This is a genomic window from Streptomyces sp. NPDC058246 (assembly GCF_042881985.1).
Classification (GTDB): Bacteria; Actinomycetota; Actinomycetes; order Streptomycetales; family Streptomycetaceae; genus Streptomyces.
On the sequence record NZ_JBHVWZ010000010.1, the window covers coordinates 166,334 to 224,004 of the forward strand.

44 protein-coding genes, 1 tRNA gene and 1 pseudogene (1 of these 46 cut by a window edge) are annotated in these 57,671 nt (G+C 69.2%); 20 read left to right on the plus strand and 26 right to left on the minus strand.

Annotation, left to right across the window (positions count from 1 at the left end; genetic code table 11):
* Window positions 1-149: 149 nt before the first annotated feature.
* The 3 genes from ACFVXA_RS17605 to bldG all read right to left on the minus strand — a co-directional run bounded on the left by ACFVXA_RS17605 (window position 150) and on the right by bldG (window position 3,801).
* Window positions 150-2,555 carry a sodium-translocating pyrophosphatase gene (locus ACFVXA_RS17605; protein WP_362026982.1) on the minus strand — a complete coding sequence of 802 codons (2,406 nt, stop codon included), beginning with the start codon at window positions 2,553-2,555 and terminating at the stop codon, window positions 150-152.
* A 356-nt stretch (window positions 2,556-2,911) separates the two neighbouring features.
* Window positions 2,912-3,349 (minus strand): ATP-binding protein, encoded by a 438-nt coding sequence (locus tag ACFVXA_RS17610; protein WP_362026985.1) that lies wholly within the window; start codon window positions 3,347-3,349, stop codon window positions 2,912-2,914.
* Window positions 3,350-3,447: 98 nt separating this feature from the next.
* Window positions 3,448-3,801, minus strand: a complete 354-nt coding sequence (gene bldG / locus ACFVXA_RS17615; protein WP_362026988.1) for an anti-sigma factor antagonist BldG — start codon at window positions 3,799-3,801, stop codon at window positions 3,448-3,450.
* A gap of 154 nt (window positions 3,802-3,955) precedes the next feature.
* On the opposite strand from bldG, the gene ACFVXA_RS17620 reads away from it, so the two are divergent.
* Window positions 3,956-6,334 carry a DEAD/DEAH box helicase gene (locus tag ACFVXA_RS17620; protein ID WP_383907684.1) on the plus strand — a complete coding sequence of 793 codons (2,379 nt, stop codon included), beginning with the start codon at window positions 3,956-3,958 and terminating at the stop codon, window positions 6,332-6,334.
* Window positions 6,335-6,586: 252 nt separating this feature from the next.
* Here the strand turns inward: ACFVXA_RS17620 and ACFVXA_RS17625 are convergent.
* The 7 genes and pseudogenes from ACFVXA_RS17625 to ssd all read right to left on the minus strand — a co-directional run.
* Window positions 6,587-6,910 (minus strand): annotated as a pseudogene (locus ACFVXA_RS17625) (Rv3654c family TadE-like protein); the annotation flags it as partial.
* Between the two features lie 209 nt (window positions 6,911-7,119).
* Window positions 7,120-7,527, minus strand: a complete 408-nt coding sequence (locus ACFVXA_RS17630) for a TadE family type IV pilus minor pilin (protein ID WP_389749686.1) — start codon at window positions 7,525-7,527, stop codon at window positions 7,120-7,122.
* Window positions 7,514-7,738, minus strand: coding sequence for a DUF4244 domain-containing protein (locus ACFVXA_RS17635; protein WP_390025474.1), 225 nt, complete (start codon window positions 7,736-7,738; stop codon window positions 7,514-7,516). The genes ACFVXA_RS17630 and ACFVXA_RS17635 overlap by 14 nt, the downstream gene beginning before the upstream one ends.
* A 103-nt stretch (window positions 7,739-7,841) precedes the next feature.
* Window positions 7,842-8,630, minus strand: coding sequence for a type II secretion system F family protein (locus ACFVXA_RS17640; protein ID WP_390025476.1), 789 nt, complete (start codon window positions 8,628-8,630; stop codon window positions 7,842-7,844).
* Entirely contained in the window at window positions 8,627-9,460 is an 834-nt protein-coding gene (locus ACFVXA_RS17645; RefSeq protein ID WP_383907790.1) for a type II secretion system F family protein, read from the minus strand. The genes ACFVXA_RS17640 and ACFVXA_RS17645 overlap by 4 nt, the downstream gene beginning before the upstream one ends.
* A 32-nt stretch (window positions 9,461-9,492) precedes the next feature.
* Window positions 9,493-10,692 (minus strand): TadA family conjugal transfer-associated ATPase, encoded by a 1,200-nt coding sequence (locus tag ACFVXA_RS17650; protein ID WP_362027003.1) that lies wholly within the window; start codon window positions 10,690-10,692, stop codon window positions 9,493-9,495.
* A gap of 224 nt (window positions 10,693-10,916) precedes the next feature.
* A complete protein-coding gene (gene ssd, locus ACFVXA_RS17655; protein WP_362027006.1) occupies window positions 10,917-12,011 on the minus strand; it encodes a septum site-determining protein Ssd in 1,095 nt (364 codons plus the stop codon).
* 596 nt (window positions 12,012-12,607) lie between these two features.
* On the opposite strand from ssd, the gene ACFVXA_RS17660 reads away from it, so the two are divergent.
* Window positions 12,608-13,441: an HAD family hydrolase gene (locus tag ACFVXA_RS17660; protein WP_384026335.1), complete on the plus strand. Its 834-nt coding sequence runs from the start codon at window positions 12,608-12,610 to the stop codon at window positions 13,439-13,441.
* Between the two features lie 356 nt (window positions 13,442-13,797).
* On the opposite strand, the gene ACFVXA_RS17665 is transcribed toward ACFVXA_RS17660, so the two are convergent.
* Window positions 13,798-14,622: an oxidoreductase gene (locus tag ACFVXA_RS17665; RefSeq protein WP_390025478.1), complete on the minus strand. Its 825-nt coding sequence runs from the start codon at window positions 14,620-14,622 to the stop codon at window positions 13,798-13,800.
* A 101-nt stretch (window positions 14,623-14,723) separates the two neighbouring features.
* Here ACFVXA_RS17665 and ACFVXA_RS17670 point away from each other — a divergent pair, with 101 nt between their 5' ends.
* Entirely contained in the window at window positions 14,724-15,704 is a 981-nt protein-coding gene (locus tag ACFVXA_RS17670) for an ATP-binding protein (protein WP_362027014.1), read from the plus strand.
* A gap of 87 nt (window positions 15,705-15,791) precedes the next feature.
* Here the strand turns inward: ACFVXA_RS17670 and ACFVXA_RS17675 are convergent, their stop codons facing one another.
* Window positions 15,792-17,063 carry a hypothetical protein gene (locus tag ACFVXA_RS17675; protein WP_362027017.1) on the minus strand — a complete coding sequence of 424 codons (1,272 nt, stop codon included), beginning with the start codon at window positions 17,061-17,063 and terminating at the stop codon, window positions 15,792-15,794.
* Between the two features lie 337 nt (window positions 17,064-17,400).
* Between ACFVXA_RS17675 and ACFVXA_RS17680 the strand changes: the two genes are divergently transcribed.
* From ACFVXA_RS17680 to ACFVXA_RS17705, 6 genes are all read left to right on the plus strand, one after another.
* Window positions 17,401-19,761 carry a SulP family inorganic anion transporter gene (locus ACFVXA_RS17680; protein ID WP_390025480.1) on the plus strand — a complete coding sequence of 787 codons (2,361 nt, stop codon included), beginning with the start codon at window positions 17,401-17,403 and terminating at the stop codon, window positions 19,759-19,761.
* Window positions 19,762-20,481: 720 nt separating this feature from the next.
* The gene (gene acs / locus ACFVXA_RS17685) at window positions 20,482-22,482 is read left to right on the plus strand and encodes an acetate--CoA ligase (protein ID WP_390025483.1); all 2,001 of its coding nucleotides are present in this window, start codon (window positions 20,482-20,484) and stop codon (window positions 22,480-22,482) included.
* Window positions 22,483-22,941: 459 nt separating this feature from the next.
* The gene (gene nhaA / locus ACFVXA_RS17690) at window positions 22,942-24,345 is read left to right on the plus strand and encodes a Na+/H+ antiporter NhaA (RefSeq protein ID WP_390025559.1); all 1,404 of its coding nucleotides are present in this window, start codon (window positions 22,942-22,944) and stop codon (window positions 24,343-24,345) included.
* 43 nt (window positions 24,346-24,388) lie between these two features.
* On the plus strand, window positions 24,389-24,865 hold the full coding sequence (locus ACFVXA_RS17695) for a phage holin family protein (protein WP_383907696.1): 477 nt from the start codon (window positions 24,389-24,391) through the stop codon (window positions 24,863-24,865).
* Window positions 24,862-25,800 carry an alpha/beta fold hydrolase gene (locus ACFVXA_RS17700; protein WP_390025485.1) on the plus strand — a complete coding sequence of 313 codons (939 nt, stop codon included), beginning with the start codon at window positions 24,862-24,864 and terminating at the stop codon, window positions 25,798-25,800. The genes ACFVXA_RS17695 and ACFVXA_RS17700 overlap by 4 nt, the downstream gene beginning before the upstream one ends.
* 161 nt (window positions 25,801-25,961) lie before the next feature.
* Window positions 25,962-26,141, plus strand: a complete 180-nt coding sequence (locus ACFVXA_RS17705; protein WP_362027032.1) for a hypothetical protein — start codon at window positions 25,962-25,964, stop codon at window positions 26,139-26,141.
* Between the two features lie 45 nt (window positions 26,142-26,186).
* On the opposite strand, the gene ACFVXA_RS17710 is transcribed toward ACFVXA_RS17705, so the two are convergent.
* From ACFVXA_RS17710 to nth, 3 genes are all read right to left on the minus strand, one after another.
* Entirely contained in the window at window positions 26,187-27,386 is a 1,200-nt protein-coding gene (locus tag ACFVXA_RS17710; RefSeq protein WP_390025487.1) for a MarP family serine protease, read from the minus strand.
* Between the two features lie 96 nt (window positions 27,387-27,482).
* Entirely contained in the window at window positions 27,483-28,145 is a 663-nt protein-coding gene (locus tag ACFVXA_RS17715; protein ID WP_383743793.1) for an NUDIX hydrolase, read from the minus strand.
* A 403-nt stretch (window positions 28,146-28,548) separates the two neighbouring features.
* Window positions 28,549-29,628, minus strand: a complete 1,080-nt coding sequence (nth, locus tag ACFVXA_RS17720) for an endonuclease III (protein ID WP_390025489.1) — start codon at window positions 29,626-29,628, stop codon at window positions 28,549-28,551.
* Between the two features lie 274 nt (window positions 29,629-29,902).
* On the opposite strand from nth, the gene ACFVXA_RS17725 reads away from it, so the two are divergent.
* Entirely contained in the window at window positions 29,903-30,577 is a 675-nt protein-coding gene (locus ACFVXA_RS17725) for a Crp/Fnr family transcriptional regulator (RefSeq protein WP_016642758.1), read from the plus strand.
* A gap of 264 nt (window positions 30,578-30,841) precedes the next feature.
* Window positions 30,842-31,660 carry a nucleotidyltransferase gene (locus ACFVXA_RS17730; RefSeq protein WP_390025491.1) on the plus strand — a complete coding sequence of 273 codons (819 nt, stop codon included), beginning with the start codon at window positions 30,842-30,844 and terminating at the stop codon, window positions 31,658-31,660.
* A 32-nt stretch (window positions 31,661-31,692) separates the two neighbouring features.
* Here ACFVXA_RS17730 and ACFVXA_RS17735 read toward each other — a convergent pair whose 3' ends face one another.
* The 4 genes from ACFVXA_RS17735 to ACFVXA_RS17750 form a co-directional block, all read right to left on the minus strand.
* A complete protein-coding gene (locus tag ACFVXA_RS17735) occupies window positions 31,693-32,523 on the minus strand; it encodes an MBL fold metallo-hydrolase (RefSeq protein WP_383743630.1) in 831 nt (276 codons plus the stop codon).
* Window positions 32,520-33,389, minus strand: a complete 870-nt coding sequence (locus ACFVXA_RS17740) for an NUDIX hydrolase (RefSeq protein WP_383743633.1) — start codon at window positions 33,387-33,389, stop codon at window positions 32,520-32,522. The genes ACFVXA_RS17735 and ACFVXA_RS17740 overlap by 4 nt, the downstream gene beginning before the upstream one ends.
* Window positions 33,390-33,629: 240 nt before the next feature.
* On the minus strand, window positions 33,630-34,100 hold the full coding sequence (locus ACFVXA_RS17745) for a RidA family protein (protein ID WP_362027050.1): 471 nt from the start codon (window positions 34,098-34,100) through the stop codon (window positions 33,630-33,632).
* The gene (locus ACFVXA_RS17750) at window positions 34,097-34,258 is read right to left on the minus strand and encodes a DUF4177 domain-containing protein (protein ID WP_075033571.1); all 162 of its coding nucleotides are present in this window, start codon (window positions 34,256-34,258) and stop codon (window positions 34,097-34,099) included. The genes ACFVXA_RS17745 and ACFVXA_RS17750 overlap by 4 nt, the downstream gene beginning before the upstream one ends.
* 94 nt (window positions 34,259-34,352) lie before the next feature.
* On the opposite strand from ACFVXA_RS17750, the gene ACFVXA_RS17755 reads away from it, so the two are divergent.
* Window positions 34,353-35,330, plus strand: coding sequence for an ArsA-related P-loop ATPase (locus tag ACFVXA_RS17755; protein ID WP_362027053.1), 978 nt, complete (start codon window positions 34,353-34,355; stop codon window positions 35,328-35,330).
* Window positions 35,327-36,805: an ArsA family ATPase gene (locus ACFVXA_RS17760; RefSeq protein WP_390025493.1), complete on the plus strand. Its 1,479-nt coding sequence runs from the start codon at window positions 35,327-35,329 to the stop codon at window positions 36,803-36,805. Before ACFVXA_RS17755 ends, ACFVXA_RS17760 begins: the two co-directional genes overlap by 4 nt.
* A 75-nt stretch (window positions 36,806-36,880) precedes the next feature.
* On the opposite strand, the gene wblA is transcribed toward ACFVXA_RS17760, so the two are convergent.
* Window positions 36,881-37,219 (minus strand): transcriptional regulator WblA, encoded by a 339-nt coding sequence (wblA, locus tag ACFVXA_RS17765; RefSeq protein WP_028799159.1) that lies wholly within the window; start codon window positions 37,217-37,219, stop codon window positions 36,881-36,883.
* A gap of 419 nt (window positions 37,220-37,638) precedes the next feature.
* Here wblA and ACFVXA_RS17770 point away from each other — a divergent pair, with 419 nt between their 5' ends.
* Window positions 37,639-39,930, plus strand: coding sequence for a transglycosylase domain-containing protein (locus ACFVXA_RS17770; protein ID WP_362027059.1), 2,292 nt, complete (start codon window positions 37,639-37,641; stop codon window positions 39,928-39,930).
* A gap of 486 nt (window positions 39,931-40,416) precedes the next feature.
* Here the strand turns inward: ACFVXA_RS17770 and ACFVXA_RS17775 are convergent, their stop codons facing one another.
* A complete protein-coding gene (locus ACFVXA_RS17775) occupies window positions 40,417-40,881 on the minus strand; it encodes a GatB/YqeY domain-containing protein (RefSeq protein WP_389749716.1) in 465 nt (154 codons plus the stop codon).
* 254 nt (window positions 40,882-41,135) lie between these two features.
* Here ACFVXA_RS17775 and ACFVXA_RS17780 point away from each other — a divergent pair, with 254 nt between their 5' ends.
* The 3 genes from ACFVXA_RS17780 (at window position 41,136) to ACFVXA_RS17790 (ending at window position 43,203) form a co-directional block, all read left to right on the plus strand.
* Window positions 41,136-42,062 carry a metallophosphoesterase gene (locus ACFVXA_RS17780; RefSeq protein WP_362027064.1) on the plus strand — a complete coding sequence of 309 codons (927 nt, stop codon included), beginning with the start codon at window positions 41,136-41,138 and terminating at the stop codon, window positions 42,060-42,062.
* A 237-nt stretch (window positions 42,063-42,299) separates the two neighbouring features.
* Window positions 42,300-43,100 carry a Pr6Pr family membrane protein gene (locus ACFVXA_RS17785; protein ID WP_390025495.1) on the plus strand — a complete coding sequence of 267 codons (801 nt, stop codon included), beginning with the start codon at window positions 42,300-42,302 and terminating at the stop codon, window positions 43,098-43,100.
* Window positions 43,101-43,129: 29 nt separating this feature from the next.
* Window positions 43,130-43,203, plus strand: a tRNA-Pro gene (locus tag ACFVXA_RS17790).
* Window positions 43,204-43,928: 725 nt separating this feature from the next.
* Here ACFVXA_RS17790 and ACFVXA_RS17795 read toward each other — a convergent pair.
* From ACFVXA_RS17795 to ACFVXA_RS17810, 4 genes are all read right to left on the minus strand, one after another.
* Window positions 43,929-44,087: a hypothetical protein gene (locus ACFVXA_RS17795; RefSeq protein ID WP_390025497.1), complete on the minus strand. Its 159-nt coding sequence runs from the start codon at window positions 44,085-44,087 to the stop codon at window positions 43,929-43,931.
* A 28-nt stretch (window positions 44,088-44,115) separates the two neighbouring features.
* Window positions 44,116-44,577, minus strand: coding sequence for a hypothetical protein (locus ACFVXA_RS17800; RefSeq protein ID WP_390025499.1), 462 nt, complete (start codon window positions 44,575-44,577; stop codon window positions 44,116-44,118).
* A gap of 409 nt (window positions 44,578-44,986) precedes the next feature.
* Window positions 44,987-45,628, minus strand: a complete 642-nt coding sequence (locus tag ACFVXA_RS17805) for a restriction endonuclease (RefSeq protein ID WP_390025501.1) — start codon at window positions 45,626-45,628, stop codon at window positions 44,987-44,989.
* Window positions 45,629-46,379: 751 nt separating this feature from the next.
* Window positions 46,380-47,720, minus strand: coding sequence for a helix-turn-helix domain-containing protein (locus ACFVXA_RS17810; RefSeq protein WP_390025503.1), 1,341 nt, complete (start codon window positions 47,718-47,720; stop codon window positions 46,380-46,382).
* Window positions 47,721-47,893: 173 nt separating this feature from the next.
* Here ACFVXA_RS17810 and ACFVXA_RS17815 point away from each other — a divergent pair, with 173 nt between their 5' ends.
* From ACFVXA_RS17815 to ACFVXA_RS17825, 3 genes are read left to right on the plus strand one after another with little or no spacing between them, the layout of a single operon-like run.
* On the plus strand, window positions 47,894-51,346 hold the full coding sequence (locus ACFVXA_RS17815; RefSeq protein WP_390025505.1) for a helicase-related protein: 3,453 nt from the start codon (window positions 47,894-47,896) through the stop codon (window positions 51,344-51,346).
* A complete protein-coding gene (locus ACFVXA_RS17820; RefSeq protein WP_390025507.1) occupies window positions 51,343-54,027 on the plus strand; it encodes a DUF1156 domain-containing protein in 2,685 nt (894 codons plus the stop codon). The genes ACFVXA_RS17815 and ACFVXA_RS17820 overlap by 4 nt, the downstream gene beginning before the upstream one ends.
* A gap of 44 nt (window positions 54,028-54,071) precedes the next feature.
* On the plus strand, window positions 54,072-56,867 hold the full coding sequence (locus ACFVXA_RS17825) for an ATP-binding protein (RefSeq protein WP_390025509.1): 2,796 nt from the start codon (window positions 54,072-54,074) through the stop codon (window positions 56,865-56,867).
* Window positions 56,868-57,319: 452 nt separating this feature from the next.
* On the opposite strand, the gene ACFVXA_RS17830 is transcribed toward ACFVXA_RS17825, so the two are convergent.
* Window positions 57,320-57,671: the 3' portion of a Kelch repeat-containing protein gene (locus ACFVXA_RS17830; protein WP_390025511.1), read on the minus strand. The gene runs 641 nt beyond the window's last position; only the last 352 of its 993 coding nucleotides appear in the window; its start codon lies off the right edge, out of view — the gene reads right to left on this strand; the stop codon is at window positions 57,320-57,322.

Here is a 57,671-nt window from a genome sequence, read left to right on the forward strand (position 1 = left end):
TTCCTGCTGTTCTTTTGTTTTTCTCTTCCCGTGGTCTACACCCCCCCGGGGGGGGCGGCCCCCCCCCCCAACCCCCCCCCCCCCCCCGCCCGTTGACCCGCATCCGACCAGGCACGGGGTCCGTGCCTCGCCGGACGGAGGCCTTGCGGCTACGAAACCACCGCAGGGTCAGGTGACTTGGTCACCCTTTCCGCGTTGCCTTCGTCACCCACGGCGATCCCGCGCCGCTTGGAGATGTACACCGCGCCCACGATCACCACAAGCGCGAGGACGGCGATGAGAACCCGTACGGCCACGTTCTTGTCGTCGCCGTACGAGAACTTGACGACCGCGGGCGCGATGAGCAGCGCCACCAGGTTCATCACCTTCAGCAGCGGGTTGATCGCGGGTCCCGCGGTGTCCTTGAACGGGTCGCCGACCGTGTCGCCGATCACCGTCGCGGCGTGCGCCTCGCTGCCCTTGCCGCCGTGGTGACCGTCCTCGACGAGCTTCTTCGCGTTGTCCCACGCACCGCCGGAGTTGGCGAGGAAGACCGCCATCAGCGTGCCGGTGCCGATCGCGCCCGCGAGGAACGAACCGAGCGCGCCGACCCCGAGCGTGAAGCCGATCGCGATCGGGGTGAGGACGGCGAGCAGCCCGGGCGTGGCGAGTTCACGCAACGCGTCCTTGGTGCAGATGTCGACGACGCGCCCGTACTCGGGCTTCTCGGTGTAGTCCATGATCCCGGGGTGCTCGCGGAACTGCCGCCGCACCTCGTAGACCACGGCCCCGGCGGACCGCGAGACCGCGTTGATCGCCAGCCCCGAGAAGAGGAAGACGACCGCGGCGCCCGCGATGAGACCCACCAGGTTGTTGGGCTGGGAGATGTCCATCATCAGGTTCATCGGCGCGCCCGCGCCGGAGACCTTCTCGCCCACGTCGCTCGCGGCCGTGGTGATCGCGTCCCGGTACGAGCCGAACAGCGCGGAAGCCGCGAGGACGGCGGTCGCGATGGCGATGCCCTTGGTGATGGCCTTGGTGGTGTTGCCGACGGCGTCCAGGTCGGTGAGCACCTGCGCGCCCGCACCCGTGACGTCGCCGGACATCTCGGCGATGCCCTGCGCGTTGTCGGAGACCGGTCCGAAGGTGTCCATGGCGACGATGACGCCGACCGTGGTGAGCAGTCCGGTTCCGGCGAGGGCCACCGCGAAGAGCGCCAGCATGATCGACGTACCACCGAGCAGGAACGCCCCGTACACGCCGAGCCCGATCAACAGGGCGGTGTAGACGGCCGATTCGAGACCCACCGAGATACCGGCGAGGACGACGGTGGCCGCGCCGGTGAGCGAGGTCTTGCCGATGTCCCGTACGGGACGGCGGGTGGTCTCGGTGAAGTAGCCGGTCAGCTGCTGGATCAGCGCGGCCAGCACGATGCCGATCGCGACCGCGACCAGCGCGAGGATCCGCGGATCGCCGCTCTTGGCCTTGATCGCCGCGTCCGTGACACCGCTCAGATCGGCGTACTTCGCCGGGAGATAGATGTAGACGGCCGTGGCCACCAGCACCAGCGAGATCACCGCGGAGATGAAGAAGCCGCGGTTGATCGCGGACATGCCGCTGCGGTCGGAGCGCCGGGGCGCCACCGCGAAGATGCCGACCATCGCGGTGAGTACGCCGATCGCCGGCACGATCAGCGGGAACGCGAGACCGGAGTCGCCGAACGCCGCCTTGCCGAGGATCAGCGCGGCGACGAGCGTGACGGCGTACGACTCGAAGAGGTCGGCCGCCATGCCCGCGCAGTCGCCGACGTTGTCGCCCACGTTGTCGGCGATGGTCGCGGCATTACGCGGATCGTCCTCCGGAATGCCCTGCTCGACCTTGCCGACCAGGTCGGCGCCGACGTCGGCGGCCTTGGTGAAGATGCCGCCGCCGACACGCATGAACATGGCGATCAGCGCGGCACCGAGCCCGAAGCCCTCCAGGACCTTCGGCGCGTCGGCCGCGTACACCAGCACCACACACGAGGCGCCCAGCAGACCGAGCCCCACCGTGAACATGCCGACTACGCCGCCCGTGCGGAAAGCGATCTTCATGGCTTTGTGCGAGACGGCGGTGAGATCCTTTTCGGGCTCACCCTCCGCCGGGGTCGCTTCCCTTGCCGCGGCGGCCACGCGGACATTGCTCCGTACGGCGAGCCACATACCGATATAGCCGGTGGTCGCCGAGAACGCCGCGCCGATCAGGAAGAAGATCGATCGGCCCGCACGCTGATTCCAGTCGTCCGCGGGCAGCAGCATGAGCAGGAAGAACACCACGACGGCGAATACGCCGAGCGTGCGCATCTGCCGCCCCAGGTAGGCATTCGCGCCCTCCTGGATCGCCGTAGCGATCTTCTTCATGCTGTCGGTGCCCTCGCCCGCCGCGAGCACCTGGCGCACCAGGATCCCGGCGACCGCGAGCGCCGCGAGCGCGACGGCCCCGATGACCATCACGATGAGACGATTGTCGTCGGTCAGTACTGCGGCTGCGAAGGTTGTGGGTTGGTCAAACTGATGAGGGGTAGAAAGCCCCGCCATTCGTCCTCCTTGACGCCTGTGCTGAGCTCAAGATGTGGACGGATTGTAGGTACCGGAACCTGATCAAAACAGTGCTCGGTAAACGGAATTGGCCTACACATGCTCTTCAGCAAATGATCGACGGGCTTCCAAGGAACCCAAAAGAGGTAATGCCCCAAAAGCGTTGACGCTTGATCAAATAATCGCGTGATTGATCGTGAATTAATTCACGAAAAGGCTGAAGCCCAGGCGGCACAGGCGAAGGCGCCCAGGCGGGGCATACACGGGGCATGCAAAAAGGGCCCCGCCGAGCAGGGCCCTTCGTGTGTGTACGGAGATGCAGCCGGGTCTGGGATCCGGCTGCGCTGGGGAGGTGATCAGGGAACGAGCACGGCCGGCGGCGTGGTGGGCCAGCTCATCCTGATCAGTCCGCCGTTCTCCCCGGCGGTGACCTCCACGTCGTCGACGAGGCCGCTGATGACCGCGAGGCCCATCTCGTCCTCCTCGGCGTCCGCGTCCGAGCCACCGGGGGATGCGCCGGGCACCGTCTCACCGGGCGCCGTACGCGGCGCCTCGTCGCCGACCTCGATGGAGAACTGCTTCTCCTCCTCGATCAGCGTCACCCGCACCGGCGCCGAGATGCCGCCGCTCTGGTGAAGTCCGACGGCACGAGAGCAGGCCTCGCCGACGGCGAGCCTGACCTCGTCGAGTACGGCCTCGTCCACTCCGGCCCTGCGCGCCACCGCTGCCGCCACCAGTCGGGCGGTCCTGACGTGCTCGGGCAGCGCGCTGAAGCGGAGTTCAACGGTGGCCATGCATCCCCCTCAGACTACGGGCGTGCTGTCTGGGGACCGGGCCGAGGGCCCAGTCCCCCCACTTGTTCGGACCGGGCCCACGACCCGGGTGACGGTGGTCAGTCGGTGGCGTTGACCGCCTCCTCCACCGAGGTGTGGATCGGGAACACCTTGGTGAGACCGGTAATACGGAAGATCTTCAGAATGCGCTCCTGGTTGCAGACCAGTCGCAGCGAGCCCTCATGGGCCCGCACACGCTTCAGGCCGCCCACCAGCACGCCGAGCCCGGTGGAGTCGAGGAAGTCCACGCCCTCCATGTCGACGACAAGGTGGAAATTGCCGTCGTTCACCAGCTCGACCAGCTGCTCGCGCAGCTTGGGCGCGGTATATACATCGATTTCGCCGCCGACCTCGACGACCGTACGGTCGCCGTTAGGGCCGGACACATTGCGAGTCGACAGAGACAGGTCCACGGATCCTCCAGCACCTTGCTATCGAGCGGTCGCCCCATGGGACACCTCGGCAGAGCCCCCTGGACGGTTCGCCAGCCGCGATGGCATTCAATCACTTACGGCAGGCGTGCACGACGCCTTGGGTCCATTGTCCGTCACGCCAGTGACACACTCGATGCCGATGGCCAAGAATCACCGATCCGATCGATCCTCGACGGACACCGCTTCCCGCCCCTCGCCGGGCACGGTCCTGGACCGGCTCGCCTCGGGGCCGAGCCGGGCTTCGCGCATCACTCATACGGAGCACTTGCCCCCGCGTGCGGGTCGCCATGCCGTCTGGCCGGACCGGATCCGCTCGGAGGTCATCGCCGCGGTCCAGGCCGCGGGCATCGAACACCCCTGGGCCCACCAGGCACGGGCCGCCGAGCACGCCCTGGACGGTGAGTCGGTGATCGTCGCCACGGGCACGGCCTCCGGCAAGTCCCTGGCGTACCTCGCCCCGGTCCTGACAGCCCTCCTGGACGGCTCCGAGGCCCCGAACGGCCGCGGCGCCACCGCCCTGTACCTGGCCCCGACGAAGGCCCTCGCGGCCGATCAGTGCCGATCGGTGAAGGAACTTTCACAACCTTTGGGCCATGCCGTACGCCCAGCCGTGTACGACGGTGACACTCCCTTCGAGGAACGCGAGTGGGTCCGTCAGTACGCCAACTACGTCCTGACCAACCCCGACATGCTGCACCGCGGGATATTGCCCTCCCACCCCCGCTGGTCCTCCTTCCTGCGCGCCCTGAAGTACGTCGTCATCGACGAGTGCCACACCTACCGCGGCGTCTTCGGCTCCCACGTCGCCCAGGTGCTGCGCCGGCTGCGCCGCCTGTGCGCCCGCTACGGCGCCTCCCCCGTCTTCCTGCTGGCCTCCGCCACCGCCGCCGAGCCCTCGGTCGCGGCACGCCGGCTGACCGGCCTCCCCGTCGTCGAGGTCGCCGACGACGCCTCTCCCCGTGGGGAACTGGTGTTCGCCCTCTGGGAGCCCCCGCTCACCGAGCTGCACGGCGAGAAAGGCGCACCCGTACGGCGTACCGCCACCGCCGAGACGGCCGACCTACTGACCGACCTCACCCTCCAGGGCATGCGCTCGATCGCCTTCGTACGGTCCCGGCGCGGCGCCGAGCTGATCTCGGTGATCGCCCAGGAACGCCTCGCCGAGATCGACCGCTCACTGGCCCGGCGCGTCGCCGCCTACCGCGGCGGCTACCTCCCCGAGGAACGCCGCGCCCTCGAGCGCGCCCTGCACTCCGGCGAACTCCTAGGCCTCGCCGCCACCACCGCCCTCGAACTCGGCGTCGACATCTCCGGCCTGGACGCCGTCGTCATCGCCGGCTACCCGGGCACCCGCGCCTCCCTGTGGCAGCAGGCGGGCCGCGCGGGCCGCTCGGGGCAGGGCGCGCTGGCGATCCTCGTCGCCCGCGACGACCCGCTGGACACGTTCCTCGTGCACCACCCCGAGGCGCTGTTCGACCAGCCCGTGGAATCCACCGTCCTCGACCCCGACAACCCTTACGTCCTCGCCCCGCACCTGTGTGCAGCCGCCGCCGAAATACCCCTCACCGACGACGACTTGGAGCTGTTCGGGCCGGCCACCGCCGGCCTGCTGCCGCAGCTGGAGGCCGCGAAGCTGCTCCGCCGCCGGACGAAGGCCTGGCACTGGACGCGCCGGGAGCGGGCCGCCGACCTGACCGACATCCGCGGGGAGGGCGGCAGCCCGGTGCAGGTCGTCGAGGCCGGGACCGGGCGACTGCTCGGCACGGTCGACGCGGGCGCCGCGCACACGGCCGTCCACGAGGGTGCGGTTCACCTGCACCAAGGCCGCACGTACCTGGTGCGCAAGCTGGACCTGGAGGACTCCGTCGCGCTGGTCGAGCAGGCCGACCCGCCGTATTCGACGGTCGCCCGCGACACGACCTCCATCGCCGTCCTGGAGACCGACGTCGAAGTCCCCTGGGGCGACGGCCGGTTGTGCTACGGCTCCGTCGAAGTCACCAACCAAGTCGTCTCCTTCCTACGTCGACGTGTCATCACCGGCGAAGTGCTCGGCGAGACGAAACTCGACCTCCCTCCTCGTACGCTCCGTACCCGCGCCGTCTGGTGGACGGTCACCGAGGACCAGCTCGACGCGGCCCGCATCAACCCGGAGATCCTCGGCGGCGCCCTGCACGCCGCCGAGCACGCGTCGATCGGCATGCTGCCGCTCTTCGCCACATGCGACCGCTGGGACATCGGCGGCGTCTCCATCCCCCTGCACCCGGACACGCTCCTGCCCACCGTCTTCGTGTACGACGGCCACCCGGGCGGCGCGGGGTTCGCCGAGCGTGCCTTCCACACGGCCCGCTCCTGGCTCACCGCCACCCGCCAGGCCATCGCCTCCTGCGAGTGCGACGCCGGCTGCCCCTCCTGCATCCAGTCCCCCAAGTGCGGCAACGGGAACGATCCCCTGCACAAACGGGGGGCCGTACGGCTCCTCACAGAGCTGCTGCGGGCGGCACCGGAGGACTGAGCGCGACTCAGAGCGACTCAGAGCGACTGAGAGCGACTGAGAACGCGTGACGGCTTCGGAGCGAGGCTTGAGCGCCGGGGCGGAGGCGGAGGCGGCTTTGAGCGCGTGGCACCTCCCGCGAACGGGCTCAGTGCGAGATGCGGCGCGGTAGCTCCCGCCGGGCCGGAGTCCACCCGCCCGGGTGTGTCCGGTGTCTCCTGTCGAACCGTGCTCGGCCGGCGCAGTCGGTCCCCCCGCACCAGGTTCGACGAACCCCGCCGGCCCCGCTCTCGACCTGACCTGCGCGGCGAACGGGCCCCGTCCCGACGTCGCCGTCACGTCCGAGGTCTCGCCCTCGACCGCGCACCGGACGAGCCGAGTGCGCTGGGCCCGGGCCACACGATCCGCCTTGGCACAGGCCCCCGTTGAGCCGTCCATCCAGTGGTCCGCCGCGGCGAGTGCCGCCATGTCGGCCGCCCCCGCCGCGCGGTGCCGGGTCACGACTGCCTGTCCCATGGCCAGCACGGCCCCGAACACGACACACAACACGGCGATCGCCCCGACGGCCCAGACGGTCGCCGATCCTCTGTCCGAGTCAAGAGCCCGCCTGCCGCGAAGGGGGCGCGCGTCCCAAAGGAGACGTGCGTCGAGAAGGAGACGCGTGTCCCGACGGGCGCGTGCATCCCGACGGAGGCGTGCGTCGCACAGGGTCCACCTATCCCGAGGCGTCCACGAGTCCCGAAGGGGCTTCTCCCCCGCGCGGGCCCTCATCCCCCGGAGAGTCCGCGCAGCCCAACCACCTCCCCTCATCGGCCCACCACCCCCACCGTCTCCTCCGCCAGAGCCACGGCCTCGTCGCTCAGCTCCACGGAGAGCGCGCCGGGGCCCGGCGTACGCGCGGTGACTCTCACTCGGACCAGGTCGTCCTCCCGGCTCACCGTGACCCGCGCGCCCCGCGGTGCCGCCCGGTGCGCCGTCGCCAGGACCTTGTCGGGCGGGTCCTGGCGGGCCGCCGCGCGGGCGCCCGCCCTCGCCGCGTCCACGCACTGGATCTGCGCGGACGCGGCGAGCAGGGCCCAGACCAGCGCCATTCCGACAAGCACCAGCGAGGGCAGCACCACGGCAGCCTCCGCGGTCACGAATCCACGGTCCCGACAACTGCGCGGACAGCTCCCCGTCGCCGGCGTACGCAGGCCCCGTTCACATCTGGACATTGAGCGCCCGCCCCACGATGCCCTGCAGCTCCCCGCCGACCTGCCCGCTCGTCACCACCTTGTAGAGCACGGCCGCGAACGCCACCGCCGCGATGATTCCCACCGCGTACTCGGAGGTGACCATCCCCGCGTCCCTCCGCACCGCCAGGCCGAGCATCCACGCCCGCACCCGCTCACGTCCCCGAACGACTCCTCGTACCGTCTTGCGCATCTCAACCCCCGTAAGGTTCAACCCTGTTGATCACTAGCCGTGCTCACTTGCCAGTGCGTTCACTTGATCACTTGCCGGTCTCGCCCGTCTGCCGTCACCCCCCTCACCCACCACCACCTCGCAACAACCCCCCGGCCAGCCCGATCACCACGGGCAGTACGCCGATCGCGATGAAGGCGGGCAGAAAGCACAGCCCCACGGGCGCGGTGACCATGACGGCCGCCCGACGTGCTCGGGCCGTCGCCCCGCGCCCCCATTCGGCGCGGGCCTCCGCGGCCAGCCGCCCGACGGGCACCGCCGCGGGCACGCCCGACTCTCCCGCTCGCTCCAAGAGGCGCGCCAACCCCTGAGCACCCGGCATCGACGCCAACGCCCGCCACGCTTCGGCCGGTTCACCGCCGAGCCGGACCTCGGCCGCGCCGCGCGCGAGGCGCTCCCCTACAGGGCCACCCAGGGCCTCGCCCACGGCCTGGGCCGCCACCACGGGGCCCGCCCCGGCGGCGATGCAGGCGGCCACCAGGTCGGCCGCGAGCGGGACTTGCCGGGTGGCCCGCGCCGTGTCGTACGCCTCCGCCTGCCCCGATCCCGGTCCCAACCGCCGCCGCCACCGCCAGACCCCGAGCCCGGCAGCCAGCCCCACCAGCACCCCGGCGAGACCCCCGACCAGCACCCAGCCGGCGCACACCACCCCCGCCACCGGCAGCCATCGCCGCCCCGCGCCCCGCACTTCGAAGCGCCGTCTCGCAGGCGTCTCCGCCAGGGCCAGCAGCGCGGTCAGTCGTCGACGCACCCGCCGTTCGTGCCGCGCCGCCCAGAACGACTGGGCCAGCCACCCGAGCGTCAGCGTCCCGCACATCACCGCCCCCAGCCTGTGGACAACTTCCCCGCTCATGCCTCCTCAGCTCCCCTCACGATGCGCAGCGCCCACCACAGGCCCACGCTCTCCAGCACCCCGCCGACCAGCAGGCAGCCCAGTCCGGCGCCGGTGCGCAGCAATACGTGCAGCGGATCGGCGCCCAGCGCGGTGCCGAGGAGGAGCCCCAGGACCGGCAGACCCGCGAGCATCACGGCCGTCGAGCGGGCTCCGGCCAACTGGGCTCGTAGATCGGCCCTTTGGTCACGCTCGGCGCGCAACGCGCCCTCCAGTCGGTCGAGTCCCGCCGCGAGACCCGCGCCTCGGTCCACCGCCACCCGCCAGCACGCGGACAGTCCCGCCAGCCCGTCCGCACCCGGCTGCCGTGCCGCATCGGTGAGAGCGCCCGGCACATCCCCACCGAACTTCGCCGCCGCCAGCACCACCGACCGTGCCTCGCCGAGGCCGCCCGCATCACGCGCTGCCCGGAGCAGCGCCTCGCCCGGCTGCCGCCCGGCCCGCACCTCCCCGGCGAGGGCACCGCACAGGGCGATCACCGCATCGCCCCGACGCTCCCGCTCCCGCCTCGCCTCCCCGGCCCGCCGTACCCGCCTGAGCAGGGGAACTCCGGCCGCTCCGAGGAGCAGGGGCACCACGGACGCGCCCAACAGCGCGAGCACCAACCCGGCCACCAGCGACCAGCCTTCGGCCCGCAGCCGCCCGCGCACCCGCCGCCATCCGCCGAGCGCCCTCTGCCACGACGGCGGACCGGCCGTCACCACCCCGCCGCCCGCGCACAGCAGCCGCGCCCTGCGCGCACCCGAATCCCAGTCGCCCATCAACCAGGCCGCCGCCCCGGCACACGCCATGGCCGCCCCCACCGACAGCTCACCGACCGCCCTCACCACAGCCCACTCCCTTCACTCCCGTCCCGGAGCAGCCCCCGCAGCCGCTCCCAGCCCCGCTCGTACGCGAACGCCTCCGCGCCCCACCGCAGCGCCGGCACCGTCACCACCAGCCCCGACGAGTCGCGCTCCAGCACATGCACCTCAGCGATCCGCCGCCGCCCCGCCCGGTCGCGTACGAGATGCAGGACCACGGACAGCGCCGCCGCCAACTGGCTGTGCAGGGCCGCCCGGTCGAGCCCCGCGGCCGTACCCAGCGCCTCCAGGCGGGCCGGGACCTGCGCCGCCGCGTTCGCGTGCACCGTGCCGCAGCCGCCCTCATGGCCCGTGTTCAGAGCGGCCAGCAGGGACACGACCTCCGGCCCGCGCACCTCGCCGACCACCAGCCGGTCCGGTCTCATGCGCAAGGCCTGCCGGACCAGGTCCTGCAACGCGACGAGCCCCACGCCCTCCTGGTTGGCGGGACGCCCCTCAAGACGCACCACATGGGGATGGTCGGGACGCAGCTCCGCCGAGTCCTCGGCGAGCACGATCCGCTCCCCGGGTCCGACCAGCCCCAGCAGCGCGCTCAACAGCGTCGTCTTGCCGGAGCCCGTCCCTCCGCTGATCAGGAAGGACAGCCGGGCGTCCAGCAGGGCTCTCAGCACCCGGTCCCCGCCGGGCGGCACCGTCCCCGCGGCCACCAACTCGTCGAGCGTGAACGCCCGCGGCCGTACGACGCGCAGGGACAGACAGGTGGAGCCGACGGCGACCGGTGGCAGCACCGCGTGCAGGCGGGTGCCGTCCGGAAGCCGGGCGTCGACCCAGGGGCGGGCGTCGTCGAGCCGTCGTCCGGCCACGGCCGCGAGGCGCTGCGCGAGGCGTCGTACGGCCGCCGCGTCAGGAAAGGAGACGGCCGTCAGCTCCAGGCCGCCGCCCCGGTCCACCCAGACCCGGTCCGGCGCGGACACCAGCACATCGGTGACGGACGGGTCGGCGAGCAAGGGTTCCAGCGGGCCGCTGCCCACCAGCTCGGAGCGCAATCGCTCGGCCGCGCCCAGGACTTCGGCGTCCCCGAGCACCCTTCCCTGTTCGCGCAGTGCCTGTGCCACGCGCGCGGGGGTCGGCTCGGAGCCGCTCTCGGCAAGCCACTGCCGCACTCCGTCCAGCAGCTCCGTACCCTCATCGGGCAGCGGGCCCGCATGCCCGTACGGCATCCCCTTACGGGCATCGCGCAGTTCAGCACGCCCGCCCAACAAGCCCGCATGCCCATCCCACGCTTCCGTCGGCCCGTTGGGCAAGGCCGCGTGCTCGAACGGCAACCTCCCACGCCCGTCCCGAGGTCCCGCACGCCCCTCCGGCGAGCCCGCAGGCCCCTCCCGCGCCCTCGCACGCCCCTCAAGCCCCGCCCCGCGGTCCATCCTCGTATCGGCGTCCCAGCTCATACGCCCCCGCCTTCCACAGGGAGCCGGTCCCAGAAGGCCGCGCAGAACCGGGCGAGCGGTCCTCGGGCCGCTCCCCCGGGTGGCGGACCTCCGTCCAACGGCGAGGGTTCGGCGGGCACTTCGCCCACCAGGGGCAGTCCGAGCAGCCGGGCCACCTCGCGGTCGTCGAGCCCCGGCGCGTAGGGACCGCGCACCGCGACCCGCAGATCGCGCAGGACCATGCCGACCGTGGACGCCACCCGGCCGGCCGCCGCGATCGAGCGCAAGTCGGCGGGGACCACCAGGAGCCCCAGGTCGAGCTGGGCGAGCGCCTCGGCGACGCCCTCGTCGATACGGCGGGGCAGGTCGACGACCACCGCTCCGCCCCGCCGTCGGGCGGCGGCCAGCACCGCTCGTACGGCTTGCGGGGGGATGGTGACGGAATCGCCGCGATCCCAGCTCAGGACGCGCAGTGCGTGCAGTTCGGGAAGGGATTCCTCCAGAGCGCCGCCGCCGACTCGGCCGCGGGACGCGGCGAACGCCGGCCAGCGCAGACCTTCGGCCGTCTCACCGCCCAGGAGTACGTCGAGTCCGCCGCCCAGCGGATCCGCGTCCACGAGCAGGGTGCGCCGGCCCTCGCGCGCCGAGGTGACGGCGAGCGCGCACGCCAGCGTGGACGCTCCGGCCCCTCCGCGCCCGCCGAGCACGCCGACCGTGAGAGCGGGCCTGCCGACTCCTTCGGCCACGTCGGCGATGCGGTCGACCAGCCATTGCTCGCCATCGGGCAGCATCAGGACATGGTCGGCACCGATCTCGACCGCCCGTCGCCAGACACCGGAATCGTCCTGATCCCGGCCCACCAGCACCACTCCGCGTCTGCGCGCGGCTCCGCGCACCCGGAGCGCGGCGTCGTCGCCGACCAGGACGAGAGGTGCCGCCTCCCAGCTGCCCCTGTGCTCCGGCACACCGTGGTGGACCTCCGGCCTGGCGCCCGCTGCCGCGCACAGGCGCAGCAGGTCGTCGAGCAGGTCGGCGTCCTCCGTGACGATCAGTGGTCCGCCCTGCCGCCCCTCGGCGGCGGGCGGCCGGTCGTGTGTGATGGCTCCTGCCACGATCTCCAGCCCCCTTCGCTGCATCTTGCGCGGGGCCCGCAGGGTCCTCTGCGGACCCGCGATTCCCGCTCGTGTGAAGAACCGGCAAGCGGCCTCCATATGAACTGCCGATACGAACCGGCCAAACGCGCCCGACAAACGGAACCGGCCATGAACTCGCCGGGACGAACTTGCCGCGAGCGGAGCGCGCTGGAATCACGGTGCAGCGATCCAGGAAATCGTGTGGATCTTGGTCGATAACTGTGGACAACTCAGCGGCTGTGAATATCGCCTTCACCCCTACCGGTGACCCCTGTGCAACTTCCGCAGAGCAGCCTCGCGGCTACACACAGTGACGGATCACGCGCACGCGGAGAGGACGGTCACAGCGGTGACAACAGGGCCCCGAGGCCGCGCAAAAGAGGGAGAAAACCCATCCGGACATGCGACGACCCCCGCCGGGGGGGAGAGCGGGGGTCGTCCCCACGGCCGACTCGGGGGGGGAGGAGTCGGACCGGGTTAGCACGGTCGCGAACGATCCGTGACTTCCATGGTGTACCCGAGAGCCCTCTCAGGCAAACCCACGCGCCTCACCTTACGCCGAATGGTGGGCGCCTATGCTCGGCCTCGTGGAAAACCACTCCTTGCCTCGCACAGCAGCCTTCTTTGACCTGGACAAGACGGTCATTGCGAAGTCGAGCACGCTCACGTTCAGCAAGTCGTTCTACCAAGGCGGGCTGATCAACCGCAGGGCCGCGTTGCGCACCGCATATGCCCAGTTCGTGTTCCTGGCGGGCGGCGCCGACCACGACCAGATGGAGCGGATGCGCAAGTACCTCTCGACGCTGTGCCGCGGGTGGAACGTCCAGCAGGTCAAGGAGATCGTCGCCGAGACGCTGCACGACCTGATCGACCCGATCATCTATGACGAGGCCGCGTCCCTCATCGAGCAGCACCACACCGCCGGGCGCGACGTCGTGATCGTCTCCACGTCCGGCGCCGAGGTGGTCGAGCCGATCGGCGAACTGCTCGGCGCGGACCGTGTGGTGGCGACCCGCATGATCGTGGGCGAGGACGGCTGTTTCACCGGCGAGGTGGAGTACTACGCGTACGGGCCGACCAAAGCCGAGGCGATCAAGGAACTGGCCCTCTCCGAGGCGTACGACCTCGCGCGCTGCTACGCCTACAGCGACTCGGCGACGGACCTGCCGATGCTGGAATCGGTCGGCCATCCGCATGCGGTGAATCCCGACCGCGCGCTGCGCCGCGAGGCACTCGCCCGCTCGTGGCCGATTCTCGACTTCCATCGCCCGGTCCGACTGAAGCAGCGGCTGCCCACTCTGTCCGTACCGCCGCGTCCGGCACTCGTCGCGGCGGTAGCCATAGGAGCGGCGGCGGCCACAGCGGGACTCGTCTGGTACGCCAGCCGCCGCCGCGCGACGGCGATGTGATCACCTCACGGCGGCACAGACAGCGCATCATGCCTGGTTAGTGCCCATTTGAACCTAAAAGTAAAGAAGTGCAGCCAGGGCTTCCGCTTGCTGCGGACCAGGAGTACAAAGAAGTTAACGGCCCGCGAGACCAAGGACATCCGAGAGGATCACCTTTAAACGCAACCGAGGCCCCACGGACCGCGCATGAACACCGAGCACCCACGCGACGTCGACCCGTCGATTACGGGCCAGCCGCACCAGGTGACGGGCAACAGTTCCCGGCCTGATGGGCAACATTCGAGGACGCTTGGTAACCCGGTGGACATGCCAGCGGCGGTACGAGACCTCGTACCGCCGCAACCCTGTTGTGGTCCCTACGCCGCCCCGCGCTGAAGCGCCTCGCAGACGGCCGTCGACTCCCTGACCCCCAGCTCAACCGCCTTGCCGCAGTGGGCGATCCAGCCAGCCATGCCCTCCGGGGTGCCTGAGGCGTAGCCGTCCAGAGCCGCCACATAGGCCGCGCGGCCGAGTTCCGCGTGGCCGACCTCCGCCGGGCAGACGGACTTCGGGTCGAGACCGCTGCCGACCAGGACGATGCGCTCGGCCGCGCGCGCGACGAGGCCGTTGTGGGAACCGAAGGGACGCAGGGCGAGCAGTTCGCCGTGGACGACGGCCGCCGTCACCAGCGCGGGGGCCGAACCGCCCGCGATGATCAGCTGCGAGAGGCCCTCCAGACGCCCGGCCACCTCGTGCGCGCCCGGAAGCGGCAGCTCGACGAGCGGCTCGTCGACCGGCTCGCCGTTCTGCCGCGGCCGGCCGACCTCGTCGCCCTTGTCGGCGGCCGCCACCAGGTGCAGTCGGGCCAGCACCCGAAGGGGAGACTGTCGCCAGATGGACAGGAGTTGGCCCGCCTCGGCGGTCAGCCTGAGGGCCGCGCCGACCATACGGGCCTCGTCGTCGGCGCTGAAATCGGTGCGGCGGCGCACCTCTTCGAGCGCCCAGTCGGCACCGGACAGCGCCGCGGAGCCGCGGGCGCCGCGCAGCGCCGCCTCGGACGTGATCTCGTTGCTGCGGCGCCGCATGATCCGGTGGCCGTAGACCCGGTCCACGGCCTTGCGGACGGACTCCACGGATTCGGCCACTCCGGGAAGCGAACCCAGGGCCGCGAGCGGATCGGCGGTCGCACCTGTCGTACTCATGAGTACGACCCTACGCACCCCGGCGGCCACGCCCACGAAGGAGTGGTCTTCTTCACGTACGACGGGCACTCCACGCAGTCACCCGACTACGCTTTGTGAACATGAAAATTGCTTTCGTAGGGAAGGGCGGCAGCGGCAAGACCACCTTGTCCTCGCTCTTCGTCCGCCACCTCGCGGCCTCCGGATCGCCGGTCGTCGCGATGGACGCCGACATCAACCAGCACCTGGGGGCCGCGCTCGGCCTCGACGAGACGGAGGCCGCCGGGCTGCCCGCGATGGGCGACCGGCTTCCGCTGATCAAGGACTACCTGCGCGGCGCCAACCCGCGCATCGCGTCCGCCGAGACGATGATCAAGACGACGCCGCCCGGCGAGGGTTCACGGCTGCTGCGGGTGCTCGAGAACAATCCGGTGTACGACGCCTGCGCGCGGCCGGTGGAACTCGACGGCGGCGCCGTCCGTTTGATGGTTACCGGCCCGTTCACCGAGGCCGACTTGGGAGTGGCTTGCTACCACTCGAAGACCGGTGCAGTGGAGCTCTGCCTGAACCATCTCGTCGACGGCCAGAGCGAGTACGTCGTCGTCGACATGACGGCGGGCTCCGACTCCTTCGCGTCCGGCTTGTTCACCCGCTTCGACATCACGTTCCTCGTCGCCGAGCCGACGCGGAAGGGGGTCTCCGTCTATCGCCAGTACAGGGAGTACGCGCGCGATTTCGGCGTCATCCTGAAGGTCATCGGCAACAAGACGCAGGGTCAGGACGACATCGACTTCCTCCGCGCCGAAGTCGGTGACGACCTCCTCGTCACCGTCGGGCACTCGGACTGGGTGCGCGCCATGGAGAAGGGGCGCCCGCCCCGGTTCGAGTTCCTGGAGGAGGCCAACCGGCACGCCCTTCGCACCCTGCAGACCGCCGCCGACGCCACGTACGAGCTGCGCGACTGGGAGCGTTACACACGGCAGATGGTGCACTTCCACCTGAAGAACGCGAGCAGTTGGGGCAACGCGAAGACCGGTGCCGACCTGGCGGCCCAGGTCGACCCCGGCTTCGTCCTCGGCGAAGACCTGGTGGCCACGGCGTGAGCCGCCGGTCCGCGGGGAAGCGCCACGGCTCGAGCCACCGGCCCGCGGGGAAACGCCACGGCTCGAGCCACCGACCCCGGGTCGCCGCTACGGTTTGACCGCCGGTGCCCCGGGGACGCCCTTCGGGGCAGGGGCGGGACGGCCCGAGAGGAAGGACGTCCAGCCCTGCTTCGGGGCCTCGCCGACATTGAGGCCGCGCAGCTTGTCGAGCGTGGCCGGGTCCTGGGCGTCCAGCCAGTCGGCGAGTTGCCGGAAGGACACGCAGCGCACCTCGGACTTGGTGCAGACGTTCTCGACGACCTGGTCGATGGCACGCATGTAGGTGCCACCGTTCCAGGACTCGAAGTGGTTGCCGATGATCAGCGGCGCGCGGTTGCCGTTGTAGGCGCGGTCGAAGCCCTTGAGCAGACCGTCACGCATCTGGTCGCCCCAGAGCTCCTGCTTGTCGGGGTCTCCCTGGGTCTGGGTGCCCGACTGGTTGACCATGAAGTTGTAGTCCATGGTGAGCTGTTCGTAGGAGTGGCCGGGGAAGGGCACGAGCTGCATCGACAGGTCCCACAGGCCCCGCTTCTTCTTGGGCCAGACCTGGTCGTTGACACCGCTGGTGTCGTAGCGGAAGCCCAGCTGGCTGGCCGCCTTCACGAAGTTCTTCTGTCCCTCCAGGCACGGCGTGCGGCCGCCGATGAGCTCCTTGTCGTAGTCGAAGGGCAGCGGGGGCGCCTTCTTCATCCCCGTGTTGGTCTTCCAGGACTTCACGAACGACTTCGCCTGGGCGATCTCGCTCTTCCACTCCGCGACCGACCACTCACCGACCCCGCCTTCGGTGCCGCAGAAGTGGCCGTTGAAGTGGGTACCGATCTCGTTGCCCTCCAGCCAGGCGTCGCGCAGCTGCTGAACGGTGTCCTTGATGCCCTGGTCGTCGTTGAAGCCGATCTCGGAGCTGCCGGGCGAGTGCTGCGGCGGCCGGTACAGGTCGCGCTTGTACTCCGGCAGCATGTACACGCCGCTCAGGAAGTACGTCATCGTCGCGTTGTTTGCCTTGGAGACCTCACGGAAGTGCGAGAAGAGCTTCTGGCTGTCCTCGCCGGCGCCGTCCCAGGAGAACACCACGAACTGCGGGGGCTTCTGGCCCGGCTTCAGCCGCTCGGGTCTGGGCAGATGCGGCTGCGCGCCGGTGTACGCGGTGGAGCCGTCGCCGATCAGGTGGGCCGCGCTCTTGGGCGCCTGGGCCCCCGCCGCGTCCTTCGCGCCGTGCGCGCCTTGTGTGGATCCGTTCGTATCGCTCGCGCAACCGGCGAGCGCGGTGGAGCAGGCCGCTGCGAGCGCTAGGCCCGCGGCGATCCGCTGAGTGGCGGCCATCTTCCGCCCTCCTTCTTCCCTCGGTCAGGGCAACGCTGGGTGGATGTTCTGTGGCGATATGCAGCGATTTGCCGACAGCGCCGCCAAGGTTGCACGGGACCGAGAAGGAATAAATACGACAAGCCGATGAAATGCTCGGTTCATCCTGGAGGGTGATTTGGTGCCCCATATGCTCCGAAAGTTCGCACTAGACCTTTACTGTCCATTACGATCCGTTTACCGAACGTTGAAAATCCCGCCGCTGCACGCCGTGACCCACGGCCGCGATCCGCCCCCGTCACTTCGGACGGGGGACCACCTGTTCCGCGACCGCGCTGCCCCGGAGGAGACGGGAACCATGTCCGCCTGCGTACCCACCCGCGCCGCCGACTCGACTCGGCCACGCCGCATCCACGAACCCCACAGCCCCCCGCCGACCCCGCCCCGTCGATTCCGTATCGCGGGCGCCGATCTGTCGGCCTCGATCGCGGTCTTCCTGATCGCCCTGCCGCTGTCCCTCGGCATCGCGCTCGCCACCGGCGCGCCACTCCAGGCGGGCCTTGTCGCCGCCGCCGTGGGCGGGCTCGTCGCCGGACGACTCGGCGGTTCACCACTGCAGGTGAGCGGGCCCGCCGCCGGGCTCACCGTCGTCACCGCCGACCTCATCCACCGCTACGGATGGCGTACGACCTGCGCCATCACCGTCCTCGCCGGAGCCGCCCAACTGGGCCTGGGCTGCCTGCGTGTGGCCCGCACGGCACTCGCCGTCAGCCCCGCGATCGTGCACGGCATGCTCGCCGGCATCGGCGTGACGATCGCCGTCGCTCAGCTGCACATCGTGCTGGGCGGGACGCCACAGAGCTCCGTCCTCGACAACCTCCGTGCGCTGCCGAACCAGTTGGCGCACGTCCACCCCGCCGCGGTGTCGATGAGCGTGCTGACGTTGACGCTTCTCTTCGCCTGGCCGCGGATTCCAGGGCGGATCGGTCAGCTGCTGCGCAAGATCCCGGCCGCGCTCGTGGCCGTCGCCGGCGCCACCGTCACCGCTTCGCTCGCCGGCCTGATCCTGCCCAAGGTGGACCTGCCGTCCTGGAGCAGCCACGCGCTGGCCGGGCTGCCGGAGGGTCCGGTGCTGGGAATCGCCGCCGCCGTCCTGGCCGTGACGCTGGTGTGCAGCGTGCAGTCACTGCTCGGCGCGGTCGCCGTCGACAAGCTGGTGGCAAAGCGGCCCGACCTGCAGACACGGGTGACCCGCTCCGATCTCGACCGTGAGCTGCTCGGCCAGGGCGCCGCCAATATGGTGTCCGGCGCGCTCGGCGGCCTGCCGGTCGCCGGGGTCGCCGTACGCAGCTCCGCGAATGTGCAAGCCGGTGCCGTGAGCCGGAACTCCACGATGGTGCACGGCGTTTTCGTAGTAGTTGCCGCGCTGCTGATGGTCCCGATCCTGGAGCTGATCCCCCTCGCATCGCTCGCCGCCCTGGTGATGGCCGTTGGCATCCAGATGGTGTCCCTGCACCACATTCGCACGGTCACCCGCCACCGCGAGGTCCTGGTGTACGCCGTCACCACGCTCGGCGTCGTCGTCCTCGGAGTGCTCCAGGGCGTGGCGCTGGGGGTCTCCGTGGCCGTCGGTGTCGCCCTGAACCGCCTCGCCCGCACCCGTATCACGCATGAGGAGAAGGAAGGAGTCCATTACGTTCGCGTACGAGGCCAGTTGACGTTCCTCGCCGTGCCACGGCTCAGCCGCTCCCTGCACCTGATCCCCCAAGGGGCAGACACCGTCGTGGAGTTGGATGGCTCGTTCATGGACCACGCGGCATACGAGTCACTGCACGACTGGCGGAACGCCCACTTCGCGGGCGGCGGCGCGGTCGAGCTCACCGGCCGGGCCGGCACCAGGATCGCCGAGCCCGCGAGCTCCGCCCACTGCCGCTGCCGGCCCTGGACGCCCTGGCGCAACCACCACTGCGAGACCTCCGCGAGCCCGCAGTCCGTACCTTCCGGCGACCGGCCGGGCGAGTCGGCCGGCCCCGATGGGCGCAGTGGCCATCAACTGGCGCGCGGCATCAGCGCGTTCCAGCGCAACACCGCGCCCCTGGTGCGGGATGAGCTGGCGCGACTGGCGCGCGAAGGGCAGCGGCCGTCCCAGCTGTTCCTGACCTGTGCCGACTCGCGGCTCGTCACCTCGATGATCACCTCCAGTGGTCCGGGTGACCTCTTCGTCGTACGGAATGTGGGCAACCTCGTGCCGTTGCCCGGGAAGGAGAGCGGGGACGACTCGGTGGCCGCGGCGATCGAGTACGCGGTGGACGTGCTGAAGGTGCGGTCCATCACGGTGTGCGGGCACTCGGGGTGCGGGGCGATGCAGGCCCTGTTGACCTCGGAACCCGGTGGAGCGCCCACCCCGCTCAAGCGGTGGCTGCGGCACGGGCAGCCGAGCCTGGAGCGGATGGCCGCCAAGGACCGGCCGTGGGCGCGGCTCGCCGGGCGGGCGCCCGCCGACGCGGTGGAGCAGCTCTGTCTGACGAATGTGGTGCAGCAGTTGGAGCATCTGCGGGCGCATGAGTCCGTGGCCCGGGCCCTGCGGGAGGGTGTGCTCGAACTGCACGGGATGTACTTCCATGTCGGAGAGGCTCAGGCGTATCTGCTCGCCGACGGCGAGGGAGGCGAGCTGTTCGATCACGTGGGGGCGGCGGAGGATATGCGCCACACGGCGTGAGCCACCCATGGTGCGGGGGCCCACGCCGCGTCGACCAACCCTGGTGCGGGGGCCCACCCCGCGTCAGCCAAGCCCGGCACGCGGACCCACCCCGCGTCAGCCAACCCCGGCACACGGACCCACCCCGCGTCAGCCAACCCTGGTGCGGGGACCCATCCCGCGTCAGCCACTCCGGCACGCGGACCCACCCAGCGTCAGCCAACCCCGGCGCGCGGACCCGCCCCGCGTGACCTGATCGTGGTGCGCGGCCCCAGTCGGCGGGGCCGCGCACCCGCTTCTTCGGGCGGCGGCGATACGCGGCGGTGAGCGCGACCCCGGCCCCGCCAGGTCCACTGCAGCCGCCGCGCCCGCCCGGACCGCAGGGAGACAGTTCCCGTGATCCGGCCAGCGGTGCGGTCGGCGGTGCGGCTGGCAGTGCGGCCGGCGGTTCGGTCGGCGGTCCGGTCGGCGGTGCGTGTGGGGCTCGGCCGGCGGTGCGTGTGGGGCTCGGCCGGCGGTGCGTGTGGGGCTCGGCCGGCGGTGCGTGTGGGGCTCGGGCGGCGGTGCGTGTGGGGCTCGACATGCCGAATCCCGGAAAGCGTCCCCGGATGAACCCTGTCTGCGGCCCGTACGTGCCCCAGAGTGTGTCCTGCTGAGGACCCCACAGTCCCACAGCCCGGCAATAGGTCTAAACCAATTTCGGGTCGGCCCTTGTCACCGGACCCCCCGGTCTGATGAGCTGTGGCCTGGGACACAACGGACACCCTGGGAAAGGGAGATGTCGTGAGCAACGAAAGCCTGGCCAACCTGCTGAAGGAAGAGCGCAGGTTCGCGCCGCCCGCCGACCTGGCCGCGAATGCCAATGTCACCGCGGAGGCGTATGAGCAGGCCAAGGCTGACAGGCTCGGCTTCTGGGCCGAGCAGGCCCGTCGGCTGACCTGGGCCACCGAGCCGACCGAGACGCTGGACTGGTCGAACCCGCCGTTCGCCAAGTGGTTCAAGGACGGCAAGCTCAACGTCGCGTACAACTGCGTGGACCGGCATGTCGAGGCCGGCCTTGGTGACCGCGTAGCCATCCACTTCGAGGGCGAGCCGGGCGACAGCCGGGCCATCACCTACGCCGAGCTCAAGGACGAGGTCAGCAAGGCCGCAAACGCTCTGACCGAGCTGGGTGTCGGCAAGGGCGACCGGGTCGCCGTCTATCTGCCGATGATCCCCGAGGCGGTCGTCGCGATGCTGGCCTGCGCCCGTATCGGCGCGGCGCACTCGGTCGTCTTCGGCGGGTTCTCCGCGGACGCGATCGCCACCCGCATCCAGGACGCGGACGCCAAGCTGGTCATCACCTCCGACGGCGGTTACCGGCGCGGCAAGCCGTCCGCGCTCAAGCCGGCCGTCGACGACGCGGTGAGCCGGGTCGACGGGGTCGACAAGGTGCTGGTGGTGCGGCGTACCGGGCAGGAGGTCGACTGGACCGAGGGCCGGGACGTGTGGTGGCACGAGATCGTCGAGCGGCAGTCCGCCGAGCACACGCCGGAGGCCTTCGACGCCGAGCACCCGCTGTTCATCCTCTACACCTCCGGGACGACCGGGAAGCCGAAGGGCATCCTGCACACCTCGGGCGGCTACCTCACCCAGGCGTCGTACACCCACCACGCCGTCTTCGACCTCAAGCCGGAGACCGACGTGTACTGGTGCACGGCCGACATCGGCTGGGTCACCGGGCACTCGTACATCACGTACGGGCCGCTCTCGAACGGCGCGACGCAGGTGATGTACGAGGGCACGCCGGACACGCCGCACCAGGGGCGCTTCTGGGAGATCGTGCAGAAGTACGGGGTGACGATCCTCTACACGGCGCCCACGGCCATCCGTACGTTCATGAAGTGGGGCGACGACATCCCCGCGAAGTTCGATCTCAGCAGCCTCCGTGTCCTCGGCTCCGTCGGCGAGCCGATCAACCCCGAGGCGTGGATCTGGTATCGCAAGCACATCGGCGGCGACCGCACCCCGATCGTGGACACCTGGTGGCAGACCGAGACCGGCGCGATGATGATCTCGCCGCTGCCGGGGGTCACCGAGACCAAGCCGGGGTCGGCACAGCGTCCGCTGCCGGGCATCTCGGCGACGGTCGTCGACGACGAGGCGAACGAGGTGCCCAACGGGGGTGGCGGCTACCTCGTGCTGACCGAGCCGTGGCCGTCGATGCTGCGCACCATCTGGGGCGACGACCAGCGGTTCCTCGACACGTACTGGTCGCGCTTCGAGGGCAAGTACTTCGCCGGCGACGGCGCGAAGAAGGATGAGGACGGGGACATCTGGCTGCTCGGCCGGGTCGACGACGTGATGCTCGTGTCCGGGCACAACATCTCGACGACCGAGGTCGAGTCGGCGCTCGTCTCGCACCCGTCGGTCGCCGAGGCGGCGGTCGTGGGCGCGGCGGACGAGACGACCGGGCAGGCGATCGTGGCCTTCGTGATCCTGCGCGGGACTGCCTCCGCCGAGGACGAGGGGCTGGTGGCGGACCTTCGCAACCACGTCGGCACCGTGCTCGGGCCGATCGCCAAGCCCAAGCGGATCCTGCCGGTGGCCGAGCTGCCCAAGACCCGGTCCGGGAAGATCATGCGACGCCTGCTGCGGGACGTCGCGGAGAACCGCGAGCTCGGTGACGTCACCACGCTCACGGACTCCACGGTGATGGACCTCATCCAGGCGAAGCTGCCGGCGGCGCCCAGCGAGGACTGAGCGGACTGGGCGGACCGAGGGGGGTTCCCCCGCCCACCGGCCGGGGATGTGACGCACGAAGTGCCCCCACATCCCCGGCTGCGGCGGCCCCAGCCCCTGTCTCGCCCGGCTGCGGCGTGCCCGGCTCCTACCTCCCGCGGCTTCGGCGGGCCCGGCCTCTACCTCCCCCGGCCTCGGCGTCCCCCACATCCCCCATCCCTGTTCTGTGGCCTGCCCCCACATCTCCGGCTGTGGCGAGGCCCTGTAGGACCCGGCGGCTCCGTCCCGGCCCCGCGGGCGGGCTCCATCTGCCTTCTCGGCGTGTCGCATTCGCACTTTATGTTCACTCTGCGAACTATGCGGCTGTAATGACCCGGTAAAGTGGTGGCTTCAAGGTGCGCCGGGAAGTCTGGTCGGCAACGTCGTCAGCGACCCCGCATGACGGCCGTCGAGAAGCCGTACCGACCGGAGGTCCGCACCGTGGCCGCGACCCGCACCCGTAACGCCACCCCCAAGTTCCTCGGACGGCTGTCGCTGCCCGAGCGGAACTTCGTCGCGGAGGCGCTGCGCACCGAAACCGTGGGTGGCGTCCTGCTGCTGGTCGCCGCGATCGCCGCACTGATCTGGGCGAACACCCCGCTGCGGGACAGCTACGCCGATGTCAGCCACTACCACCTCGGACCCGCCTCCCTCGGCCTCGATCTGTCCGTCCAGCACTGGGCGGCCGACGGACTGCTCGCCGTGTTCTTCTTCGTCGCCGGAATCGAGCTCAAGCGCGAGCTGGTCGCCGGAGATCTGAAGGATCCGAAGGCCGCGCTGCTCCCCGTCGTCGCCGCGGTCTGCGGCATGGCCGTGCCCGCGCTCGTCTACACGCTCACCAACATCACCGGCGGCGGCTCACTCGACGGGTGGGCCGTCCCCACCGCCACCGACATCGCCTTCGCGCTCGCCGTGCTCGCCGTGATCGGGACATCGCTGCCGTCCGCCCTGCGCGCCTTCCTGCTCACACTCGCCGTCGTCGACGACCTGTTCGCGATTCTGATCATCGCGATCTTCTTCACCGACACCCTGAACTTCGCGGCTCTCGCCGGCGCCGTCGTCGGACTCCTCGTCTTCTGGTGGCTGCTGCGCAAGGGCGTACGCGGGTGGTACGTGTACGTCCCGCTCGCGCTGGTGATCTGGGGGCTGATGTACAACAGCGGCATCCACGCCACCATCGCCGGTGTCGCGATGGGCCTGATGCTGCGCTGCCACCGGCACGAGGGCGAGGAGCACTCCCCCGGCGAGCACATCGAACACCTCGTGCGGCCCTTGTCCGCCGGACTCGCCGTGCCGCTGTTCGCGCTGTTCAGCGCGGGGGTCGCGGTCTCCGGCGGGGCCCTCGGGGATGTGTTCACCCGGCCCGAGACGCTCGGCATCGTCCTCGGACTCGTCGTCGGCAAGGCGGTCGGGATCTTCGGCGGCACCTGGCTCGCGGCCCGGTTCACCCGGGCCTCGCTCAGTGAGGACCTCGCCTGGCCGGACGTGTTCGCCGTCGCCAGCCTCGCCGGAATCGGCTTCACCGTCTCGCTGCTCATCGGCGAGCTCGCCTTCGCCGGCGACGCGGTGCTCACCGACGAGGCCAAGGCCGCCGTCCTGGTCGGCTCGCTCATCGCCGCCATCCTCGCCACGACGCTGCTGAAGATACGCAACGCCAAGTACCGCACGCTCTGCGAGGCGGAGGAGCTCGACGAGGACCGCGACGGCATCCCCGACATCTACGAGCAGGACAACCCGGCGTACCACCTGCGGATGGCGGAGATCTACGAGCGCAAGGCCGCCGAGCACCGCAAGCTTGCCGAAGTGGCGGGCGGGGCAAGCGACGGGGACGACGGTCCGGCATGATCTGACCAGACGGTACAAACAGAATCAGAAGAGGGAGATCGCGATGAGCGCACCCGACGGCAGCCCGGTCGGCGCCGAACGCAGCATCGGCCAGCTGTTCGCCTCGGCGACCACCGAGATGTCCGCGCTGGTGCACGACGAGATCGCGCTGGCGAAGGCGCAGCTCAAGCACGACGTCAAGCGCGGGGCCGTCAGCGGCGGGGCGTTCTCAGTGGCCGGCGCAGTGCTGATCTTCTCGCTGCCCATGTTGAACTTCGCCCTGGCGTACGGCATCCGGACCTGGAGCCACTGGAACCTCGCGGTCTGCTTCCTGCTCTCCTTCGCCGCGAACGTGCTGGTCGCCGGGCTGCTCGCGCTCATCGGCGTCGTCTTCGCGAAGAAGGCGAAGAAGAGCCAGGGCCCGCAGAAGGTGGCCGCCTCGATGAAGGAGTCGGCGGGCGTCCTGCAGAACGCCAAGCCGCACCCCCGCCCGGAGCGGGTCGAGGACACCGTCAAGGCTGTGGCACGCTCATCCTCATGACGGACCCCGCCACACCTTCGGCGCAACCGGCCTCGGCCGTGCGGCTGGACGGCCCCTGGACCCATCGCGACGTCGCCGCCAACGGCGCGCGCTTCCACATCGCCGAGATGGGCGACGGGCCGCTCGTCCTGCTGCTGCACGGCTTCCCCCAGTTCTGGTGGACCTGGCGCCATCAGCTGGTGGCGCTCGCCGACGCCGGGTTCCGGGCCGTGGCCATGGACCTGCGCGGAGTCGGCGGCAGCGACCGCACCCCGCGCGGTTACGACCCCGCCAACCTCGCGCTCGACATCACCGGGGTCGTACGGTCCCTCGGTGAGCCCGACGCCGCGCTGGTCGGACACGACCTGGGCGGGTATCTGGCGTGGACGGCAGCCGTCATGCGGCCCAAGCTCGTACGCCGGCTCGCGGTCTCCTCGATGCCCCATCCCCGGCGCTGGCGCTCCGCGATGCTCTCCGACGTGAAGCAGACCGCCGCGGGCTCCTACATCTGGGGGTTCCAGCGACCCTGGATCCCGGAGCGCCAACTCGTCGCGGACAACGGCGCCCTGGTGGGTCGTCTGGTACGGGACTGGTCGGGGCCGCGGCTGCCGGACGACGAGGCCGTGGAGACGTACCGCCGCGCCATGTGCATCCCGTCGACGGCGCACTGCGCGATCGAGCCGTACCGCTGGATGGTGCGGTCCATGGCGCGCCCGGACGGCATCCAGTTCAACCGGCGCATGAAGCGGCCGGTGCGCGTGCCGACACTGCATCTGCACGGCTCGCTCGACCCCGTGATGCGCACCCGTAGCGCGGCCGGCTCCGGGGAGTACGTCGAAGCGCCGTACCGCTGGAGGCTGTTCGACGGCCTCGGGCACTTCCCGCACGAGGAGGACCCGGTCGCCTTCTCGACCGAACTGGTCAACTGGCTGAAGGATCCGGAACCCGATCGGTGACCCGCCGGTCACCCTTGAGTGACCGTCCGAACGCGACCGGTATCGCGTGCGGAGAGCCCGCGGGAACGCCTGTCCTACGAACAGCCAATTGCCTGGCGCATAGGCCAATTGAGGGCCCGGGGCGCGGTTATCGACCTTGGGGCAGGGGCACACGTCGGGGTATGGGCTGGACGCACGACTACAGTGACGCAGCACGCACACGCCGCTCGGCCTCGGGCCTGAGCTCCCATCAGAGGGGCACCCCGCAGCTGCCGGGCACGGACCCCCGAGTGGGGATTCCGCACATTCTGCGCCGCCGGGCCCGCTGGGTCTCGGTGCGGCTGCGCCATCCACGCGGCTGAGCCCCGGGGCCCCTCAACACACCGGGCGCCAGGGACTTTCCGGGACTACAGCGCGCAGCTGTCGCTGTCCACCTGCTGGTTGGCGGTACGCCCCTGGGTGACGTCCTGCTGGACCTCGCCCGCGGTGAGCGCGTACCCGGTGTTGGCGCTGTCGAGCGACTTCGCGAACACCACGCCGTACACCTTGCCTTCGGGTGTGAGCAGCGGGCCTCCGGAGTTGCCCTGACGGACCGTCGCGTAGAGCGAGTAGACGTCTCGGCGCACCGTCTTGCGGTGGTAGATGTCAGGGCCGTTGGCCGTGATACGACCGCGCACGCGGGCGGGCTGGACGTTGTACGCGCCGTTCTGCGGGAACCCGGCGACGATCGCGCTGTTGCCGCTGGTGGCGTCCTGGGTCGAGAACTTGAGCGCGGGCGCGTTCAGATTCGGTACGTCGAGTACGGCGATGTCGCGCTCCCAGTCGTACAGGACGACCTTGGCGTCGTACTTGCGGCCCACACCGCCTATCTGGACGGTGGGCTCGTCGACTCCGCCGACCACGTGCGCGTTGGTCATCACGCGGCGGTCGCCGAAGACGAAGCCGCTGCCTTCGAGGACCTTGCCGCAGCTCTGGGCGGTACCCATGACCTTGACGATGGACTTCTGGGCGCGGGCGGCGACGGGGCTGTTCGCGAGGGCCGGGTCGGGGGGCTGGACGTCCGTGATGGGCTCGTTGGCGAACGGGCTGAAGACCTGCGGGAACCCGTTCTGCGCGAGGACCGAGGAGAAGTCGGCGAACCAGGTGTTGGCCTGGGAGGGCAGCGCGCGGGACACGCCGAGCAGCACCTTGGAGCTGCGGACCTCCTTGCCGAGCGTCGGCAGCGTCGTACCGGCGAGGGCCGAGCCGATCAGCCAGGCGACGAGCAGCATCGCTACGACGTTCACGAGGGCGCCACCCGTGGCGTCCAGGGCGCGGGCCGGGGACCATGTGATGTACCGGCGCAGCTTGTTGCCGAGGTGGGTGGTGAGGGCTTGGCCCACGGAGGCACAGACGATCACGACGACCACCGCGACGACGGCGGCGGTCGTACTCACCTTGGTGTCGTTGGTCGCCCACCCCCAGATCACGGGGAGCACATAGACGGCGACGAGGCCACCGCCCAGGAAGCCGATCACCGACAGAATGCCGACGACGAAGCCCTGGCGGTAGCCCACGATCGCGAACCACACGGCGGCGACCAGCAACAGGATGTCCAGCACGTTCACCGCTTCAAGCCTCGCCTCATCACTCTCCGGTCGCGATCGCTCGGCCGGGGGTCCGGGGGTTGTCCCCCGGGAAAACACAGCACGGCAGACACCCTGTCATGACCGCCAGTCGAGCGGGACCTCCTTCTCACGGTCCCAGGGCAGCTCCCATCCCGCGTAGTGGAGGAGCCGGTCGATGATCCCGGCCGTGAAACCCCAGACCAGGGCCGATTCGACCAGAAATGCCGGACCTCGGTGACCGCTGGGGTGGACGGTGGTGGCTCTGTTGGCGGGGTCCGTGAGATCCGCCACGGGGACCGTGAAGACGCGTGCCGTCTCGTTCGGATCGACGACGCCGACCGGGGTCGGCCGGCGCCACCAGCCCAGCACGGGGGTCACCACGAAGCTGCTCACCGGGATGTACAGCTTGGGGAGCACCCCGAAGAGCTGGACGCCGCTCGGGTCGAGCCCGGTCTCCTCCTCGGCCTCGCGGAGAGCGGCCCGCAGCGGCCCGTCGGCCGTGGGGTCGCCGTCCTCGGGGTCGAGGGCGCCGCCCGGGAAGGACGGCTGCCCGGCGTGCGACCTCAGGGAGCCGGCACGCTCCATGAGCAGCAGCTCGGGACCGCGGTCGCCCTCGCCGAACAGGATGAGCACGGCGGACTGCCGCCCCGAGCCGTTGGCAGGCGGCAGGAAGCGGCTCAGCTGGAGCGGCTCGACCGTCTCGACGGCTCGCACCACCGGGTCCAGCCAGTCGGGCAGGCCGTCTTTGCTGAGGGGCACCGGGGGCGGGGGCGTGGGCGTGGGGGCGCCTGGCGAGCCGTGCGCGCCGTGCCCGTTGGGCGTGCCGTGCCGGTGGGGCGTAGCGGTTCCGTGGGGCGCATCGGTCCCGTCGTGTGTGCCAGTCCCGTGGGGCGTAGCGGTCCCGTTGGGTGTGTCGTGCCCGTGGGGCGTAGCGGTCCCGTTGGGCGCGCCAATCCCGTGGGGCGTGCCGGTCCCGTCGTGGGTGGCGTGCCCGTCGCGCCCGTCGTGCCCGTCCTTGGTGCCGGTCCCGTCGCGTGCGCCGTGCCGGCTGTGCTCGTCCTGCTCGCTGTGCTCGTCCTGCCTGCTGTGCGTGTTGCTCGCGTTCGTCATCGACACCCCCGTTCTGCTGTTCCCAACGCCTGCCGGTGCCGTGTTCGTTCCGTCATCCGGCGCCCAATGGGGGTGCGGGGATGCCGCCGGCGTCCAGATACGCCTGCGGGGGCTTGAGGCGCTGGCCGGGGAAGCCGCCCTTCTCGTACTTGAGGAGCTTCTTCGCCTTCTCCGGGTCGGTCTCGCCCTCCCCGTACGCCGGACAGAGCGGAGCGATGGGACAGGCACCGCAGGCGGGCTTGCGGGCATGGCAGATACGGCGGCCGTGGAAGATCACGTGGTGCGACAGCATCGTCCACTCACTCTTCGGGAACAGCGCACCGACGGCCGCCTCGATCCTGTCCGGGTCGGTCTCCTCGGTCCACTGCCAGCGGCGGACGAGCCGCTGGAAATGGGTGTCCACGGTGATTCCGGGCCGCCCGAAGGCGTTCCCGAGGACGACGAAGGCGGTCTTGCGGCCTACGCCGGGGAGCTTGACGAGGTCTTCGAGGCGGCCGGGGACCTCGCCCCCGAAGTCGTCCCTCAACGCCCTGGAGAGCCCTATCACCGACTTGGTCTTGGCCCGGAAGAACCCGGTCGGGCGCAGGATCTCCTCGACCTCCTCCGGGTTGGCCTCCGCCAGGTCCTCGGGGGTCGGGTACTTGGCGAACAGCGCCGGAGTCGTCTGGTTCACCCGGAGGTCGGTGGTCTGGGCGGACAGCACAGTGGCGACGATCAGCTGGAAGGGGTTCTCGAAGTCCAGCTCGGGGTGGGCGTACGGATACACCTCGGCGAGCTCGCGGTTGATGCGGCGGGCTCGACGGACGAGCGCGGGCGCCGGCGGGGGCGCCTTCTGGAGGGGCTTTGCGGAGGACTTCTTGGCGGGGGCAGCCGCCTTCTTGGCGGGCGTCGCCTTCTTCGTGACCGCCTTCTTCGTGACCGCCTTCTTCGTGGCCGCCTTCTTCGTAGACGTCTTCTTGGCCGGCGTTGCCTTCTTGGCGGCTGCGGCCCCGGCTGCGGCTGCCGAACCCCTCGGCGCAGGGCCCTCCGACGCCTCGGCCGACGCCTCGGCGACCGCCGTCACCGGCGCCGCCGCCGTCGGCTTTGTCGCTTTTGTCGGTTTCTTGGTTCCACTGGAGGCCTGTTCGCCCACAGCGGAATCGCGACGTACAACCACCCGCCCAGCCCCCTTGGCCTGTGCTCTCACCGGCAATTTGGACACCCGGCCAGCCTAAAGCCCGGCACCGACATCCGCCCCGGACCCAGGAGATCGGCCCCCAATTGGCCCCCTGCCGCATTGCCCGGGACGCCAGTGCGGCAGACTTGTGACTGATCACACTGTTTGGACCGCCCGGCAAGATGGGGAACACGGTCCCCTGGTACACCGGGGGCAAGATCCCCTGAGCAGGTCGACAAGGAGAGAACTCGTGGACGACGTTCTGCGGCGCGCCCCGCTCTTCGCGGCGCTCGATGACGAGCAGGCCGCGGAGCTCCGCGCCTCCATGAGTGAGGTGACCCTGGCTCGCGGTGACGCTCTCTTCCATGAGGGCGACCCCGGCGACCGCCTCTACGTGGTCACCGAGGGCAAGGTGAAGCTCCACCGCACCTCCCCCGACGGTCGCGAGAACATGCTGGCCGTGCTGGGCCCCGGTGAGCTCATCGGCGAGCTGTCGCTGTTCGACCCGGGCCCGCGTACGGCAACGGCGAGCGCGCTGACCGAGGTCAAGCTGCTCGGCCTCGGCCACGGCGACCTCCAGCCCTGGCTGAACGCGCGTCCCGAGGTGGCCGCCGCCCTGCTGCGCGCCGTCGCCCGGCGGCTGCGCAAGACCAACGACCAGATGTCCGACCTGGTGTTCTCGGACGTCCCGGGCCGCGTGGCCCGCGCGCTCCTGGACCTCTCCCGCCGCTTCGGCGTGCAGTCCGAAGAGGGCATTCACGTCGTGCACGACCTCACGCAGGAGGAGCTGGCCCAGCTGGTCGGTGCGTCGCGCGAGACGGTCAACAAGGCGCTGGCCGACTTCGCGGGGCGTGGCTGGCTCCGGCTGGAGGCCCGTGCGGTGATCCTCCTGGACGTGGAGCGACTCGCCAAGCGCTCACGCTGACGCGCGTATTGGTCATACGTCGACGGGGTCCCGCCTTCTTGGAGGCGGGCCCGTTGTCGTTGCGGCCGGACGGGTTCCTGCGCCACCCTCCGCCTCTGCACGTCCTGTTCCCGGGGGCTGCCGCCCCAAGCCGTCCCGCATCGGCCTGAACGGCCTCGCCCGCAGACGCCGGACGGGCTGAACGGACCGCTTCCTGGACCGAACGGACTGCTCCCAGACCGAAAAGGCCCGCCCCCACCGCCCTAGTCACGGCACAGTGGGCGCATGGCTCGCCAAGGGGACCACAGAGGGCTCGACGCGCAGGGGTACATCGAGCGCGAGGGATCCCTCGGCCGGGTCCCACACGCGTTCCGGCCCGTCGTCGCCGCGGCCCGCGACCGTGTGCTGGACACCTTCGGAACCCGCCTGGACAGCGCGTACCTCTACGGGTCGATTCCCCGCGGCACCGCGCGCGTGGGCCGCTCCGACCTCGACGTGCTGCTCGCCCTGCGGCAGAGGCCCACGGACGCGGACCGCGCCGACGCCCGCACGCTGGACGAGGCGCTCGACAAGGAGTTCGCGCAGATCGACGGCGCCGGGACGCTGGTCCTCGGCCGTGCGCAGGTGCTGAGCGACCTGGAGACGTACGACCTCGGCTGGTTCCTCGCCTGCCTCTGCACGCCCCTCCTGGGGGAGGATCTGGCCGCGTACCTGCCTCGCTACCGTCCCGACTCCCTCCTCGCCCGTGAGACGAACGGCGACCTCGCCCTGCTGCTGCCCCGCTGGCGCGAGCGGATCGGCGAAGCTCCGGACACGGAGGAGGCCCGCCGCCCGCTCGTCCGCTTCATGTCACGCCATCTCGTCCGCACCGGCTTCACCCTCGTCATGCCCCGCTGGAACGGCTGGACCAGTGATCTGCGGGAGATGGCCGAGGCGTTCGGCGCGTACTACCCGGAACGGGCCGCCGAGATGCGGCAGGCGGCCGTCCGCGGCTACGAGCCGGCCGGCGATCTCGCCGCCCTCCGCGCGTACGTCGACGACCTGGGACCGTGGCTCGCCGAGGAGTACGCGCGCGTGCACGGCGTCAAAGCCCCACGTCCCTGAGCACCCGCGAATTCTCGTCCCGGGGGCGGCCCCTAGATAAGGCCGTGTTCCGTCAAGTAGTCCATCTGCGCCCGTACCGACAACTCCGCGGCGGGCCACAGCGAACGGTCCACATCCGCGTACACATGCGCGACGACCTCACCGGGCGACCGGTAGCCGTTCTCGACCGCCGTCTCGACCTGGGCGAGGCGGTGGGCGCGGTGGGCGAGGTAGAACTCGACGGCGCCCTGGGCGTCCTCCAGGACGGGACCGTGGCCGGGGAGCACGGTGTGGACGCCGTCGTCGACGGTCAGCGAACGCAGCCGCCGCAGGGAGTCGAGATAGTCGCCCAGCCGGCCGTCCGGATGGGCCACCACGGTCGTGCCGCGGCCGAGGATGGTGTCCCCGGTCAGGACGGCCCGGTCGGCCGGGAGATGGAAGCACAGCGAGTCGGCGGTGTGCCCCGGCGTCGACACGACGCGCAGTTCGAGCCCGCCGACGGTGATCGCGTCCCCCGCGGCCAGTCCCTCGTCCCCGAGCCGCAGCGCCGGATCCAGGGCGCGCACCTTCGTCCCCGTCAGCTCGGCGAACCGCGCCGCACCCTCGGCGTGATCCGGGTGTCCATGGGTGAGCAGCGTCAGAGCGACCCGTTTCCCGGCCTTCTCGGCCGTGTCCAGGACGTTCCGCAGGTGTATGTCGTCCAGGGGCCCGGGGTCGATCACGACCGCGAGCTCGGAGTCGGGCTCGGCGACGATCCAGGTGTTGGTGCCGTCCAGGGTCATCGCGGACGCGTTGGGGGCGAGGACGTTGACGGCGCGCGTGGTGGCGGGGCCGGAGAGGACGTGGCCTCGCGGCTGGCCGGGGAGGGCGGCTGCGTCGGTCATGCGGGGGCTCCACCCGTCGAGATGTGCTTGGTGAACTCGTCGTGGCCCGGCCAGGCGAGGACCAGCTCGCCGTTCTCCATACGAGCCCTGGCCAGGACGGGGGTCAGATCGCGGGTGGGCGCGGCGGCGAGGGCGCCGGCGGCGCTGTCGTACGGAGTGAGCTGGCGCAGCGTCGCCACGGTGGGCGGCATCATGAGCAGCTCGCCCTTGTCGTACGAGGCTGCCGCGTCCGCCGGCCGGATCCATACCGTGCGGTCGGCCTCCGTGGAGGCGTTGCGGGTGCGCTGGCCCTCCGGGAGGGCGGCCACGAAGAACCACGTGTCGTAGCGACGGGATTCGAACTCGGGGGTGATCCAGCGGGCCCACGCGCCCAGCAGGTCCGACCTGAGGACCAGGCCCCGTCGGTCGAGGAACTCGGCGAAGGAGAGGTCGCGGGCGACCAGGGCCGCGCGGTCCGCCTCCCACTCGTCGCCGGTGGTGTCGCCGACCACGGTGTCCGGGGCGGGGCCGGCGAGCAGGACGCCCGCCTCCTCGTACGTCTCCCGCACCGCGGCGCAGACGACGGCCTGGGCGGAGGTCTCGTCCACGCCGAGCCTGTTCGCCCACCACGCGCGCGTGGGGCCCGCCCAGCGGATCAGGTGCTCGTCGTCGCGTGGGTCGACGCCGCCGCCGGGGTAGGCGTACGCGCCAGCCGCGAAGGCCATGGAGGCGCGTCTGCGCAGCATGTGCACCACGGGGGTGTCATGGGTGTCCTTGAGCAGCATGACGGTGGCCGCCCGCTTGGGGGCCACGGGGGTCAGTGTGCCCTCCGCGAGCGCGCGGATCCGCTCTGGCCACTCCGGTGGATACCACTGCCCATTCGCCATGGCCGGAGGCTATCCCGAGCCGGGCGGATGTTCGAGAGGCCCTCAAGACCCCACGCTCCGGCTTGCCCACCACAGTGCCGATCCGGGCGATTTTTTCGCCCCCTCCGCCCCTGCCCGTCCCTTGGTCCTGGGGGCTGCCGCCCCCAGACCCCGGCATCGGCCTGAACGGCCTCGTCCTCAAACACCGGACGGGCCGAAAACGCCGGACGGGCCGAAAAATCCCCAGCCCCGGACGAGGGCTTACGGAGCGGTCAGTTCCACCTGGATCTCGACCTCCACCGGCGCGTCCAGCGGAAGCACCGCGACGCCGACCGCGCTGCGCGCGTGCACACCCTTGTCGCCCAGCACCGCGCCCAGCAGCTCGCTCGCCCCGTTCAGGACGCCCGGCTGGCCGGTGAAGTCCGAGGCGGACGCCACGAAGCCGACGACCTTCACGACGCGCGCGATGCGGTCCAGGTCGCCCGCGACCGACTTGACCGCCGCGAGGGCGTTCAGCGCGCAGGTGCGGGCCAGGTCCTTGGCCTCCTCGGCCGTGACCTCGGCGCCCACCTTCCCGGTGACCGGAAGCTTGCCGTCCACCATCGGGAGCTGGCCCGCGGTGTAGACGTACACACCCGACTGCACGGCCGGCTGGTACGCGGCCAACGGCGGCACGACACCCGGCAGGCTCAGTCCGAGTTCCGCCAGCTTCGACTCGACGGCGCCGCTCATGCCGACTTCTCCCGCTTCAGGTAGGCCACCAGCTGCTCGGGGTTGTTCGGCCCGGGCACGACCTGGACGAGCTCCCAGCCGTCCTCGCCCCAGGTGTCCAGAATCTGCTTCGTGGCATGGACGAGCAGCGGCACAGTCGCGTATTCCCACTTGGTCATGTGGCCGACTCTAGCCGTTGCCGCCGAGGGCCCGCGCACACGTTGTCCACAGCCTCCTGCGTACTCCCGCGGCGAACTGGTTAGGCTCGAATACGTGAGCAGGCTCCAGGTCGTCAGCGGCAAGGGCGGTACCGGCAAGACCACGGTAGCCGCAGCCCTAGCGCTCGCCCTCGCGACCGAGGGCAAGCGTGTCCTCCTCGTCGAGGTCGAGGGCAGACAGGGCATCGCGCAGCTCTTCGAGACAGAAGCGCTGCCCTACGAGGAGCGGAAGATCGCCGTCGCTCCGGGGGGCGGGGAGGTGTACGCACTGGCCATCGACCCCGAACTGGCCCTTCTGGACTACCTCCAGATGTTCTACAAACTGGGCAGCGCGGGCCGTGCCCTGAAGAAGCTCGGCGCCATCGACTTCGCCACCACCATCGCGCCCGGTGTCAGGGACGTACTCCTGACCGGCAAGGCCTGCGAGGCCGTCCGCCGCAAGGACAAGAGCGGGCGGTTCGCCTACGACTACGTCGTCATGGACGCGCCGCCCACGGGCCGGATCACCCGCTTCCTGAACGTGAACGACGAAGTCGCCGGGCTCGCCAAGATCGGCCCGATACACAATCAGGCACAGGCCGTCATGCGCGTCCTCAAGTCGCCGGAGACGGCGGTCCACTTGGTGACGCTCCTGGAGGAGATGCCCGTCCAGGAGACCGCGGACGGCATCGCCGAGCTGCGGGCCGCGAAGCTGCCGGTGGGCCGGATCATCGTGAACATGGTGCGGCCCGCCCTCCTCGACGACGCCGACCTGGAGCTCGCCGACGCCGCTCCCCGTACCGCGATCGCCAAGTCGCTCTCCGCGGCCGGGCTCGGCGGCGCGCGCCGCGGCGGACTCGCCGAACGGCTGGTGGACCCGCTGCTCCAGCAGGCCGCGGAGTACGCCGAGCGGTACACCCTGGAGCGCGAGCAGCGAGCCGTGCTCACCGAGCAGGACCTGCCGCTGCACGAACTGCCGCTGCTCGCCGAGGGAATGGACCTGGCGGGCTTGTACCAGCTCGCCAAGGAACTGCGCACGCAAGGGATCTCATGAGTCTGAACCCGGCCCGCGTACTCGATGTCGACCCGCTGCTCGACGACCCGAAGACCCGCATCGTGGTGTGCTGCGGTTCGGGCGGCGTCGGCAAGACGACCACGGCGGCCGCCCTGGGGCTGCGCGCCGCCGAGCGCGGCCGCAAGGTGGTCGTGCTCACCATCGACCCGGCGCGCCGGCTCGCCCAGTCGATGGGCATCGACTCGCTCGACAACACTCCGCGGCGCGTCAAGGGCATCGAGGGAGACGGCGAGCTGCACGCCATGATGCTCGACATGAAGCGCACCTTCGACGAGATCGTCGAAGCGCACGCGGACCGCGAGCGGGCTGCCGCGATCCTGAACAACCCCTTCTACCAATCGCTCTCGGCGGGCTTCGCGGGCACGCAGGAGTACATGGCGATGGAGAAGCTCGGGCAGCTGCGGGCGCGGGACGAATGGGACCTCATCGTCGTCGACACACCGCCGTCCCGGTCGGCGCTGGACTTCCTGGACGCCCCGAAGCGGCTCGGCTCCTTCCTGGACGGTCGGCTGATCCGGCTGTTGACGGCGCCGGCGAAGCTGGGCGGCCGCGCGGGGATGAAGTTCCTGAATGTCGGGATGTCGATGATGACTGGCACCCTGGGAAAGCTGCTGGGGGGTCAGCTCCTCAAGGACGTACAGACGTTCGTGGCCGCGATGGACACGACGTTCGGGGGCTTTCGTACGCGCGCGGACGCCACGTACAAGCTGCTCCAGGCGCCCGGCACGGCGTTCCTGGTGGTGGCGGCCCCGGAGCGGGACGCGCTGCGCGAGGCCGCGTACTTCGTGGAGCGGCTGGCCGCGGAGGACATGCCGTTCGCCGGTCTGGTGCTCAACCGGGTGCACGGCAGCGGGGCCGCTCAGCTCTCCGCCGAGCGGGCGCTCGCCGCCGCGGAAGATCTTGATTCCGCGGAAGATCTTGATTCCGTGGCCGCAGAAAATCTTGACGAGGCCCGCATTGTGGATCAGGGGGACGGGAAAGCTGGACTTCGTAACTCTCCCGACAGGTACGACAGTTCAGAATCCCCCGCTTCCGAGACCTCGGCTTCTGAAGGTCCTGACGGTTCCGACGAAGGCTCCCCCGCCGCCACGGACAGGACCGCAGCCACGGACAGGACCGTCGCCTCGGCCAGGACCGTCGCCACGGATGCCGCCCACACGGACGAGGACCGGACCGCCGCCACGGACACGGACCCCGAGACAGACACCGACACGGACCGGACCGTCGAACAATTCACCGCAGGCCTGCTGAGGCTGCACGCCGAGCGAATGCAGCTGCTCTCCCGCGAGCAGCGCACGCGTGACCGCTTCGCCGCGCTCCACCCCGAGGTGGCGGTGGCCGAAGTGGCCGCGCTCCCGGGCGACGTACATGACCTCCTGGGACTGCGGGACATCGGGGACCGGCTCGCGGCCAATCGGCCGGAGCTGCCCGAGACCCCCGAACCGGGGGCCTGACCCGAAGACCTCGGCCCGTGGGCCTGACTCGGCCCGTGAGCCTGACTCGGCCCGTGAGCCTGAGAGGAAACGCCCTCAGCCCACCGCGGCGTAGCGCTCGTACACCTCTTCCTCGTCGAGGGGCAGCAGGCCCGCGCCGCGCTCGTACTCCGTACGCGCGGTCTCCAGCAGGCGACGCCACGAGGTGACGGTCGGCCGGCGGCGCAGCAGTGCGCGGCGCTCCCGCTCCGTCATGCCACCCCACACGCCGAATTCGACGCGATTGTCGAGCGCGTCGGCGAGGCACTCCGTGCGTACCGGACATCCGGTGCACACTGCCTTCGCCCTGTTCTGCGCTGCTCCTTGAACGAACAGTTCATCCGGATCGGTAGTGCGGCAGGCCGCCTGCGCACTCCAGTCGGTTACCCAGCCCATACCGGCGCCGTCCTCTCCCGAATCGAGGCTCCCCCACGGCGGCAGCGGCATATTCACCGCCGCCAGTTGAGGACGTTACGGAAGGTGGGCACAGCGCAACACCCCCTTCGGGCCCAATCTTGAATGGCCCGAACGGACTATGCGTAAGCGGCAGATCACCCGGGGGAGTGAGCTGAGGACATGCGTGAGCATCCCGGCAAACCGGGACAGTTCAGTTGAGTCACAACGGACGCCTGGTGACGCATGAGGCTGATTCGGACACGAACTCAATGAAGCCTCAACGAAAAAGTTGGGGATCCTCCGGAACGATTCGGGGTCGCCGGACGTATTGATACGTGGCCACACTGCTGTGACAGTTGAGAGCAGCTTAGGCCAAGGCATATACGCGTGTCCGGCGAATGAGAACGTAGGCTGCCCTCATGCCAAAGAAGCGCTCGGGCGGTGGTCTGTCGCCAACGCAGCAGGCCGCCAAGTTCCTCGGTGTCAGCGTGCTCGCAGGCGCCGTCATGGCCGGAATCGCGCTGCCCGCCGCGGGCGCGCTCGGTCTCGCGGCCAAGGGATCGGTCCAGGGGTTCGACGAGATTCCCGACAACCTGAAGAGTCCGTCGCTGAGTCAGCGGACCACCATCCTGGACAACCAGGGCGGTGAGATCGCGACGGTCTACTCGCGCGACCGCACGGTGGTCGACCTCAAGGACATCTCGCCGTACATGCAGAAGGCGATCGTCGCGATCGAGGACTCGCGCTTCTACCAGCACGGCGCGGTCGACCTGAAGGGCATCCTGCGCGCGGTCAACCAGAACGCGCAGAACGGCGGAGTGGCCCAGGGCGCCTCCACGCTCACCCAGCAGCTGGTGAAGAACTACTTCGTCGAGGAGGCCGGCGACGACCCGACGAAGGTCGCCCAGGCCACCCAGCAGACCCTCGGCCGCAAGATCCGCGAGCTCAAGTACGCGATCCAGCTGGAAGAGAAGCTCGGCAAGAAGAAGATCCTCGAGAACTACCTGAACATCACGTTCTTCGGCGAGCAGGCCTACGGCATCGAGGCCGCCTCCCAGCGCTACTTCTCCAAACCCGCCAAGGACCTGAACCTCCAGGAGTCCGCGCTGCTCGCCGGCATCGTCCAGTCGCCCAGCCGGTACGACCCGGTCAACGACGAGGCGGAGGCCACCAAGCGCCGCAACACCGTGCTCCAGCGGATGGCCGAGGTGCACGACATCTCGCAGCAGGAGGCGGACGCCGCCAAGAAGACGAAGCTCGCCCTGCATGTGAGCCAGCCCAAGAACGGCTGCATCACGGCCGTCCGGGGCGCCAGCTTCTTCTGCAAGTACGTGGAGCACGTCTTCCTGACCGACCCGGTCTTCGGCAAGACCAAGGAGGAGCGGGCGAAGCTCTGGAACCAGGGCGGCCTGACGATCCGTACGACGCTCGACCCGCAGTCCCAGGAGTCGGTGCAGACCTCCCTCAAGGACCACGTCAACAAGTCCGACAAGGTCGCCGCCGCGGCCACCCTGGTCGAGCCCGGCACCGGGAAGATCCTCGGCATGGGCCAGTCGAAGCCGTACGGCTACGGGAAGAACGAGACGGAGTACAACTACTCGGTCAACTACGACATGGGCGGCTCCAACTACGGCTTCCCGACCGGTTCGACCTTCAAGCCGTTCGTGGCCGCGGCCGCGCTGGAACAGGGACTGCCGGCGACGAAGGAGTACTCGTCGCCGAACAAGATGCCCTACCCCAGCCCCGTACAGACGTGCGGCAGCAAGCCCTGGACGAACCAGGCCAACGAGCAGGTCCCGAACGAGAGCGCCTCGGAGGTCGGTCCGTACCGGCTGAAGGAGGCGATGGCCAAGTCGGTCAACACCTACTTCGTGCAGATGATCAGCGACATCGGCCTCTGCCCGGTGATGAACCAGATCGACAAGCTCGGCGTGGTCCAGGGCAACGGCGACAAGCTCCCCCAGGTGCCGTCCATCGCCCTCGGCGCCAAGGGCATCTCCCCGCTGACGATGGCCACCGCGTACGCCGCCTTCGCCTCCCGCGGCATGTACTGCACCCCGATCGCCGTCGAGTCGATCACGCAGAAGATCAACGGCACGCAGAAGACGCTCGAGGTGCCGAAGTCGACGTGCTCGCGGGCGATGTCCGAGAAGACCGCGGACACGATCAACACCCTGCTGAGCGGCGTGATCGACTCCGGTACCGGCCAGCAGGCCGGTCTCACCGACCGCGCCAACGCCGGTAAGACGGGCACGACGGACGAGCGCAAGAACGCCTGGTTCGTCGGCTACACGCCGAACCTGTCCGGCGCGGTCTGGGTCGGCAGCGCCACCCAGCGGGTCAAAATGGTGAACATCACGATCGGCGGCGTCTACAACCCCAAGGTCTACGGCGGTCAGGTCCCCGGCCCCATCTGGCGGGACCTGATGACCGGCGCCCTCACCGGCAAGGACTCCCCGTCCTTCAACCTGGTCGACATTCCCGACGGCAACAAGGGCAACGGCCAGAACGACGGGAACAACGGCGACCACAACGGCAATGGGAATGGCAACGGGAACGGGAACGGAAACGGCAACACCACCAACGGGACGACCATCAGCGGTCAGACCGACGGTGGCACGGTGTTCCCGACCCCGTCCTTCTCCATTCCCGAGGGCTGGATCCAGGGCAATGGCAACGGCGGCAACGGGAACGGCGGGCAGCGCGGTTGATGCGTAGGCGTACGCGTACGCCTACGCCTTGAGTGGCTGAGGTGCGGGCCTTCGGCGTCTGACGCACCGGCCTGGAGTGTCTGAGGTGCGGGCCGCGGGCGTCTGACGCACCGGCCTTGAGAGCCTTACGGTGCCGGCCTTGACCGCCTTACGGTGCCGGCCTTGACCGCCTTACGGTGCCGGCCTTGACCGCCTTACGGTGCCGGCCTTGACCGCCTTACGGTCCCGGCCTTGACCGCCTTACGGTGCCGGCCTTGAGCGCCTTACGGTGCCGGCCTTGAGCGCCTTACGTGCCGTCTCGGGTGTCTGAAAGCGCCAGCAGGCGCTGACGTGCCGCCGGGGGCCTGCCGTGGCGGCAGGAGCTTGACGTGCCGTCAGGTGTCTGGACGCGTCGGCAGGTGTCCGACATGCCGACAGGTACTCGTGGGCCAGGAGGAAACTCCTGGCCCACAAGCATGTTCTACGCCTCCGGGGCGGGTGCGTGCCTCAGCCCGCGAGCAGCTTCTTCACCACGGCGGCGACGCGACCGCCCTCGGCCTGGCCGGCCACCTTCGGGTTCACGATCTTCATGACCTGACCCATGGCCCGCGGCCCCTCGGCGCCCGCCGCCTTCGCCTCGTCGACGGCCTGGGCGACGATCTGCTGGAGCTCCTCGTCGGACAGCTGCTTGGGCAGGTACGCGGCGAGGACCTCGCCCTCCGCCTTCTCCCGCTCGGCCGACTCGGGGCGCCCGCCCTGCGCGAAGGCGTCGGCGGCCTCACGGCGCTTCTTCGCCTCGCGGGTGATCACCTTCTGCACTTCGTCGTCGGAGAGTTCGCGCTTGGTCTTGCCCGCGACCTCCTCCTTGGTGATGGCGGCGAGAGTCAGCCGGAGCGTCGAGGAGCGGAGCTCGTCGCGCTCCTTGATCGCGGCGTTGAGGTCTTCCTGCAGCTTCGACTTGAGCGTGGTCATGCCGTTGATTGTCGCAGGTGTGGTGAGGCGGTTGCCCGCTGATTTCGGAGCGTGCGCCGCGCGCCCAGTGGTGCTCGGAGCGTGCGCCGCGCGCCCCGGGGTGCTCGGAGCGTGCGCCGCGCGCCCCGGGGTGCTTCGCATCCCCTTATCTTTGAACTGGCAGGATCCTTGGACTGGCCGGCGCCCTCCTGGGGCGGAGCCGGGTTGTCCCCAGGCGGCGACGCGGGTTCGCCGGGGTCTGACACGATGGACGTATGCGCGCGCGATACGGAGTACCCCTGGGAATCACGGCGGTGGGCGCCGCCGGTTTGGCCTACGCGGCGGGATTCGAGGCCCGCTCGTTCCGCCTCCGGCGGGTGACGGTCCCGATCCTGCCACCGGGGATGCGGCCAATGCGCGTGCTTCAGGTCTCCGACATCCACATGGTGAGCGGGCAGCGCAAGAAGCAGCGCTGGCTGCGCTCCCTGGCCGGCCTGCGCCCGGACTTCGTGATCAACACCGGGGACAACCTCTCGGACACGGAGGGCGTACCGGAGGTCCTCGACGCCCTCGGCCCCCTGATGGAGTTCCCCGGGGCGTACGTCTTCGGTTCGAACGACTACTACGGTCCCAAGCTCCGCAACCCCGCCCGCTACTTGTTCGAGAAGGCCCAGGGCCGCCACGGTCTGAACGGCAACGCACCGGCCGTGGGCGTGCTCCACAACCCGTGGGAGGACCTGCGCGACGGCTTCGACACGGCGGGCTGGCTGAACCTGACGAACACCCGCGGGACGCTGAAGGTCGAAGGCGCGGAGATCGAGCTGACCGGCCTCGACGACCCGCACATCAAGCGGGACCGCTACGCGCGCGTGGCCGGCGGCCCGTCGGAGTCCGCCGACTTCTCGATGGGCGTGGTCCATGCCCCGTACGTGCGCACCCTGGACGCCTTCACGGCCGACGGCTACCCCCTGATCCTGGCCGGCCACACCCACGGCGGCCAGCTCTGCATCCCCTTCTACGGCGCTCTCATCACCAACTGCGACCTGGACACGGACCGCGTGAAGGGCCTGTCCACGCATACGACGGAGGGCCGGACGTCGTACCTGCACGTCTCGGCGGGCTGCGGGACCAACCGCTACACGCCGGTACGGTTCGCGTGCCCGCCGGAGGCGTCGCTGCTGACGTTGGTGGAGCGGAGGTAGCGGGCGGGCGCAAAGGGGGGACGGGGAAAGGGGAGCGGGGAAAGGGGAGCGGGAAAGGGGAGCGGGAAAGGAGAGCGGGAAAGGGGCAGCAGGGCTGCGACAGGTGCGGTAGGGGTGAGAGCGGCGCAGGTGGGGACAGGCCGGCCGACGCCGCGCGGTCCACTCACGACGGAGCCCGGGTAACCCACCCAGGTGACCCATATCGCCCGATTCGTCCGATCCGCTTAGCGTGGGGCCATGATCGCCCCCATACCCAAGGACATGCCCGACCTCCCCGCGATACCGGGCATCCCCCCGCCGGTCCCCTCCGTCGTCCCCGCGACGGCGGTGGTGGCCCCCGTGCGCCGCCCGGTGGTGGCGGCCTACCGTCTGCTCGTGGCCCTCACGGCGGCGGCCGGCGTGACCATCGACCTGCTCCTGGGCAGCCCGGTCCACGTCCTCAGCTACTTCACGATCCAGGCGAACCTGCTGGTGGCCGTGGTCTTCGTCGCATCAGCCAAACGCGCCTGGACGGCCCGCCGCCCACTGCCCGCCGTAGTGACGGGCGGCACACTGCTCTACATCGGAATCACCGGCCTGGTCTACCACCTGATCCTGGCGAACGAGCCCGGCGGCTTCTCGATGACCGGGCAGGTCGACACGCTCACGGGCTGGCACGCGGTGGCCAACCAGCTGCTGCACACGGCGACGCCGATCGCGGTGCTGGTCGACTGGCTCCTGCTGACCCGCCCGGCCCCGCTGGCCGCGCGAAACGCAGCCACCTGGGTGGTCTACCCCCTCGCCTACCTGGGCTTCTGCCTCGCTCGCGGCACGATGCTGACCGCCGGCACCCCGGCGCGCTACCTCTACCCCTTCGTCGACGTCGACCGGCACGGCTACGGCGGCGTCCTCGGCAACGCGGCGATCCTCGGCCTCGCCTTCTACGCCCTGGCCCTCCTCACCATCACCCTCGACCACCTCCGCCCCGACCCGGCCCGCCGCCGCTCCGCACGCCCCGAAAACCGGATTTCGTCTCCGGCCACCAGTGGGCTAAAGTAAACGACGTCGCCGCGGCAAGCAGCGACAATCGGGGTGTAGCGCAGCTTGGCAGCGCGCTTCGTTCGGGACGAAGAGGTCGTGGGTTCAAATCCCGCCACCCCGACAGTGAAACACCAGGTCAGGCCCGGTGCTGAGAGATCAGCACCGGGCCTGATTTGCGTTGCGGCCCTCTTTTGGGAGCCATTTGGGAGCCGACTGGGTGTGATCTTCGGGTCCGGCTCCCGGCCGGCTTCCCGGGAGCGGCGTTCCGCCTCCCGCAGGGCGGTGTCCGCCTCGCGTCCCGTAAGAGTCACCGCACGGCTTGTGCCAAGCAGACCTGAGACGGTACGACGATTGCCATGCACCCTTGGTCTCCGTTAAATGACCGGCAGCTCGCACTCCTCACCCGCATCGGGGGCGGAACCGACCCCGTCACGTCGGACAGCCCCGAGCTCGCCGTTACGGCTCGCGCGCTCAGGGATCGGGGCTTGGTGACCATGCCCAGGAAGAAGGGGAGGTGGAGGCGGAGATCACTGACGCGGGGCGCTTCTATCTGGAGCACGGGCATCATCCCGACCGTCCGGAGTTGGCTCCACGCAAGCCTCGCGGGGCGGCGTCTCAAGCCGAGGCGCCAGTGGCCGCTGGTCCTCGGCAGGACGTCGATCCCCCCACGGAGACGAAGCCCGCATCCAAGCGTGCCGTGAAACCTCCGCGCCCCTCGCCAGCGGCTGTCGGGCCGGCGCTCATCGCACAGGTGCAGGAGGCCGGACGATTCCTTCGGATCCCGGACCCAAGTGCCGAGGAACGGGCTCGGTATCATCCTTCCGACTGGCCACGGTTGCCGTCGTCCTACTGGTCGACCCGTATGGTCGTCGCCCAGCTGTCCTTGGTGCCGACGATCCGGCGAAGGGTGACGGCTGCCGCCTTCAGTAGTCGCTTCTCTTGCCCCGGCGGTGTCTTCCCTTCGCCGCAGTCGCTCAGGAAGGCGACGCCAAGGCTAGCCACCACGCGAAATAGGTGGCCATGGATTTACGTCTCACACCACGGCAAGCTCGGCCCGGACTCCGTACATGGCAATGCCTGTGGCGAGAGTCTCGGCCGTGAAGCCGGTGCGGAACGGCATACCGCGAGAGGGGCTGACCGAACCACTCTTGGGACGGCTCACCCCCGCCGCACGGAGGATCTTCACGAGTTCGGTGCCGAGTTGCTGGGTCCGCATGCCCAGAGCGTCCGCGAGGTCCGAGGTGTACATGGTGCCGCCGGCGCGGACGACGGCCTGGTGAGCCCGCACCAGGAGCGGCGGGACTGCGTTGTTGGGATTGGGCTCGGCCTCGGCCCCCGACGCGGTGCCGTCTTCCGACTGCGGCGTCACCTCATCGCCAGGCTCGGGGACGCTGGGCACCAGGTACTGCTCCTCCACCAGCGGCTCGGTCGGCGACTGCTCCTGCCTCGGTGTCGGCAGGGTCACTTCAGCGATCAGGGCGTACGTGTGCGCCACCGACGCGAGGGCGGCGGCGCCCTCTCCGTTTCCGCGAACGAGCGCTGCGCGCGCTCGTCCCGACAGATCGTGGGCAACTTGGGCTGCGCTCAGGCAGCTTGAGGTACTCATGCCGGAAGAAATGCGATGCGATGAACCTAGGAAACGGCTGCTCCGTCGGCCAGCGCCGTATGGCGGCCACATAGAAAGCCGTTCACGTGGCCCCACATGGGGCAATGCTCCGTTCACGACGACAGCGAGCAAAGTGACACACGCTTGCCCGCACATCCGCGCGCCCTCCCTGACACACGCCCGGGGACAGTCCTCGCGTGACCTTGTGCCGCTTTGAACGCCACGGCGCCGGCCGGAAGTGACTTCGCTGGCAGCAAGGTGACAGGGCCCCCAGGAATCCCACGCCTCACGAGACAGGTCACTGCCCGTATGCCCGCTTCCAGCGTGTTCGGTGCCGGGAATCGCCCTGCCCCTGGCCGTTCACCTCGGTCAAGGACAGCAGGGAAGTCCCGTTGTTCCACAGGCCGAGGAGATCCCGGTGCACAGCAAGGATTCCGTGCTGCAGCGCGAACTTCTGAGAAGGGCCGCTGAACCGCGTGGTCGTGACGAACACAGCCAGGTGGGCCCCGAAGTGCACCTTGGCGCCCAGCAGATCGCGCAGTTCGCGACTCGCGATCGTGCTCGTCGGCGTATAGCGCTTGCACTGGATCACCACGTTTCGGCCGTCCGGGAGACGGCCGACGACATCTGCACCATTGTCATTCGCGCCACCCACGCGCCGGACGTCGGTGCAGCCGTGCCGTCGACACAGGCTTGCAACCAGATCCTCGAACTCGGTGCCGGTAATTGCGTCCACCTCGGCAAGTGTCCGATGGCCGGCCTTCACCGCCTCTTCCTGCCGCCAGAGACGGTCCCGCCCGCGCACGAGCCGGTCCGTACGCCACAGCCACCACCCTGCCACTGCGACGCCGCCGAGAACCACAGCCCCCGTGACGTAAGGCCACACGACCGACCAGAAGACCATGAGCAGGACCAGCACCAGGCCGCCGCTGACAGCCACCGACTTCTGCCGCGCCGCTCGTCGTCTGCGAGCAGCCGCACTCCGTCCACGCCTCGTCACAGTCGAAGCCCTCCCCCCACAGGCCCGTGTACCGCAGTGTGAGCCGACCGAGGAAACAAGAGAAAGGCGCGAGTCAGCCGTGGCCGGATCGGATACCCCGGAGGGACATGGGCTTGGCGACCGCGTGTGTCCCTACCGCCTCGGACGTCAACGACGGCCGTCTTCGTAGTCCTTTCCGGTGCTCACCGAGCTGATCGACTCCGGAGACACGGGGTACCCGACAACACTCGCACCGTGGCCGACAAAACAAACGTGCCGGGCAAAACTGACCCATCTCCGCAGAATGCCCGCAGGCCAGGAGGAAGGACGGCCGCCCGCACCGGCCACGTACGGCTCCAGTTCTGGCGCTGGGTACTCGCGCCTCGAACAACATGGCAGACGCGCCGCCTGGCAGCCGATTTCGGGCCGGCCATGGATGCCCAGACCGCTTGGGTGATGGCGCGGCTGGCGCGACACCCGGACGAACTCCCCCTTGCGATGGGGCACCTGAACGGGGAGGAGAACGCCAGCGGATCCACCCGGGCGGGCTCGTCGCCCACGTGCTCCTGACGCCACCTTGCGCCAAAACATCCCGGCCCAGCCCCGAACGTCGATGAACACAGCCAGGTTTGATGAAGTCGGATAGCTCCACTGATCCCGGTGCGCTTCACCGACAGTCCAGTTCTGCCTGCTGAAACGATTCGGGATCGCTTCAACTCGAGTCCGACGTGGACGCGAGCCACGCTTCCATCTCGGCCCGCTCGCGCTGTGCGAGGCGCTGCGACCGCACGGTCGCGTCTGGCCTCAGCAGCGTCGGTTCGTACACACCGTAGTCGGCGAGGAGATCGGACGAGATGGCGTGGGCCATCGTGCACAGCTGCATGCTGCCATTGCACAGGGCTTCCAGATACCCGATGCGATGGCACGGAGTTCCCGTATCACTCGAGACCGGTACCCCCGGCACGAAGCGGGCGGTTCCATTGACCGGCGTGCGGTCCAGGAGCACCTGTGCAGGAGACGAAGTGCCTGCGAGCACATCGGCATCTCCATAGGCTCCGGCCCACTCCGCATAGGCGCACGCGAGATGAAGACCGTAGAGCACGCTGGCCTCCAGACGCGTGAGATTCAGCACGGGGGCAGCTGCATCCTCTGCCGTGGGCGCAGGTTCCGAGGTCAGATCGACCTGAAGGTGAGCGCTGCCATCGGAGTGCCAGACGGCGTGGACGCCAGGTCCGGAGATCCGCATGCGGCCCCGGCGGATCACCGGGGCGTGGCCCAGCAAGTCGCGGGACAGAGCGGCCGACGGTGCACCCCCGGGACGCGCCAATGCGCCGAGGAACCCTCGCACATCCTGGAGGAAAGTGCGGTCTATGCGACGCTCGGCTCTTCCCGTGGGGACCAGAGAAATGTCCAATCTGATGCTGCCGTCAACAGGAGCCGCCAACCATGCGCAGTCGTCTTCGAACTGTGCGGTTACCCGACGGGAGTGGTCTTCTGCCAGCTTGAAACGGTCGCGATAGAGGGCCGCTATCTCTGATTCGTCCAGCCAGGCGGTGGTCCGGCCCAGACGACGCGCGTACCCGTACCGCTGCTGACCCTTGCCTCCAGTGGGGCGAACGGCGTGCGGGGCGACCGGGCTACGCGGGACCCCGATCAGGATGTAACCGCACTCCGGAGTGGTGGGACTGTCAGCGATCATGCGTATGCGGAAGTCCGGGGGCAGGAAGGGGAAGACACGACTGCGTAGGGCCTGGACGAGTTGGTTGTGCAGTTTGTCGCTGATCGCAATGGGGTTCAGACGCTCCGCGTTTCCCTGGTCGTTCTCGGTGACGCCGACGACGATCAGGCCGCCTCGCGCGTTGGCCATGGCCGTCACGTCCTTGGCGAACTCGTCCAGTCCATCGGCGTCCTTGGCGTACGCGTTGTCCTGCTTGAAGTCCAGGTCCACGTCTTCGGCTGCACGCTGGTCGCACAGCTCGACCAGATGACTTCGATCAAGGCCGTCGAAGTCCGCGCCGAGCAACTGAGCAAGTCTGGGAATCCTCACCGTCACCTGCGCAGGTTACGCCCGAAAGGGCGCACCGGAAGCCTCAACCGTGCGATGTGCGCTGGCTGTTGAGGTAACCCCGGAAGAGTGACTCACTGTCAAATGTGTGTACGCTCTCCGAATCTACGAGTGGTCGAGGCACAGGTCAGGGGCGGCGGCCTGCTGGGGGAGGGACGTAGATGTCACTTTTCGATCCGCAGAAGCTGGTCGCGGGCGCACGGTTACGGCTGCCGGGACACACCGAGCCTGTTACCGTGATCCAGGTCCAATCGGGCGCCTACTGGGAGTTCCTTGTCAAGGGTGACGCCGGGGACTACCGGAGTGTCAGTCTGCCCGAGGATGAGCTGCCCGGCATCGAGGTGGTCGACGCCGGTGGCGAGCGGCGGTACGACTCGGACGCGCGAGTCTTCCGGCTCGGTGTGGAAGCGCGCAGGATCCGCACACGCTTCCAGAACGACATGGGGGCTCTTTCTGTCTCCAGCATCGAGCCGCTGCCGCACCAACTCGAAGCGGTGTACGGCAGGTTCCTGGAGGAACCTCGGCTGCGTTTCCTGCTGGCTGATGATCCAGGGGCCGGCAAGACGATCATGACCGGGCTCTACATCAAGGAGCTCCAACTCCGCGGTGCGGCCGACCGAGTGCTGATCGTCGCCCCTGCCAACCTCGGCTTCCAGTGGCAGCGCGAACTCGACGAGCGCTTCCGGATCGCAGCCCGCCGCATCACCAGGGACACCCTGGACGCGGACCCCATGGCCAACCCCTGGGAGTCCGACGGCGTCTTCATCGTCTCCCGCGATCTGCTGAAGACGGAGACAGTCCTCGCGTCCTTCGCCGCCGCACAACGCCCCTGGGACCTGGCGGTCCTCGACGAGGCCCACGGCTACACCCTGAAGGTCAACAAGCGCGGGGCGATCGACAACCGCACCGGCCGGTACAAGGCCGCCGAGCGCGTGGCACGTCACGCTGAACGACTGCTGCTCCTCACGGCCACTCCGCACTCAGGCCGCGAGGAGTCCCTGTGGGGGCTGATGCGGCTGCTGGATCGCGACGCATACGGCGACCGGTGCCCCGACCGCGTAGAGATCATGCCGCACCACTACTCCAGGACTACCAAGGAACAGATGGTGGACCTGCGCGGCCGTCCCCTCTTCCGGCCACGCGTCGCGCACACGGTCGCATACACCCTCGATGGAGCCGAGCTCGACCTGTACAACCGGGTGTCCCAGTTCATCACCCAGGGTCTCGCCGAGATCCGTCGCGAGCGCACCGACGGCGGCCGTGCGTCCGTGTCCGGCTTCGCCCTGACGACCATGCAGCGTCGGCTGGCTTCTTCCGTACGGGCCATCTGCCGAACCTTGCAGCGCCGTGTGGAGCGCCTGGAGCGGGAACTGGAGCAGCCGACAGCGACAGCCACGGACGTCGGCTCGAGCCTGCTGGACAAGAACACCAACGGCGACCGCCCCGAGGACGAGCGCTGGGCGCTCGAGGAGCAGGCTCTCGATCAGCTCTCCCTCTTCAGAGACCCGGAGGAGATCGAGGCCGAACTCGGCCTTCTCCGCCCGCTGCTGGCGCAAGCCGAGGAGACGGCGCTTCTGGGCGGGGAGATCAAGCTGCAGGAGTTATGGAAGATTCTGGATCAGTACGGGGTCGGCGACGACGCCTCGAAGAAGCTCCTGGTTTTCACCGAGCACAAGGACACCCTGGACTTCCTGGTCCGCGAGCTGTCGCCGCACTTCGACGTGGCTGTCATCCACGGTGGCCTGCGTCCCGCAGAACGGGTACAGGCCGAGCGTGACTTCCGGGAACATGCGCAGATCATGATCGCCACCGAGGCGGCGGGCGAAGGGATCAACCTCCAGTTCTGCCACCTCATGGTCAACTACGACATCCCGTGGAACCCCAACCGCCTTGAACAGCGTATGGGACGAGTGCACCGCATCGGTCAGACCGAGAACGTTCATATTTTCAATCTCGTCGCGGCCAACACCAAGGAGGGGCACGTACTGGCCACGGTGCTCGGAAAGATCGAGACCATGCGCCAGAACGAAGCTCTGGGGGACCAGGTCTTCGACGTCATCGGCGAAATACTGTCCGGCTACCGTCTCCCCGAACTACTCGAAGCCGTCGTATCAGGTGAGCGGACATCTGAGGACGCAGCAGCCCAATTCGGCGCAGGCGACGGGGAGTTCGACGAGCAGCTCATCGCGCGCATGCGCGAACTCTCGGAGAAGGCTCTGGTCACGGGCCACATCGACTGGCGGATACAGCGCCAGGAGACGACCCGGGCGGAGGAACGTCGGCTGCCTCCGGAACACCTCAAACGCTTCTTCCTCGACGCCGTCGACCATCTGCACGGCCAGGCGCGCGAGCGGCTGGACCACGCGAGTATCAGGGTCACGCGGACCCCGGACATCCTGATCGCCCGCGACCGCGATCTGGGTACGCTCCGCCAGCTGCAACCCACCTACGAGCGAGTCACCTTCGACAAGAGTGTCGCCGTGCAACGGCTGGCGCAGGACGCGGAGTCAGGGGCGCCCCGAGCAGAACTCTGCGGTCCCGGACACCCTTTGTTCGAGGCGATCCTGGACCTGGTCATCGAGCAGACAGCGAGCTCACTGCAGCGCGGCGCCGTCTTTCATGATCCCGGACTCAGCGCTCCCGCACTGCTGCACATCCTGGAAGGCGAAGTCACCGACGGACATCGCTCGACAGTCCACCGCAGCATGGCTTCCGTCATCGAGGCCGCCGGCGAGTTCCTCCCCACGAGCGGCGCACTGTACGACCTGCTGCCTGGGCGACCCGCACAGCCGACTGGAGAAGGGTTGACGCCCGCCCGTCCGGAATCCCAGCTCATCACGTGGGCACGAGCCAATGTCTACGAGGCTCGACTGCGCGAGGTCCGAGAGCGCCGTGCACGCACGGCCGACATTCAAGAGGAGTTCCTGACCACCTCGTTCCGTACCCTGCTGGCCCGCTACGACGCCGAACTGCTCGATCTTGACGAGGAGTTGGAGGAGGGAAGAGCCGGCGCCGAGGGCCGTCATCGCAAGACGGAACTCATTCGGCGCACAGTGCTCGAACGCCGTGACAGGCGGATCGCGGACACGGCTCGCACACGGCAGGTGGACCGCGGGCCTGTCACCGTTCTCGCGCAGGCCGTGCTACTGCCTCCGCCCGCGTCGTCCAGTCCTGTCGATGTCTGGGCCGAGCATGCGGCGAACGGGCGCGGACTCAGCGATCCTGAGATCGAACGGATAGCCGTACAAGTCAGCATGGACCACGAATACGCACATGGCTCTGAAGACCTCAGGTCCGTCGAAGCCGACAACCTGGGCTTCGACCTCGTCTCCCAACGGGCCGAGACCACCCGCTATATCGAGGTGAAGGGACGCGCCGGGGTGGGGTCCGTCGAGCTCACCTGGTCCGAGTACATCGCTGCCGGCAAGTTCGGTCCTGCCTACTGGCTTTACGTGGTGCTCGACTGCGCCACCGATCACCCTCGGCTCTACCGCATCCAGGACCCGGCCATCGCCCTTGCCGGGAAATTCCGGCCCACGCATGAGGTGCGCTACAGCGTCGCCCCCGGACCCGTCATCGAAGCAGCGCAGGCCACAGGAGGAGACACACAGTGAGACGTGCGCTCATCGAGGAGAAGCTCCCGCTGGCCCCCGTCAATGCCGCTTCCGCGCGGGAGAAGCATCTGCGACACGGCCACATCTCCACCATGCACCTGTGGTGGGCTCGCAGGCCCCTCGCCATGGCCCGAAGCGTGGTGCTCGCCAGCTTGGTCCCCGACCCGGGAACCGACAGCCCGCACGCCCGTGAAAGGCTGCTCACCGACATCAGCCAGGCCGCCCCTTTCGAGGCTTCTTCCCGGGCCGCCTATCTGGCCCCACTGCGCACCGCCCTCGCCGCCGCTTGGCCCGAGCGTCGCCCCAAGGTCCTTGACTGCTTCGCGGGAGGGGGCGCGATCCCTCTGGAAGCCGCGCGCCTCGGGTGCGACACCACCGCTGTCGACATCAACCCCGTCGCCCATCTCATCCAGCGCTGCGTCCTGGAGTACCCTGCTCGGTTCGGCGGTGTGGGCGAGGACGGCGGGCGGCCTTTCATCGACGAGTTGGCCCAATGGGGCCAGTGGGTGCGTGAGACTGCGGACGCCCGGCTTGCTGAGGTCCTTCCACGCTGTGAGGACGGCACCAGGCCCGCGGTGTACTTCTGGGCCCGCACCGTGCCGTGCGCGGATCCGCACTGTGGCCGGACGGTTCCGCTGATCTCTTCGCGCAAGCTCGCCGATTCCACCCGGCACCGGATACGTCTCGACTACGACATACGACGGGACCGGATCGAACTGCGCCTCGCAGAAGGCCCGCCTGCCGACGGCAGCGACTGGAAACTCGGCACCAAGACGAGCCGCGGCTCCCAGGTGACCGTTACTTGCCCCGTTTGCGGAACCGCCCGTCCAGACCGGGAACTACGTGGCTACGCACGTGAGCACGGCTTTGGTCACTACCTCTATGCGGTCCTCGACATCGATCCCGACGGGATACGCACTTACCGTGAGCCCACGGCTGCCGACCATGCCGCGGTTGAGCGGGCTGAAATTATGGCGGAGGGCCTGGAGGACTATCCGGATGGGACCAGCGCCATCCCGGACGAGCTGGTAACGCGTTCCCAATACCGGCGATACCCCAACTTGACCTACGGCATCGACACCTGGGCGAGCATGTTCACCCCCCGCCAGCGGTTGGTCCTCTCCACACTGGCCCAGGCCGTACGGTCCGCCCACGCGGCGATGTTGGAGAGCGGCACCGAGCCGGAACGGGCCCAGGCTCTGGCAACCTATCTGGGACTCGCCGTCGATCGGGTGGTCGACTACAACTCCTCATTCACCACTTGGACGCCCCTGCGGGAGACTCTGCGCAGCACCTTCCCTCAGCAAGCCATACGCATGGCCTGGGACTTCACCGAGATCGACCCATTCAGCGATGGCCCCAGCGGCTGGTCAAGCGCCCTTGGCTGGATCACCCAGTCCCTGCGCCACTGTGCCGCCGCCACCGAAGGTAACCCCTCCCGTGTCCAGCGCGCCAACGCCCAGCATCTCCCCTTTGCCGACGGCGAGTTCGACGCGGTCATCATCGACCCGCCCTACTATGACGCCTTTCAGTACGGCGACCTCTCGGACTTCTTCTACGTCTGGCTCAAGAGGTCCATCGGACACATCTACCCCGAACTCTTCGCCACCGCACTGACTCCCAAGCGCGCCGAGGTAATCCAGAACCGGGCCCAACGCGACTCCACCGAGTACATATCCCGCGACGAATTCGAGGCCCGTCTTCAACGTGCCCTGGACGAGGTGGCCCGAGTCGTCGCGAATGACGGCATCGTTTCGTTGGTCTTCGCTCACACCGACAACGCCGCCTGGGAACACCTGCTGCGTGCTCTGCGCCGGGCCGGCCTGAAGGTCACGACCTCATGGCCGATGCAGTCCGAAAGGACAGGTCGCACCACCGACAATGTCGGCTCGGTGCTGGCCTCCTCAGTGGTACTGGTCTGCCGCAAGGTGGGCAGTGCCATCGACGGCTTCTACGACGACGTGGTCCGCGACCTGGACGCCCGCATCGCCGAACGCCTCGCTGTCTTCGATGACATGAAACTGTCCGGCGCCGACTACTTCGTCTCGGCCATCGGCCCTGCTTTCGAGGTCTTCGCCCGCTACTCCCGTGTCCTGCGCCTATCGGGAGACGAGGTGGGGGTTGACGAGCTGATGGTGCTGGCTCGTCAAGCTGTGGCCCGACACGCCACCAGATCGCTCACTGGAGGCGAATCCCTGGAGCGCCTGGACAGTCGTGCGCTCTTCTATCTCACCTGGCGCTGGGCATACGACGGTCTGGCGATTCCCGCAGACGAGGCATACATGCTGTGCCGCGCGTTCGATCTTCATCTGGACTCCCTGACCGTACGGGGAGGACTGATACGCAAGTCCGGCTCCGACTACAAGCTGCTCGGACCACATGAGCGCCGCACTATCACGCTCGGCCAGCGTCCCTCCTGGGTGGACGTGATGCACTCCGCCTGCCTGCTCTATGACGAAGGCCGCCGCCAGGAACTTGGCGCGCTACTCGGCGCAAGTGGTGCGGGAACCGAACCTGCTTTTTGGGCGCTGGTCACCGCAGTCACGCAGCTCCTGCCCGAAGGCTCTCGGGAACGCACGCTCCTGCTCGGTCTCGGCGGCAACCGCGACGACCTGGCGGAACGGGCTGCCAAGTACTCCCCGGACTTCGAGGAGCTCACTCTGTTCGGCACGCAGCCCTGATACCGCTCCAGCACCACACACATAGCGAAAGGAACGTCCGTCCCGTGGCCGGCCTCAAGAGTTGGAACGAGATAGCCCCTCCGCACCTGGACATCGTCAACGGCTCGTTCGATGAGGCGCTGTTCGCCGCAGACCTGGGCTTGGTCAGCAAAGGAGAGGGCCCACAGGATTACCTCGATGCCCAACTCTTTGTACAGAAGACATATTTGACAGCAAATCTGCGCACCGCTCTTGTAGAGATCGGGAATCGACTGGCTGGCAATCCCGCCGCCAAAGCAGTACACAGAATGCAGACAGAATTCGGTGGCGGAAAGACCCACACCCTGCTGTCCGCCTACCATCTCTTTGGCAACGCCCGTGCACTGTCACGCACCCGACTTGCCCGCCAGCTCTCCTCCTCCATCAAGGATGGCCGCCTTCCGCAAGCCACCGTCGTAGTTCTCGACGGCTCCGCTCTGACCCCCGATCGCACCAAGGAGAACCGCTCCCCGGGACGTACCCTGCTCGGTCATCTCGCCTTTCAGCTTGGTGGGCAAGAAGCGTACGAGGGTGTTCGCGCGGAGGACGAGGCCCGCCAAGCGACCTCCACCGCTCATCTGGTGGCCCTGCTCAAGCGCTACACGCCTTGCCTCATCCTGATGGATGAGACCCTCGAATACCTGGCGAAGACCATCACCGCCGATGGCGACCAAGGCGCTCTCACCACCAACACTCTCGTCTTCATCAAGGAGTTGACCACGGCGGTCGCCAACACCCCCGGCGCCTGTCTGGTCGCGACCCTCACCGCTTCCCACCTCGAAGATTTCACGGGTATCAACCACGAGGATCTGCTGGAGCGCTTGGCAAAGATATTCGGCCGGACCGAGAACGTCATCACGCCCGTCGAAGGCGATGACATCTTTCCTGTCCTGCATACCCGGCTGTTCCAGAGCACCGGTACTCCAGCCCAGCGCCGTACCGTCGCGGATGCTTACGGCGACTACTACGCCGAGCAGTTCGGCGATGCTCTGCCAGCTGTATACCGTGATCCGGTCTACCGCGATCGCATCGAGGCCGCTTACCCCTTCCATCCCGAGCTGATCGACCTGCTCACCCATCGCTGGGGCTCGCTGTCCGGCTTCCAGCGCACACGCGGTGCGCTGCGCACCCTCGCACACAGCATCAAGGCTCTCCATGCGGAAGGGCGCATCTCCCCCCTTATCCACCCGGGGGACATCCCTCTCCATGACCCCGGCGTGCGGGCTGAGATATTGAAGATCACCGGTGGTTCCTACTTGGCGGCTCTGAACGCTGACATCATTCGCGAGGACTCGCGAGCCCGCATCGAGGACCAGCGCCGTGGCGGCGAGGTCGAGAAGCTGAGGCTGGCGACCAAGCTCGCCACGACAGCCTTCGTCAACTCCTTCGGCTCCGACAAGGTCCCGGGGGCATCCGACGCCCAGATGACCGTCGGTGTAGGCCGACCAGGGCTGTCTCGCGGCGCCCTCGAAGATGTCCGGGACACCGTCAAGAATGTCGCCTGGTACATGCGCTACGAGGGCGGCCGCTACCGTTTCACCACCGAACCCAACCTGAACAAGGTCATCGTCGAACGTGAGAGCGCCGTACCCGAGGACGCGATCGCCGAGCTACTAGAAAAGGCCACCAAGAGTGTGGTTCCGGCCGAGTCCCCCTGGCGCACCCAGACAGACGTCCTAAGCTCTGCGGACGTCCGCGACGAACCTCGCCTGACACTCGCTCTGCTCGATCCCGAGCACCGGGTCGAGCCTTCTGCCCCAGGCGCCGTCAGGGACGCGGCCCACCGCATCCTGAGCGAATACGACCAGTCCGGCCGTACCAACAAGAACACGCTGGTCCTGGTCGCTCCCGACACCGGCGCCCTCGGCCGTGCCCGCGCACTGGCACGAACCCTGGCAGCGATGCGCGAACTGCGAGACGACGTACACCGGCTGAAGCGGTTCAATCAGGAACAGCAGGCCGACCTTCGTGAAAGGGTCGTACGCGCCGAGGACCGACTCCCCGGGCTGCTCACCACGGCCTACCGACATGTGTTCGTGCTGGCCAACGGCACGGGCGGATCCCCGCCCACCACACAGCACCTCGACCTCGGGCTCCCCCGCGCCAGCGAGACCGTCACCTCCCGGGTCACGGAACGCCTGCGGTCAGGTGACGGTCTGCTGGATAGGCTCGCTCCGGCCGCATTGTTGTCGGACCGCTTCGACCTGCTTCCGGCAGACGTGGAAGCGGTCGAGATAGAGGACCTGCTCAAGGCGTTCCGGCGCTTCCCCCGGTTGCCGAAGCTCGCCTCTGTCGAGGTGCTGCGCGACTGTCTCGCCGAGGGGGTCAGGCGTGGAGTCTTCGGCCTCGTTTCGGGAGCCACCTGGCAGGCAGCCGACGCAGTGATCCGCATCGGGGAGGAGATCTCTCCAGATGAGATCGACTTCCAGCCCGGCACGTGGCTGGTACGGGCCGCACGCGCCCAGGCCCTGCGCGGCCCCGAGGCACCTCCGGCGCATCCTTCTGACGCGAGTAGCCCACGGACAGGAACGCCTATCGCCCCCGGGACCAGAGAGCCGACGACCTCAGAGGTACCAGCGCCAAGGCCGCCCTCGGCAGGCCCCACCGGTCTGCGACTGCATATTGCCGATGTCCCGGCCGACAAAGTTCGCGACGTCGTAAAAGTGGCGGTTCTGCCTTTCGCCGCGCAGGGGGCCGAGGTACGCGTCGAACTGAACGTTTCCGTTCGATCCTCGAAGCCGATACCCCCGCATGTCATTGACTTGGTCGTCGAGGAGGGCCTCGGCCAACTCGGCCTCCGAGCCGAGACGCACGAACAATAGGTGGCGACGTCTGCGATGCCGCCGTTTGCTCCCGGACCGCACCGACAGCCTTCGCCGTCGAACCGCGCGCGAGACGGCGGATAGACGCTTGGACGGTTACCCGCTGGGAGCCATCTGGGAGCCGACCCGCTCCCCAAGCCCCTTTCAGACCACTCGAGACCGCCCCACCCCAACACCCTGATCAGGCCAAACAGCAAATCAACCGATGGTGATCACTCCCGAACCTCATTCGGGAGCAAGCGGTCCCAGAGCAAAATGTGGCTCTCCCGCACGGTCGGTCATGAAGGCACAGCAGGGAGGGAGCAGCAGCATCCTGATTGCGGGCTGCCCCTGCTCCCTGGCCGCTGAGCCTGGCTCGGTCGCCGACCCGACCTCTACGTTGCGGCGCTTACGGTCGCGCTCGTACTTCTACGGGCCTGACCGTGGTCAGGTGTCCATGGTCAGGCTGGCGTTCAGGATCGGGAGCGAGGAGTCGCCGGGGGGTCCAGGGCTTCCGATGTGCCCACAGCAGTGCCAGCCTCGATGATGCCGCCCACGGCATAGACGCAGCTGCCGGTCTCGCCGGGCGGGCAATCAGTGGTCGCTGCCGCCAGGCCGGCACGGGGCGTGGGGAGCGCGGGCAGAGTTGTCCAGGCGTTGGTGGTGGGGTTGTAGGACTCCACCGTGCCCACGACGCCGACGCGGGAGTCGAAGCCACTCGCGGCGTAGATACAGGTTCCCTTCTGCCCCTGAGGGCAGGGCGCGGCCGAAGCCCCAAAGCTGAAGCGGGGAGCGGGCAGTGAGGTTACCGGGCTCCAGGCGTTG

Bases quoted from the DNA above. Each gene is read 5' to 3' on its own strand.
- wblA (WP_028799159.1), bottom strand. From the start codon at position 37,219: ATGGGCTGGGTAACCGACTGGAGTGCGCAGGCGGCCTGCCGCACTACC.
- ACFVXA_RS17815 (WP_390025505.1), top strand. From the start codon at position 47,894: ATGTCACTTTTCGATCCGCAGAAGCTGGTCGCGGGCGCACGGTTACGG.
- ACFVXA_RS17670 (WP_362027014.1), top strand. From the start codon at position 14,724: ATGAAAATTGCTTTCGTAGGGAAGGGCGGCAGCGGCAAGACCACCTTG.
- ACFVXA_RS17630 (WP_389749686.1), bottom strand. From the start codon at position 7,527: ATGTCCAGATGTGAACGGGGCCTGCGTACGCCGGCGACGGGGAGCTGT.
- ACFVXA_RS17775 (WP_389749716.1), bottom strand. From the start codon at position 40,881: ATGACCACGCTCAAGTCGAAGCTGCAGGAAGACCTCAACGCCGCGATC.
- ACFVXA_RS17640 (WP_390025476.1), bottom strand. From the start codon at position 8,630: ATGAGCGGGGAAGTTGTCCACAGGCTGGGGGCGGTGATGTGCGGGACG.
- ACFVXA_RS17620 (WP_383907684.1), top strand. From the start codon at position 3,956: ATGCCGATGGCCAAGAATCACCGATCCGATCGATCCTCGACGGACACC.
- ACFVXA_RS17605 (WP_362026982.1), bottom strand. From the start codon at position 2,555: ATGGCGGGGCTTTCTACCCCTCATCAGTTTGACCAACCCACAACCTTC.
- ACFVXA_RS17780 (WP_362027064.1), top strand. From the start codon at position 41,136: ATGCGCGCGCGATACGGAGTACCCCTGGGAATCACGGCGGTGGGCGCC.
- ACFVXA_RS17700 (WP_390025485.1), top strand. From the start codon at position 24,862: ATGACGGACCCCGCCACACCTTCGGCGCAACCGGCCTCGGCCGTGCGG.
- ACFVXA_RS17705 (WP_362027032.1), top strand. From the start codon at position 25,962: ATGGGCTGGACGCACGACTACAGTGACGCAGCACGCACACGCCGCTCG.
- ACFVXA_RS17645 (WP_383907790.1), bottom strand. From the start codon at position 9,460: ATGGCGTGTGCCGGGGCGGCGGCCTGGTTGATGGGCGACTGGGATTCG.
- ACFVXA_RS17735 (WP_383743630.1), bottom strand. From the start codon at position 32,523: ATGACCGACGCAGCCGCCCTCCCCGGCCAGCCGCGAGGCCACGTCCTC.
- ACFVXA_RS17675 (WP_362027017.1), bottom strand. From the start codon at position 17,063: ATGGCCGCCACTCAGCGGATCGCCGCGGGCCTAGCGCTCGCAGCGGCC.
- ACFVXA_RS17695 (WP_383907696.1), top strand. From the start codon at position 24,389: ATGAGCGCACCCGACGGCAGCCCGGTCGGCGCCGAACGCAGCATCGGC.
- ACFVXA_RS17730 (WP_390025491.1), top strand. From the start codon at position 30,842: ATGGCTCGCCAAGGGGACCACAGAGGGCTCGACGCGCAGGGGTACATC.
- ACFVXA_RS17665 (WP_390025478.1), bottom strand. From the start codon at position 14,622: ATGAGTACGACAGGTGCGACCGCCGATCCGCTCGCGGCCCTGGGTTCG.
- ACFVXA_RS17760 (WP_390025493.1), top strand. From the start codon at position 35,327: ATGAGTCTGAACCCGGCCCGCGTACTCGATGTCGACCCGCTGCTCGAC.
- ACFVXA_RS17660 (WP_384026335.1), top strand. From the start codon at position 12,608: ATGCTCGGCCTCGTGGAAAACCACTCCTTGCCTCGCACAGCAGCCTTC.
- ACFVXA_RS17635 (WP_390025474.1), bottom strand. From the start codon at position 7,738: ATGCGCAAGACGGTACGAGGAGTCGTTCGGGGACGTGAGCGGGTGCGG.
- ACFVXA_RS17785 (WP_390025495.1), top strand. From the start codon at position 42,300: ATGATCGCCCCCATACCCAAGGACATGCCCGACCTCCCCGCGATACCG.
- ACFVXA_RS17740 (WP_383743633.1), bottom strand. From the start codon at position 33,389: ATGGCGAATGGGCAGTGGTATCCACCGGAGTGGCCAGAGCGGATCCGC.
- ACFVXA_RS17750 (WP_075033571.1), bottom strand. From the start codon at position 34,258: ATGACCAAGTGGGAATACGCGACTGTGCCGCTGCTCGTCCATGCCACG.
- ACFVXA_RS17650 (WP_362027003.1), bottom strand. From the start codon at position 10,692: ATGCCGTACGGGCATGCGGGCCCGCTGCCCGATGAGGGTACGGAGCTG.
- ACFVXA_RS17745 (WP_362027050.1), bottom strand. From the start codon at position 34,100: ATGAGCGGCGCCGTCGAGTCGAAGCTGGCGGAACTCGGACTGAGCCTG.
- ACFVXA_RS17610 (WP_362026985.1), bottom strand. From the start codon at position 3,349: ATGGCCACCGTTGAACTCCGCTTCAGCGCGCTGCCCGAGCACGTCAGG.
- ACFVXA_RS17680 (WP_390025480.1), top strand. From the start codon at position 17,401: ATGTCCGCCTGCGTACCCACCCGCGCCGCCGACTCGACTCGGCCACGC.
- ACFVXA_RS17770 (WP_362027059.1), top strand. From the start codon at position 37,639: ATGCCAAAGAAGCGCTCGGGCGGTGGTCTGTCGCCAACGCAGCAGGCC.